This window comes from Sporomusa malonica (assembly GCF_900176355.1).
Lineage (GTDB): Bacteria > Bacillota > Negativicutes > Sporomusales > Sporomusaceae > Sporomusa > Sporomusa malonica.
In genome coordinates this window covers 56,373-114,043 of record NZ_FWXI01000003.1, presented here as the reverse complement: position 1 = coordinate 114,043, position 57,671 = coordinate 56,373, and the positions used below count along the sequence as shown (strand labels likewise).

63 protein-coding genes and 1 tRNA gene (1 of these 64 only partly in view) are annotated in these 57,671 nt (G+C 44.2%); 58 read left to right on the top strand and 6 right to left on the bottom strand.

What is annotated here, in order from left to right; genetic code table 11:
- Window positions 1-83: 83 nt before the first annotated feature.
- The 4 genes from B9A22_RS04240 to B9A22_RS04225 all read left to right on the top strand — a co-directional run bounded on the left by B9A22_RS04240 (window position 84) and on the right by B9A22_RS04225 (window position 3,949).
- Window positions 84-683 carry an L-2-amino-thiazoline-4-carboxylic acid hydrolase gene (locus B9A22_RS04240; protein ID WP_245823788.1) on the top strand — a complete coding sequence of 200 codons (600 nt, stop codon included), beginning with the start codon at window positions 84-86 and terminating at the stop codon, window positions 681-683.
- A gap of 28 nt (window positions 684-711) precedes the next feature.
- Window positions 712-1,977 (top strand): L-cysteine desulfidase family protein, encoded by a 1,266-nt coding sequence (locus B9A22_RS04235; RefSeq protein WP_084574472.1) that lies wholly within the window; start codon window positions 712-714, stop codon window positions 1,975-1,977.
- A 79-nt stretch (window positions 1,978-2,056) separates the two neighbouring features.
- Complete coding sequence (locus tag B9A22_RS04230; RefSeq protein ID WP_084574471.1) at window positions 2,057-3,316, top strand: MFS transporter; 1,260 nt, start codon at window positions 2,057-2,059, stop codon at window positions 3,314-3,316.
- A gap of 288 nt (window positions 3,317-3,604) precedes the next feature.
- Window positions 3,605-3,949: a hypothetical protein gene (locus B9A22_RS04225; protein WP_176215395.1), complete on the top strand. Its 345-nt coding sequence runs from the start codon at window positions 3,605-3,607 to the stop codon at window positions 3,947-3,949.
- 131 nt (window positions 3,950-4,080) lie between these two features.
- On the opposite strand, the gene B9A22_RS04220 is transcribed toward B9A22_RS04225, so the two are convergent.
- On the bottom strand, window positions 4,081-4,455 hold the full coding sequence (locus B9A22_RS04220; protein WP_139796161.1) for a VOC family protein: 375 nt from the start codon (window positions 4,453-4,455) through the stop codon (window positions 4,081-4,083).
- A gap of 122 nt (window positions 4,456-4,577) precedes the next feature.
- Between B9A22_RS04220 and B9A22_RS04215 the strand changes: the two genes are divergently transcribed.
- The 3 genes from B9A22_RS04215 (at window position 4,578) to B9A22_RS04205 (ending at window position 8,071) form a co-directional block, all read left to right on the top strand.
- Window positions 4,578-5,669 (top strand): GGDEF domain-containing protein, encoded by a 1,092-nt coding sequence (locus tag B9A22_RS04215; RefSeq protein WP_139796160.1) that lies wholly within the window; start codon window positions 4,578-4,580, stop codon window positions 5,667-5,669.
- Window positions 5,670-5,835: 166 nt separating this feature from the next.
- On the top strand, window positions 5,836-7,368 hold the full coding sequence (locus B9A22_RS04210) for a protein adenylyltransferase SelO (protein WP_245823786.1): 1,533 nt from the start codon (window positions 5,836-5,838) through the stop codon (window positions 7,366-7,368).
- Window positions 7,369-7,627: 259 nt separating this feature from the next.
- Window positions 7,628-8,071, top strand: coding sequence for a YmaF family protein (locus B9A22_RS04205; RefSeq protein WP_176215394.1), 444 nt, complete (start codon window positions 7,628-7,630; stop codon window positions 8,069-8,071).
- 190 nt (window positions 8,072-8,261) lie between these two features.
- Here the strand turns inward: B9A22_RS04205 and B9A22_RS25255 are convergent, their stop codons facing one another.
- Entirely contained in the window at window positions 8,262-8,399 is a 138-nt protein-coding gene (locus tag B9A22_RS25255; protein ID WP_176215393.1) for a hypothetical protein, read from the bottom strand.
- 68 nt (window positions 8,400-8,467) lie between these two features.
- The gene (locus B9A22_RS04200) at window positions 8,468-9,433 is read right to left on the bottom strand and encodes an alpha/beta hydrolase (protein ID WP_176215392.1); all 966 of its coding nucleotides are present in this window, start codon (window positions 9,431-9,433) and stop codon (window positions 8,468-8,470) included.
- A gap of 344 nt (window positions 9,434-9,777) precedes the next feature.
- Here B9A22_RS04200 and B9A22_RS04195 point away from each other — a divergent pair, with 344 nt between their 5' ends.
- From B9A22_RS04195 to B9A22_RS04070, 26 genes are all read left to right on the top strand, one after another.
- Complete coding sequence (locus B9A22_RS04195; protein WP_176215391.1) at window positions 9,778-12,138, top strand: ATP-dependent DNA helicase; 2,361 nt, start codon at window positions 9,778-9,780, stop codon at window positions 12,136-12,138.
- A 265-nt stretch (window positions 12,139-12,403) separates the two neighbouring features.
- The gene (gene nadD, locus B9A22_RS04190) at window positions 12,404-13,054 is read left to right on the top strand and encodes a nicotinate (nicotinamide) nucleotide adenylyltransferase (protein WP_084574464.1); all 651 of its coding nucleotides are present in this window, start codon (window positions 12,404-12,406) and stop codon (window positions 13,052-13,054) included.
- Between the two features lie 16 nt (window positions 13,055-13,070).
- The gene (nadE, locus tag B9A22_RS04185; protein ID WP_084574463.1) at window positions 13,071-13,889 is read left to right on the top strand and encodes an ammonia-dependent NAD(+) synthetase; all 819 of its coding nucleotides are present in this window, start codon (window positions 13,071-13,073) and stop codon (window positions 13,887-13,889) included.
- Between the two features lie 4 nt (window positions 13,890-13,893).
- Complete coding sequence (locus B9A22_RS04180; protein WP_084574462.1) at window positions 13,894-14,802, top strand: NUDIX hydrolase; 909 nt, start codon at window positions 13,894-13,896, stop codon at window positions 14,800-14,802.
- An 18-nt stretch (window positions 14,803-14,820) separates the two neighbouring features.
- A complete protein-coding gene (locus B9A22_RS04175; RefSeq protein WP_084574461.1) occupies window positions 14,821-15,654 on the top strand; it encodes an NAD(+)/NADH kinase in 834 nt (277 codons plus the stop codon).
- Window positions 15,651-16,991, top strand: a complete 1,341-nt coding sequence (locus B9A22_RS04170) for a nicotinate phosphoribosyltransferase (RefSeq protein ID WP_084574460.1) — start codon at window positions 15,651-15,653, stop codon at window positions 16,989-16,991. Before B9A22_RS04175 ends, B9A22_RS04170 begins: the two co-directional genes overlap by 4 nt.
- 156 nt (window positions 16,992-17,147) lie before the next feature.
- Window positions 17,148-18,140 (top strand): cysteine hydrolase family protein, encoded by a 993-nt coding sequence (locus tag B9A22_RS04165; protein ID WP_084574459.1) that lies wholly within the window; start codon window positions 17,148-17,150, stop codon window positions 18,138-18,140.
- Between the two features lie 72 nt (window positions 18,141-18,212).
- A complete protein-coding gene (locus tag B9A22_RS04160) occupies window positions 18,213-19,775 on the top strand; it encodes a choice-of-anchor I family protein (protein WP_084574458.1) in 1,563 nt (520 codons plus the stop codon).
- A gap of 23 nt (window positions 19,776-19,798) precedes the next feature.
- Window positions 19,799-20,746 carry a bifunctional metallophosphatase/5'-nucleotidase gene (locus tag B9A22_RS04155; RefSeq protein WP_084574457.1) on the top strand — a complete coding sequence of 316 codons (948 nt, stop codon included), beginning with the start codon at window positions 19,799-19,801 and terminating at the stop codon, window positions 20,744-20,746.
- 287 nt (window positions 20,747-21,033) lie between these two features.
- The gene (locus B9A22_RS04150; RefSeq protein ID WP_084574456.1) at window positions 21,034-21,393 is read left to right on the top strand and encodes an ArsR/SmtB family transcription factor; all 360 of its coding nucleotides are present in this window, start codon (window positions 21,034-21,036) and stop codon (window positions 21,391-21,393) included.
- 148 nt (window positions 21,394-21,541) lie between these two features.
- Window positions 21,542-21,898, top strand: coding sequence for an arsenite efflux transporter metallochaperone ArsD (gene arsD, locus B9A22_RS04145; protein WP_084574455.1), 357 nt, complete (start codon window positions 21,542-21,544; stop codon window positions 21,896-21,898).
- A 22-nt stretch (window positions 21,899-21,920) separates the two neighbouring features.
- Window positions 21,921-23,672 carry an arsenical pump-driving ATPase gene (gene arsA / locus B9A22_RS04140; RefSeq protein ID WP_084574655.1) on the top strand — a complete coding sequence of 584 codons (1,752 nt, stop codon included), beginning with the start codon at window positions 21,921-21,923 and terminating at the stop codon, window positions 23,670-23,672.
- Window positions 23,673-23,877: 205 nt separating this feature from the next.
- Window positions 23,878-24,243, top strand: a complete 366-nt coding sequence (locus B9A22_RS04135) for a putative zinc-binding protein (protein WP_084574454.1) — start codon at window positions 23,878-23,880, stop codon at window positions 24,241-24,243.
- A gap of 29 nt (window positions 24,244-24,272) precedes the next feature.
- Entirely contained in the window at window positions 24,273-24,779 is a 507-nt protein-coding gene (locus B9A22_RS04130; RefSeq protein WP_084574453.1) for a MarR family winged helix-turn-helix transcriptional regulator, read from the top strand.
- Complete coding sequence (gene arsN2 / locus B9A22_RS04125; RefSeq protein ID WP_084574452.1) at window positions 24,772-26,049, top strand: arsenic resistance N-acetyltransferase ArsN2; 1,278 nt, start codon at window positions 24,772-24,774, stop codon at window positions 26,047-26,049. The genes B9A22_RS04130 and arsN2 overlap by 8 nt, the downstream gene beginning before the upstream one ends.
- Window positions 26,050-26,080: 31 nt before the next feature.
- Window positions 26,081-26,662, top strand: a complete 582-nt coding sequence (locus tag B9A22_RS04120) for a flavin reductase family protein (RefSeq protein WP_176215390.1) — start codon at window positions 26,081-26,083, stop codon at window positions 26,660-26,662.
- A gap of 185 nt (window positions 26,663-26,847) precedes the next feature.
- Window positions 26,848-27,384: an isochorismatase family protein gene (locus B9A22_RS04115; protein ID WP_084574450.1), complete on the top strand. Its 537-nt coding sequence runs from the start codon at window positions 26,848-26,850 to the stop codon at window positions 27,382-27,384.
- A gap of 242 nt (window positions 27,385-27,626) precedes the next feature.
- Entirely contained in the window at window positions 27,627-28,181 is a 555-nt protein-coding gene (locus B9A22_RS04110) for a 4Fe-4S dicluster domain-containing protein (RefSeq protein WP_084574449.1), read from the top strand.
- Between the two features lie 24 nt (window positions 28,182-28,205).
- On the top strand, window positions 28,206-29,831 hold the full coding sequence (locus B9A22_RS04105; RefSeq protein ID WP_245823785.1) for a PucR family transcriptional regulator: 1,626 nt from the start codon (window positions 28,206-28,208) through the stop codon (window positions 29,829-29,831).
- Between the two features lie 112 nt (window positions 29,832-29,943).
- Window positions 29,944-30,258 carry a hypothetical protein gene (locus tag B9A22_RS04100; RefSeq protein WP_084574447.1) on the top strand — a complete coding sequence of 105 codons (315 nt, stop codon included), beginning with the start codon at window positions 29,944-29,946 and terminating at the stop codon, window positions 30,256-30,258.
- Window positions 30,259-30,271: 13 nt separating this feature from the next.
- Window positions 30,272-30,868: a TorD/DmsD family molecular chaperone gene (locus B9A22_RS04095; RefSeq protein WP_245823784.1), complete on the top strand. Its 597-nt coding sequence runs from the start codon at window positions 30,272-30,274 to the stop codon at window positions 30,866-30,868.
- Window positions 30,865-33,060: a molybdopterin-dependent oxidoreductase gene (locus B9A22_RS04090; protein WP_084574446.1), complete on the top strand. Its 2,196-nt coding sequence runs from the start codon at window positions 30,865-30,867 to the stop codon at window positions 33,058-33,060. The genes B9A22_RS04095 and B9A22_RS04090 overlap by 4 nt, the downstream gene beginning before the upstream one ends.
- Before the next feature lie 15 nt (window positions 33,061-33,075).
- Window positions 33,076-33,639, top strand: a complete 564-nt coding sequence (locus B9A22_RS04085) for a 4Fe-4S dicluster domain-containing protein (protein WP_084574445.1) — start codon at window positions 33,076-33,078, stop codon at window positions 33,637-33,639.
- The gene (locus B9A22_RS04080; protein ID WP_245823783.1) at window positions 33,639-34,460 is read left to right on the top strand and encodes a dimethyl sulfoxide reductase anchor subunit family protein; all 822 of its coding nucleotides are present in this window, start codon (window positions 33,639-33,641) and stop codon (window positions 34,458-34,460) included. The genes B9A22_RS04085 and B9A22_RS04080 overlap by 1 nt, the downstream gene beginning before the upstream one ends.
- Before the next feature lie 127 nt (window positions 34,461-34,587).
- Window positions 34,588-36,636, top strand: coding sequence for a molybdopterin-dependent oxidoreductase (locus B9A22_RS04075; RefSeq protein ID WP_084574443.1), 2,049 nt, complete (start codon window positions 34,588-34,590; stop codon window positions 36,634-36,636).
- Between the two features lie 116 nt (window positions 36,637-36,752).
- Window positions 36,753-36,834, top strand: a tRNA-Leu gene (locus B9A22_RS04070).
- A 169-nt stretch (window positions 36,835-37,003) separates the two neighbouring features.
- Here the strand turns inward: B9A22_RS04070 and B9A22_RS04065 are convergent.
- Both B9A22_RS04065 and B9A22_RS04060 read right to left on the bottom strand, forming a co-directional pair.
- Entirely contained in the window at window positions 37,004-38,146 is a 1,143-nt protein-coding gene (locus B9A22_RS04065) for a tyrosine-type recombinase/integrase (RefSeq protein WP_084574442.1), read from the bottom strand.
- Window positions 38,147-38,264: 118 nt separating this feature from the next.
- The gene (locus B9A22_RS04060; RefSeq protein WP_084574441.1) at window positions 38,265-38,597 is read right to left on the bottom strand and encodes a helix-turn-helix domain-containing protein; all 333 of its coding nucleotides are present in this window, start codon (window positions 38,595-38,597) and stop codon (window positions 38,265-38,267) included.
- A gap of 185 nt (window positions 38,598-38,782) precedes the next feature.
- Here B9A22_RS04060 and B9A22_RS04055 point away from each other — a divergent pair, with 185 nt between their 5' ends.
- From B9A22_RS04055 to B9A22_RS04015, 12 genes are all read left to right on the top strand, one after another.
- Window positions 38,783-39,004 carry a helix-turn-helix domain-containing protein gene (locus B9A22_RS04055; RefSeq protein WP_084574440.1) on the top strand — a complete coding sequence of 74 codons (222 nt, stop codon included), beginning with the start codon at window positions 38,783-38,785 and terminating at the stop codon, window positions 39,002-39,004.
- Window positions 38,994-39,413 carry a hypothetical protein gene (locus B9A22_RS04050; protein ID WP_084574439.1) on the top strand — a complete coding sequence of 140 codons (420 nt, stop codon included), beginning with the start codon at window positions 38,994-38,996 and terminating at the stop codon, window positions 39,411-39,413. The genes B9A22_RS04055 and B9A22_RS04050 overlap by 11 nt, the downstream gene beginning before the upstream one ends.
- Window positions 39,414-39,564: 151 nt before the next feature.
- Window positions 39,565-39,942 (top strand): single-stranded DNA-binding protein, encoded by a 378-nt coding sequence (locus B9A22_RS04045; protein ID WP_176215388.1) that lies wholly within the window; start codon window positions 39,565-39,567, stop codon window positions 39,940-39,942.
- Between the two features lie 353 nt (window positions 39,943-40,295).
- Window positions 40,296-40,418 carry a hypothetical protein gene (locus tag B9A22_RS26230; RefSeq protein WP_281252345.1) on the top strand — a complete coding sequence of 41 codons (123 nt, stop codon included), beginning with the start codon at window positions 40,296-40,298 and terminating at the stop codon, window positions 40,416-40,418.
- Window positions 40,419-40,475: 57 nt separating this feature from the next.
- The gene (locus tag B9A22_RS26225) at window positions 40,476-40,607 is read left to right on the top strand and encodes a hypothetical protein (protein ID WP_281252344.1); all 132 of its coding nucleotides are present in this window, start codon (window positions 40,476-40,478) and stop codon (window positions 40,605-40,607) included.
- Window positions 40,608-40,846: 239 nt separating this feature from the next.
- Window positions 40,847-41,392, top strand: a complete 546-nt coding sequence (locus B9A22_RS04040; RefSeq protein ID WP_084574437.1) for an N-acetylmuramoyl-L-alanine amidase family protein — start codon at window positions 40,847-40,849, stop codon at window positions 41,390-41,392.
- 492 nt (window positions 41,393-41,884) lie between these two features.
- Window positions 41,885-42,109: a DUF1659 domain-containing protein gene (locus B9A22_RS04035; RefSeq protein ID WP_084574436.1), complete on the top strand. Its 225-nt coding sequence runs from the start codon at window positions 41,885-41,887 to the stop codon at window positions 42,107-42,109.
- A 44-nt stretch (window positions 42,110-42,153) separates the two neighbouring features.
- Window positions 42,154-42,366, top strand: a complete 213-nt coding sequence (locus B9A22_RS04030; RefSeq protein ID WP_084574435.1) for a DUF2922 domain-containing protein — start codon at window positions 42,154-42,156, stop codon at window positions 42,364-42,366.
- A 14-nt stretch (window positions 42,367-42,380) separates the two neighbouring features.
- Window positions 42,381-42,584 carry a YvrJ family protein gene (locus B9A22_RS04025; protein ID WP_084574434.1) on the top strand — a complete coding sequence of 68 codons (204 nt, stop codon included), beginning with the start codon at window positions 42,381-42,383 and terminating at the stop codon, window positions 42,582-42,584.
- Window positions 42,585-42,587: 3 nt separating this feature from the next.
- Window positions 42,588-42,734, top strand: a complete 147-nt coding sequence (locus B9A22_RS25250; RefSeq protein ID WP_176215387.1) for a hypothetical protein — start codon at window positions 42,588-42,590, stop codon at window positions 42,732-42,734.
- Between the two features lie 250 nt (window positions 42,735-42,984).
- The gene (locus tag B9A22_RS04020; protein WP_084574433.1) at window positions 42,985-43,737 is read left to right on the top strand and encodes a TPM domain-containing protein; all 753 of its coding nucleotides are present in this window, start codon (window positions 42,985-42,987) and stop codon (window positions 43,735-43,737) included.
- A gap of 2 nt (window positions 43,738-43,739) precedes the next feature.
- Window positions 43,740-44,114 carry a NusG domain II-containing protein gene (locus B9A22_RS04015; protein ID WP_245823781.1) on the top strand — a complete coding sequence of 125 codons (375 nt, stop codon included), beginning with the start codon at window positions 43,740-43,742 and terminating at the stop codon, window positions 44,112-44,114.
- Between the two features lie 46 nt (window positions 44,115-44,160).
- Here the strand turns inward: B9A22_RS04015 and B9A22_RS04010 are convergent, their stop codons facing one another.
- Window positions 44,161-44,505, bottom strand: a complete 345-nt coding sequence (locus tag B9A22_RS04010) for a four-helix bundle copper-binding protein (protein WP_084574431.1) — start codon at window positions 44,503-44,505, stop codon at window positions 44,161-44,163.
- Between the two features lie 164 nt (window positions 44,506-44,669).
- Here B9A22_RS04010 and B9A22_RS04005 point away from each other — a divergent pair, with 164 nt between their 5' ends.
- From B9A22_RS04005 to lgt, 13 genes are all read left to right on the top strand, one after another.
- The gene (locus B9A22_RS04005; protein WP_084574430.1) at window positions 44,670-44,939 is read left to right on the top strand and encodes a metal-sensitive transcriptional regulator; all 270 of its coding nucleotides are present in this window, start codon (window positions 44,670-44,672) and stop codon (window positions 44,937-44,939) included.
- Between the two features lie 36 nt (window positions 44,940-44,975).
- Window positions 44,976-47,399, top strand: a complete 2,424-nt coding sequence (locus B9A22_RS04000; protein ID WP_084574429.1) for a heavy metal translocating P-type ATPase — start codon at window positions 44,976-44,978, stop codon at window positions 47,397-47,399.
- A 47-nt stretch (window positions 47,400-47,446) separates the two neighbouring features.
- On the top strand, window positions 47,447-47,650 hold the full coding sequence (locus tag B9A22_RS03995) for a CopZ family metallochaperone (RefSeq protein WP_217805871.1): 204 nt from the start codon (window positions 47,447-47,449) through the stop codon (window positions 47,648-47,650).
- A gap of 168 nt (window positions 47,651-47,818) precedes the next feature.
- Window positions 47,819-47,986, top strand: coding sequence for a YgaP-like transmembrane domain (locus B9A22_RS03990; protein WP_176215386.1), 168 nt, complete (start codon window positions 47,819-47,821; stop codon window positions 47,984-47,986).
- 455 nt (window positions 47,987-48,441) lie between these two features.
- Complete coding sequence (locus B9A22_RS03985; RefSeq protein ID WP_084574426.1) at window positions 48,442-48,753, top strand: DUF2680 domain-containing protein; 312 nt, start codon at window positions 48,442-48,444, stop codon at window positions 48,751-48,753.
- A 237-nt stretch (window positions 48,754-48,990) separates the two neighbouring features.
- Complete coding sequence (locus B9A22_RS03980) at window positions 48,991-50,334, top strand: TolC family protein (protein ID WP_084574425.1); 1,344 nt, start codon at window positions 48,991-48,993, stop codon at window positions 50,332-50,334.
- A 29-nt stretch (window positions 50,335-50,363) separates the two neighbouring features.
- Window positions 50,364-51,662: an efflux RND transporter periplasmic adaptor subunit gene (locus B9A22_RS03975; protein ID WP_084574653.1), complete on the top strand. Its 1,299-nt coding sequence runs from the start codon at window positions 50,364-50,366 to the stop codon at window positions 51,660-51,662.
- Window positions 51,663-51,673: 11 nt separating this feature from the next.
- Window positions 51,674-54,859 carry an efflux RND transporter permease subunit gene (locus tag B9A22_RS03970; RefSeq protein WP_084574424.1) on the top strand — a complete coding sequence of 1,062 codons (3,186 nt, stop codon included), beginning with the start codon at window positions 51,674-51,676 and terminating at the stop codon, window positions 54,857-54,859.
- Window positions 54,860-54,973: 114 nt separating this feature from the next.
- The gene (locus B9A22_RS03965) at window positions 54,974-55,447 is read left to right on the top strand and encodes a hypothetical protein (protein ID WP_084574423.1); all 474 of its coding nucleotides are present in this window, start codon (window positions 54,974-54,976) and stop codon (window positions 55,445-55,447) included.
- A 25-nt stretch (window positions 55,448-55,472) separates the two neighbouring features.
- The gene (locus B9A22_RS03960; RefSeq protein ID WP_084574422.1) at window positions 55,473-56,030 is read left to right on the top strand and encodes a C40 family peptidase; all 558 of its coding nucleotides are present in this window, start codon (window positions 55,473-55,475) and stop codon (window positions 56,028-56,030) included.
- Between the two features lie 80 nt (window positions 56,031-56,110).
- Window positions 56,111-56,548, top strand: a complete 438-nt coding sequence (locus B9A22_RS03955; RefSeq protein WP_084574421.1) for a GerD family protein — start codon at window positions 56,111-56,113, stop codon at window positions 56,546-56,548.
- A gap of 168 nt (window positions 56,549-56,716) precedes the next feature.
- On the top strand, window positions 56,717-56,857 hold the full coding sequence (locus B9A22_RS25245; protein WP_176215385.1) for a hypothetical protein: 141 nt from the start codon (window positions 56,717-56,719) through the stop codon (window positions 56,855-56,857).
- Window positions 56,858-56,877: 20 nt separating this feature from the next.
- On the top strand, window positions 56,878-57,671 hold the 5' portion of the coding sequence (gene lgt, locus B9A22_RS03950; RefSeq protein ID WP_084574420.1) for a prolipoprotein diacylglyceryl transferase. It continues 31 nt past the right edge of the window; the window shows 794 of its 825 coding nt (coding positions 1-794); its start codon is at window positions 56,878-56,880; its stop codon lies off the right edge, out of view.

The following is a 57,671-nucleotide window of genomic DNA, read 5'->3' as shown; positions in this document are numbered from 1 at the left end:
AATTTGCGTGATATGATCAGAACTGTAGCAAGATATATGATTGCATTGTAAAATTCAGCAATTAATGCTGATTATAAGCGGAAATGCCGGGTATTGTTGTGATCATATTAGGTGCTGACGGAACGAGTTCGGATTTCTTAGAAGGACGCTGTGGTAATGAGGAGAGGAGAAAAAGTATGATTAATAACAAAATTAGTATCAAAGGAGACCCCGTAGTGGACATTCAGAGAGGTGCAATCGGACATCGTGCAACCTGGACCGGTTTAACGTACACCAAGGCCAGAGAAGCAGGAAAGGCAGAAGAAGCAGAAAAATTCATACGTGAAGCAATTTCAGAAACTGGTGAGGTCCAGGGCGCTGCAATCAAATCCCAATGCAAGGATCCCCAAAACGTTACATGCTTTGCAGAGACTTTCCTAACTCCGAATGTCGTAAAGACTTTTGAAATTGAATTCAAAACCAAAACTGAAGATAGAGTGGATCTAGAATTCCATCACTGCCCACTGCTGAAAGCATGGCAGGATTTAGGCTTTGATGATGCGACCTGCGAGAAATTATGCGACATAGCTATGGATGGTGACAGAGGCATTGCCAAGGCTATGGGATTTGAATTCCATTTGGGAGATACCATTGCTAAAGGTTGCAGTACCTGTCAGGTATCCTTTTTCAAAAATGATAAGTAATTGAGCATTGAAAAAAGGAGAACTCTTAATGGATAAGATGAAATACGATAATTATGTTACGATATTAAAAGGAGAATTGATTCCGGCTATGGGCTGCACGGAACCGATTGCCATTGCCTTTACAGCTGCAAAGGCAAGAGAGGTCCTTGGGCGGACACCGGAACAGATGGTTGTCCGTTGCAGCGGCAATATTATTAAAAATGTGAAGGGTGTTGTAGTGCCTAATTCCGGCGGTCAGAAGGGCGTAGAAGTGGCAGCCATTTTAGGCATTGTCGCAGGGAAGCCAGAACTGGAGCTTGAGGCCATCAGCCAAGTAAAACAGGAAGACATCGATAAGACCAGAACGTTATATAGCCAGGGAATATGTAGCTGTGAGCTGGAAGAAGGAGAAGAAAATCTTTTCATCCGCGCAGAGTTGACAGCCGGACAGGAAACGGCAGCTGTGGAAGTAAGAACCAAGCACAACCACATTGCCAGAATAGAAAAAAATGGTCAGTTAATATTTGAAAAGCCTGATATTGCAATTCAAGAGTCTGGGGATAAGTCAAATCTCAATATCAGGGACATACTCCAGTTTGCCAATGAAGTAAATTTGGATGATATAAGAGAAATCATCGGTAGACAAATTAAGTACAATTCTGCCATATCAGAAGAAGGCTTGACAAATAAATGGGGGGCCCAGGTGGGACAGACTTTCTTAAAGTTTGGCAGTAATGATGTAAGAATCAGGGCAAGAGCGGCAGCGGCAGCAGGTTCCGATGCGAGAATGAATGGTTGTGCCCTCCCGGTAGTCATCAACTCGGGAAGCGGCAATCAGGGGATTACTTGTACTATGCCGGTTGTCGTTTATGCTGAAGAGATTGGAGTAGATGAGGATACCCTTTACAGGGCTCTTGTTTTGACCAACCTTCTGTCCCTTCACCAGAAACGCTATATTGGAAACCTATCTGCTTACTGTGGAGCCGTATCAGCTGGGGCGGCTGCAGCTTGCGGCATTGCTTATCTGAATGGTGCTGATTATGATGTCATTGGAAAGACCCTCATCAATTCTTTGGGTAATGTGGGCGGCATTATATGCGATGGAGCCAAGGCTTCTTGCGCGGCAAAGATTTCCAGTGCAGTAGATGCGGGCATTATGGGCTATGAAATGGCAAAACACGATTTGTTCTTTCCATTCGGAGAAGGACTTGTGGAAAAAGATTACGAACAGACAATTCAAAATATTGGCCGTATGGGCTGCTATGGCATGAAATCCACCGATGTAGAAATCCTTAATATTATGATAGGAAAGTAATTTCCAATCATGTTATTAGTATTGGAATATTTAACTTAACTAAATATGCAATCTAATAGATTAATAGGAGGAAAGATATATGAAAAAACGTTGGGTAGTGTTAGCCGTATCATGGATCGTATTTTTCGTGGCATTTCTCGATCGGGTAAATTTGTCGGTCGCTATGCCCCTGATATCCAAGGAATTCTCATTATCTCCGGAACAAGTCGGTTATCTATTTAGTGCCTTTTTTATAACATATACTATCTTTCAAATACCCGGCGGCTATCTGAGTGATAAAGTTGGGCCTAAAAAGGTGCTGATTGTTGCCTTAATATGGTGGTCAATTATGACGATGGCTACAGGGGTAGCGCGTTCATTTTCCCAGTTTTTTATCGTACGTGTACTTTTTGGCATTGGCGAAGGTCTTCAGCCGCCTTGCGCTTTCAAATTGAATAGTAACTGGTTTCCCAATCAGGAACGGGCAACTGCTAATGCAATCTTTACCTCTGCATGTTCCTTCGGTCCTGCTGTTGCACCGTCAATCGCCGTGGCTATTATTGGTCTTTGGGGCTGGCATGCACTATTCTATATTTTTGGTGGATTGGGCTTTGTAATTCTTCCATTATTGTACTTTCTAGTAAAAAATTCTCCGGAAGAAGATCCTGACATCACACAAGAGGAACTTAATTATATTAAAAGTGGACAAGTAGAAATAGCATCGGCAGCATCAGACGAAACTAGTGTGGGACTTATGAGTGTACTGAAAAATCGGAATATTTGCCTGTTGGCTCTTACTTATTTTGGTTTTATGTGTGCATTCTTTGGTTTATTATCCTGGTTGCCTAGTTATTTAGTAAAAGCACGTGGCTTTGAATTGGTGAAAATGGGTATCTTCTCCGGATTACCGTTTTTAGCACTGGGTATCGCTCAACCGTTTGGCGGCTGGCTTTCCGATAAAGTGTTTGCTGGTCACCGTAAAATGCAGGCAATTCTTGTGAATTTAGCAGCCGGGCCGGTGCTTTATGGTGTTGTTGCAGCCCCAACAGAAAATATTGCTATGGGACTGCTGGTTTGCACAGGATTTCTTGTAGGTATGGCGTTTGGTCCCTTATGGGCTATGCCAATGGAATCGGTTAAACGCAGTTATGTTGGTATGGCGACCGGCGTTATGAATGCAGGTGGCAGTATAGGCGGCATCTTATCTCCAATTATAATCGGCTATTTAGTTGGTATGTCCGGTTATAATGCTGCATTCATCTTTATGGGTGGCGCATTAGTCTTTACAGCATTAGTTGTATCCTTAGTCAAACTACCACCGAAAGCTGATACTCGTTTTGTGTCGGCGACTGAAAATTAATGAATAGAGTTTAAATTAATAAAATTGAGCGCCCAGTAACCTAAACTGATGGCGCTCAGTTTTATTTATAATCCGATAGGGTTACGGGTGGAAGTGGCGCAATGTTAGCCGACCACTTCAGTTGCGTTTTTCACCACTTCAGTTCTATTTTAGTAACATTCAGTAAATTCAGTTTGCTTATTTGCGTTAGCCCTTATATAGTTATTTTAGGCAAGATTATTGGTTGGCAAAAACAGTTCAGTTAACTGTCTGCGGCGTATCTTCTCTTCTCATTGTTCGGGAAACATTTTGAAAGCAGGTGTATTAATGAACAATCGATTTGACGGTGTATACTCCAGCCTCCAGGAAATATTGAAAAATACTGTTGGCCGCCAGGTAAAAGTCTTTGATAATCTGCAGGAAAATGACGATACAAGAATTTTAGAACAGTTTGAACTAAACAAAAATGATAACAGCCGTTCACTGCAAGTGGCACTGCGTTTCAATGACTCTTCTAGTCGCACTTTCAATAGGGTAGTAGCAGTCACTATCGACTGGGGTTATTTGCAAAAACGTACTAAGCCATTGATTTGGCTGTATGAAGATAAAAAACAGGGTTATTTTTATAAAATTTTATTTGATGTGAAGCATTAATTCGCTCAGAAAAGGCGTGTTTACATAACAAAAGATCCTGGACTAAGTCCAGGATCTTTTGTTATGTAACTGTTGATCAAAACAGAAATGGCGCAGCTCACCCCTAGACTCTCTTTAGGTGGCAGGGATTACTACATCGTGTGTAATCCAATCCGGTTGCCCTCACTGTCTTCAAAATAAGCGCAAAAACCGTATTCCCCGATACTCGTCTTAGGGATAAGCTCTTTGCCTTTGTTCACAACTACCTTGTTCAGTGTGCCGGTGATGTCAGCCACAGAAAAGTACACTATCGTGCCAGCATAGGACGGCACAAAGTGTTCCTCCTTCACCAGCGCCCCGCCAATTCCAGCAACACCCATTTCCATCGGAAACATCGCCATCTGCCTCGGTCCCATGTCGACAATAGTTAGTTTTAGGTTAAACACCGCTTCATAGAAAGTTTTGCCTCTTTCCATATCCACCACAGGAATTTCGAACCAAATTACCGGATTCATTGTCTCAGCCATTTTTCGTCACACTCCTAATATTATTGTAGAAGGAATATATCATTAGTTTACCGAAATATGTTAGAAATACTAGCATAAGGAAGAATGATGATGTTTTGTTGGTGAAAGCTCGAGCCGATATAATGGATGATTTTGAGTCTATATACCGGGCCTATTACCTAGTTGCAGATGCCCGGCATACCAGAGTGGCCATTGCTGTCTGGTTAATTCCCGTTCTCCTCTTTGCATATTCGGATTATCTCCTTTTTGGTTATAGCAGTAAATTTGTGCTTTCATTAGCAATACGACTAGTATTTTTCGTATTTTCTCTTTATACTATTTACGCTCTGTTTAAAGTTTCCACTGGCCGGGAGTATGATTACATTTTCCTACGCTGGGCTATGTTTGCTACTGCCGTTGTATTATTCATTAACTATAGCTGGGCTCCCTATGTCCCTCCAAACGGATCAATCACCATGTTGATTCTGTTCAGTGCCTATATGGTGTTTCCCAATAGATTCTGCATAAGAGTTGTACCTCCCCTCATTCTATCTATCGGTACGCTGACTCTGCACTGGAGGTTCTCTGAATCAGTCAGCCTACATTCCCTTCATATCATGCTGGCAGCATTTGTTATGGCCAACGTCCTAGGTGTTATTTTTTCATCTTCACTGGAAAAACACCGACGCACTGAATTTAAGGCGCGTTTAGATGAGACTCGGGCCAAAGAGGAATTGAATAGGTTGGCATCAATTGATCATCTTACCGGGATATTAAACCGGCGAAAACTAGTACATCTCACAACCAAGGAATTTGAGAGATTTAGAAGTAGTGGTCAATCGTTTTCTGTCCTGATGATTGACATTGATTACTTTAAAAAACTAAATGACAGCTATGGGCATGCCGTAGGAGATATGATTTTGCGCGAATTTGCAGCCTATGTGGCGAATAGCCTTTATGAAAAAAACATCTGGGGTCGATTAGGTGGCGATGAATTTGTTCTGGTATTACTCAACCTCCCGAGTGAACAATCAAAACAGATTGCCGAAAGACTTAGGCTTGGCGTTAATAGAAATCCTATCATATATCACGGTAAAACGATCACCTTCAGCATCAGTATTGGCATTGCCGAAGCGAGGGATCAGGATTCGTCCTTTGAGAGCGTACTAAAGAGGGCAGACGAAGCCCTATATCATGCCAAGCGGAATGGACGAGGACGGATTGAAGTGCTGTAGGGTGAACTTCTGACAAACGACGAAGCATTGGAGATAGGCGCATTAACGGGCGCCAGCTATAGGTGAAGGGTATAATAAATTGGCAGCAGTAGACACTAAAACAGGCTGCCTTGTGTTGGAATAGAAAGAGATAACAAAAAAATCATAGGGATGCCTATGATTTTTTTTGTTTGATGTAAAAGAAAAAACTAGGTATCAAAAAGACAAAAGAAGAAAAGGAGACTCGATGATAACAGGAACGATAATAGAAACAGGATGGAACTTAGACAACAGTTATGCCCGTCTGCCAGAAACGTTTTTTAGCAGCTTCAACCCAACCCCTGTACGTTCACCGAAGTTGATCATTCTTAATTATCCCTTGGCAACATCCCTGGGGTTGAATGTCCAGGCACTGCAAAGCAAAGATGGCGTAGCGGTGCTTGCTGGCAACCGGATTCCTGAAGGCGCTTTGCCGCTTGCTCAAGCTTATGCGGGGCATCAATTTGGGCATTTTACGATGTTAGGGGACGGCCGAGCTTTGCTCATAGGCGAGCAGATCACTCCCCTAGGTGAACGGTTTGATATTCAGCTCAAGGGTGCAGGTAAAACGCCATACTCCCGTCGGGGCGATGGTCGAGCCGCACTTGGACCGATGCTGCGCGAATACATCATCAGCGAAGCAATGCATGCGCTTGGTATTGCTACCACCCGCAGCCTAGCGGTGGTGATAACCGGTGAGTCAGTAATCCGCGAAACCAACCAGCCGGGTGCAATTCTGACTCGCGTGGCTACCAGTCATCTGCGCGTCGGCACTTTTCAGTACGTTTCAACATGGGGCACTATCGAGGATCTCCGGGTCCTGGCTGACTATACACTAAAGCGCCATTTTCCAGACATTGAAGCTGACGAGAGTCGATATCTTTCGCTACTTCAGGAAGTGATCAAGCATCAGGCCGTGCTGATTGCCAAATGGCAACTGGTTGGCTTTATCCACGGGGTGATGAACACCGACAACATGACCCTTAGTGGAGAAACTATTGATTATGGTCCTTGCGCCTTTATGGATGCCTATGACCCGGCAACAGTCTTTAGTTCCATCGACACTCAAGGCCGCTATGCCTATAGCAATCAGCCGCTTATTGCCGGGTGGAATCTCGCGCGATTTGCTGAAACCCTATTGCCGCTGCTGCATGTCGATCAGGAGCAGGCTGTCAAACTGGCCCAGGATGCGATTTCAAATTTCACTGAGTTATATCACTGTAATTGGCTCGCGGGAATGAGAGCAAAACTTGGGATATTTAACGAAGAGGCACAGGATGAATCTCTTATTGAAGGCCTCCTCAGTATGATGCAGAAGTATCGTGCGGACTATACCAATACTTTCCGCGCATTAACTTTTGATACGCCAGAGGACACGGTCCTGTTTGGTACCACAGAATTTGCTCAGTGGCATGAGCTGTGGCAGGCGAGACTAGGCAGGCCGCAGGAACCGAAAGCCTCCTCGCATCAATTGATGCGGAACTGCAATCCGGCGCTAATCCCTCGCAACCACCGGGTAGAAGCCGCATTAGAAGCCGCAGTGAAAGAAGGAGACTATTGTGTGATGGAACGGCTTCTTGATGTTCTTTCAAGCCCTTACGCGCACTCGCCCGAACAGGCTGATTACTCCACACTGCCTGCATTATCAACCAGTCCTTACCGAACCTTTTGCGGTACCTGATATAGAAGCATTAGGGATGGTCTTTCTATTTTTCGCAATCAAGTTTTGTCATGGTTTACTATTAGTACAGATAATGCTGCCCCTTAACTTTGGGTAGCATTATTTTTTTACCCTTCTATCAAAACACATGCTGAGTGTAGCGTTAATAGTGCGGAAGTAGCCTTTCCCTTTTACTGAAAGTAACTATAGAATATTTATGGTTTAGATAGTCACTTAATTTGCCTTGTAGAATATTATGTTAATAAAGGAGGTGATGCTTTTGAGTGAAGAAGATCAGAGGCAGCACTATTATGTCGAGCCCGTTTGCCAAAACACAGAGCACAATCATGCGTTTATCACTATCGCGGATGTAGCTCGCGATCACCAACATGGTATTTTAGGAACAACTGGTCCGGCACTTTATTCAGGACATAGTCACGTTCATTGTATTCACGTTCTAACTACTTCCGATCCAAAAGGCGGACCAGTTCATTGGCACGTAGTTGATGTGGTGACAGGGCCAGCTATTGAAGTGGCTGGTGATGAGCACACACATCAATTTTGCGGGGAAACAAGCTTAGTTCTTGGGCATACACATTGCTTTAACAGTACGACGGACACTGCGCCAGACAAAAAGAAATGTGACTGCGATCATAAAGACTGTGACTGCGACCACAAAGACTGTGATCACGATCATAAGGACTGTAAGCGCGAAGATGAGTAATGGAAAAGCGAGGCCGCTGAAAATAAGGCCCGACGGTAAAGCGAGATACTTTTGGCCCGATTAGCAACAGGGAATAGATTTATGAAGTCAAGACAAGCGACAGTACGGCAGCTTGTCTTGACTTTTTTCAAAATGCAATAGATTGCTATAATTACAAAACGGTAGCGAATGCCACCGTTTAAATAAAGAACTAGGGAAGACTGTCAATTACTTCAACAACATTAGATAATTTGTCTTTTAAATTTTGATCGGGTCGATGGGTTAAACTATCAACTGCTTTTTGTTCTTTCGTTTCTTCAGCGGAAGACTTCTGTCCCAATTTCTCCAATTTATATCACCTCCTGTTTGGAGTAGGGTTCCATTAAGAAATATAAAATATTCGAGTGAAGCGAATAGCTATTCATCTACGATGTGGAGAAATTTTACCACAATGTCCTGATACTCACTTTTTCTATCGATAGCAGCCCTGCCGTGCTTTATGTTAGGGAATGTGTGTAATTCTCGATAGCCGTTTGTTGCCTCGTACAGTTCGCGGCTCATTTCTACAGGCACAATCACATCTGCCTCACTATGAAGATAGAGTATAGGAGTAGTCACATTCGTTAAATTTTTAATTGGTGATACTTCTTCGTATAAGAAATCAGACTGGAAATAGGATACTAGACTGGCGCATTTTACAAGGATATGTATCCATAACGGGTACTGAGATTGTGTATAAGTTATTATTTTTTGAGTGATTAACTTTGTCAGATCACTATAGGGACTATCGGCAATGTAAAATTTTACACGTTTCGACGGTTCATTCAGTGCTGTATGCATGAGCGCAGTTGCGGCACCCATTGATACCCCATGCACGCCTATGGTGCTCTGCGGGTTTCTTTCTAAAAGCCAATCTATCCATTGGTCAAGATCATACTTTTCATAGTAACCCCAGGTTGTACAAGCGCCACTGCTTGCCCCGTGGCTGCGTGAGTCGTAAATTAAAAGATTATAACCTTCGTTCAAATACATTTCCACATAATGCATTCCCATGGCTTGTGTGGCTGATATGCCATGAAGGAATATTATTGTCTTATTCGATGGTCTTGGGTTTAGTATAAATGTGCCTATAAGTTCATAGCCAAACCGAGATTGTAGTCTAATTGGCTGCCATCCCTGATCTTGCAGGCCATACTTAAGTCTGGATTGCAGGTTCTTATAATGTAAAAACTCGATTCTTGTATTTAACAAACAAAATTCGGTATGAAAAATCAGTCCTCCTAAGAGAAATAGTAAGCTTGAGATAAGGAGAACCAAGAAGATAAGACCTATAGCAGTAGTTGTGTAGACTTTGCGTTTATGTATTTGCAATGGAGTATCCATCCGTGGTACCTCTGACTTAAACAGGATGCTGTTGCTAGTAGCACTAATATGTGTAGTTACGACATAGAGTTGGAAGTTCAGCAATGCAATCTGTACCATAGGATTCCAAATGGAGTATCAAATATTACAGAAACAGCAAAAAAGACAGCGAACATAATCGCTGCCCTAACAGGAACTTTATTTTTCTAGCTCTCTCTAGTTTGGCAGGAGTTTTGAGTTTCCTGTGGTAAATGACTTATTGATTATCAATAGAATTTTATTGAAAAACAAAGAATTTTGGAATTAAGATGTAACAAAGAAACAATAATGAAGCCGAAGGGTAATGATATATGTCTTCAGATAAAGTGATTAAAACTTCGGTGCGGAGTTTGGTTGAGTTTGTGCTCCGGTCAGGGGATTTGTCCGCAGCCTTTACCGGTAGTTCACGGATGGTCGACGGAAGCAGAATCCATCGTCATATTCAAAAATCACAGGGATCAGAGTATGAACCGGAGATAAGTTTATCTATCGTTGTTGAGCGACCTGATGTAAAAATACAGATCAGCGGTCGTGCCGACGGCGTAATTACGGCAAAAGATGAAGCCGGCATGGTGCAGGTAACAATTGATGAGATCAAGTCAGTAACCGAAGAGCTTGAGGCCATTGAGGAAGGTCATAATCTGCTGCACTGGGCGCAGGCTAAGTGCTACGCCTATATTTATGCCGTACAGCATGGCCTTAAGCAAGTCAGTGTGCAAATTTCTTACTGCCAGGTTACTACTTTAGAAATCAAAGCTTTTAAACAAAGATACTCTATTTTAGAACTGTCAGATTTTTTTAACTGCTTGATTACTGAGTACGCTATGTGGGCCAACCGGCTTGGGGAATGGATCAATGAACGGAATAACTCTGCACAACTATTACAATTTCCCTTTTCCGCATTTCGCCATGGCCAGCGGCAGCTGGCTGTTGCGGTATATAAGACACTGAGTATGGGGCTTAAACTGTTTGCTCAAGCACCAACCGGCACAGGTAAGACAATGGCAACTGTTTTTCCTGCCGTTAAGGCCCTGGGTATGGGGCATGTGGAAAAAATATTTTTTCTCACAGCTAAGACAGTAACTCGCCAACTAGCCGAAGAAGCTTTTGATCGGCTGCGGCAAGCTGGTTTGAAATGTAAAACGCTGACATTAACGGCAAAAGAAAAAACCTGTTTTGTGCCTGGGGCGGCATGTACGCCGGAGGAGTGTCCCTATGCTCAAGGCTATTATGACCGAATTAATTTGGCTCTAAATGACTGTTGGCGGCTGGAAGCCTTTACGCGTGAGGCGATTGAACAGTGCGCCAGGGAACATAGAATTTGTCCATTTGAGTTGTCCCTGGAGTTAGCCTTTTGGACCGATGCAGTCATCTGTGACTATAACTATGTATTTGACCCCCGGGTGTATCTAAAGCAGTTCTTTCATGAAAATGATGCACAATATTGCTTTCTTATCGACGAGGCTCATAATCTTGTTGACCGCGCTCGGGACATGTTTTCAGCCGAAATAACTAAGCAGAGTTTTCTTGATATAAAGAAAAGTGTTAATGACCAGCTCCCACAGCTTGCTAAAGCTGCTGGCAAGATAAACACGTTTTTACTGAAGACCGGAAAGTCGTGTGTCGAAAAACCGGCAGTGGGAGAATTCGACTACTTTATCCGAGAACAATCGCTGACCGACATTTTGCCACTGTTAAGAAAATTTATGGATTTGGCCGAAAAATGGCTGGCCAAAAATCAACAGGCAGATTTCCGCGAAGAACTAATGGATATTTATTTCAAAGTCAACGCTTACCTGCGGACTTCCGAGATGTACGATGAACGGTATGTGACATATGTTGAGAAAATAGACAAAGATATAAAACTAAAGCTTTTTTGCGTTAACCCCTCCGAGTTATTGAAGCAGGCTGTCAAACGAGGGCGAGCGGCCATCTATTTCTCGGCTACATTAACTCCCCTCAATTACTTTTTAGAGATATTAGGCGGTGAGGAAGGGGATGGTAAAATTGTAGTTCCTTCTCCGTTTACCCACAATAATTTGGCCCTCTTAGTCGCCGATAATATTAGTACTACTTATAAAACACGGGAAAAGACATACGACCTTATTGTTGAAAGTACAACAGCTGCAATCAAAGCAAGAGCCGGGAACTACTTGGTATTTTTGCCTTCCTATCGCTATATGGAGGAAGTGTATCAGCGATTTTCGTTGAAAAACCCATTAATTAGAGTCGTACGTCAAATCGGAGAGATGACAGAAGAAGAACGTGCCGAATTTTTGTGCCAGTTTTCCGGTGATAATGTCGAGACACTTGTGGGCTTCGCTGTCCTTGGAGGAGTATTTGGTGAAGGAATTGATTTAACCGGTGAGCGGCTCATTGGAGCCATTATTGTTGGTGTAGGGTTACCGAAAGTATGCTTAGAGCGTGAGATTATCAGACAGTGGTTTGATAAAAATAACCGCCAGGGGTATGAGTACGCTTATGTCTATCCGGGAATGAACAAGGTCTTACAAGCAGCAGGGCGTGTAATTCGAACCGAACAGGATCGGGGGCTGGTTCTCCTAATTGACGAAAGACTATCGCAATCAAGGTATCGGAGGCTATTCCCACCAGAATGGCATGGTGCAGTAAGTGCTAAAAATGTTCACAGTATCTATGCAAAGGCAAAAGGGTTTTGGCAAGGCTGAGACACAGAGGATCAAGTTTAAGCGTTCAAGCATTTGTAACCAAAAAATGTGGAAGAGATCAGACTCGATCCACAAGTGAAATACGAATTTTATTGTTAAGAGATAAACGAAATAAAAGCCAGAATTTCTATACGTTGAGAAATTCTGGCTTTTAGCATTTTTTTTGTTATGTCATTTTTATAAAATACTTGCAATTTTTACTTAGTAGTCATATACTAATATCAAAAGTACTTAATAGTAAAATACTAATAAGTCGGGTGATGTAATGCGAATAGGTATTTATGGTTCTTCATTCAATCCTCCAACGAATGGGCATCTCTGGTCAGGAAACACAATTGCGCAAAGAGAAGAATTAGATAAGGTTATTTTACTTCCTTCTTCATCCAAACGCACAGATAAGAATATCGAGGTAGCAGACCTTCATCGGATGGAAATGCTCAGATTAGCTGTGGCTGAAAATAGCATATTTGAGATTGATGATCACGAAATGAAGGCTATCTCAGGCAAGCAATATAGCTATTTTACTATGGAACATTTTCGGGAAAAATACCCGGACGATGAATTGTTTTTTCTGATGGGAGCAGACCTTTTAGCAGCATTGCCTAATTGGACTTATGGAGAAAAATTTATTCAATCTACTAAATTTATTGTAATTGAACGTCAAAACATTCCTATGGGTGAGATAATCGCCAAAACCCCACTGCTTCGTAAGTATCATAGGAACTTTAGCCTGATTTATAAAGGCATAGTAAATGAAATTAGTTCAAGTTACATAAGAGAAGAATTTGAAAGCGGTGCAGATCCCCGGTATTTGCTTCCTGAAGCTGTGTACTGGTATATCAAAAACAATAATGTTTACTTAAAAGGAGATTGCGTTATGAAATTAGACGAACTGGATGTTCGAAATTTAGGATAAGAAAGGAAGGATTAAAATGGCTTATAACAAAGAAATTCAACAAAGAATAATTGAGGAAGTAAAAACTCTCCCGGAGGTTAATCCGAGCCAGGAAATTTATGAGCGGGTCCAATTTTTACGGTCTTTTTTACGAGAAACCGGGCTTAATGGATTTGTCCTCGGACTATCTGGCGGGCAAGATTCGACGCTGTCGGGCAGACTAGCGCAAACAGCCGTAAGTTTGGAGGGGAAAAGATTTGTTGCTATGAAGCTTCCTTACGGAGTGCAGAAAGATGCAGAAGACGTTGAGCTCGCTATTGATTTTATTAAACCGGACAATGTGTTTAACCTTAATATCAAACCTATCGTAGATGCTTTTTGTATCGAGTATGAACGAGCTACGGGAGAACCTCTTACAGATTATCATAAGGGTAATGTAAAAGCACGGATTCGCATGGTGGCTCAATATGCGGTAGCTGGAATGCAGGAGCTTGCAGTACTGGGAACCGACCATGCTTCTGAGAATTGTACTCGTTTCTACACCAAATTCGGAGATGGAGCCGCCGACATTCTGCCGATCTTTGGATTAACTAAATTTCAAGGTGCAGAATTGCTTAAAACTCTGGATTCTCCCGAACGATTTTATCAAAAAACTCCTTCCCCTGACCTTTTGGATAATACACCTTGTAGACCTGATGAAGATGAGCTTGGGTTCACTTACCAAGATATTGAGAACTTTCTTACCGGAAAAGAAGTCTGCGATGAAGTATTTGATAAGATTTATGCCTTTTATTTAAAGGGCGATCACAAGACAAAACCACCGATAACAATCTACGACAGTATAAAACAGGGGTGAAATTATGATCGAACAAAAAGAATTTCTTAAAGACTACGATGACAGTAAATATAAAAAACCGTCTACAACTGTGGATATGATAATCCTAACAGCTGTAGACGTCGAAATCAAAGCTCGGTCAGTTCCAGATAAAGTGTTGCGAGTTCTTCTTATTAAACGTAAGGGAGACCCCCTTGTTGTTGATGTAACCGACCCATATAAAGCTAAATGGGCTTTGCCAGGGGGATTTGTTAATTACTTTGAAGATCTTGATAAAGCGGCAATCCGGGAGTTGGAAGAAGAAACTAACGTTTCTGATGTTTACATGGAACAGCTTTATACTTGGGGCAAGGTTTACCGTGACCTTCGCCGAAGGGTTATCAGCACCTCATATATGGCGCTTGTAGATAGTTCTAAACTAAACGTTAAAGCCGGAGATGATGCTGAAGATGCCTGTTGGTTTGATGTAAAAGCCACACTTCTTGAAGAAATAAAAACTCAAACCCAAACAGGTTATATTCGCAAAAGAACTTATGAGCTTTCCTTGGTCAATGGCGAGCATGAAATCAAAGATACTGTAATTGTTACTAAGGTGATGGAAGGAAGAAATTCTAAAATCGGCCTTGAATATTTGGATAATCCTTCAGGGCTTGCTTTCGATCACGCAACGGTTATCTTTTATGCTCTTGAGCGATTAAAAAACAAAGTAGAATATACCGATATTGCTTTTTCTCTTATGCCGGAATTGTTTACTTTAACGGAACTAAAGAAGCTTTACGAAGTTATCACCGGGAAAGCCATTTATAGCAGAAATTTCCGGGATAAAATGGAGAAACAGAAAAAAATGGTCATAGAGACAGATGAATGGGAATCCGGAAAGCCTTATAAGCCTGCTAGACTGTTCCGTTTCAATCCCGATTGGGTAGAAGATTAGTAAAGCGAGGTGTATTCATTGAAGGTAGGCATTATGCTCAATCGCTCTAAAGGACTCAAAACCTCTGCGATAGAGACTGTCATAACGCATATCGAGAGACAGGGAAGTAGCGTCGAGATACTGGATTTAAATAATCCCCTCCCGGAATTAGATGTAGTTCTTTCTTTCGGGGGAGATGGAACCGTATTAGGTACAGCCAGATATGTAGGGGAAATTCCTATCTTCGGGATTAACACTGGACATTTAGGTTTCTTAACCGGAATGGAATATAACCTTCCCAAAGTCATTGAGGCGCTTTCTCTAATTTTAAATAGTCAATTTACCATAGATAAACGAAAACGCTTAGAGGCACGAGTATATCGACACAAGAGAAATGTAGCGCAGTGCACCGCTCTAAACGACATAGTAGTCAAAGGAGCTATAGCTAAGCTAGTAAGACTTAGAACTCATATCGGCGGGGATTATGTAGGGAACTTTCCAGCAGACGGAATTATCATAAGCACAGCTACCGGAAGTACCGGGTATTCCATATCAGCCGGGGGTGCAATTATTCCTCCCGACCTTGGAATCAACGTAATCACTCCTATCTGTTCTCATTTACTTAACGTAAGGTCGATGATAGCCTGTGACAACAAAGAAATCAAAATCGTAGTCGAATCGTATCATAAGGAACTTCTTCTTTCGGCAGATGGTCAAGTGGATATTGAGTTGGAAACTGATGATTGTATCGTCATTAATAAAGCTTCCACGATGACTAATTTGATTCGGCTTAACAATGAAACCTTCTATCAACTTCTATCACGAAAGATGAAATGGGATAAAGATAAAAAAGAGCGGAGTGACTTAACATGAGCATATTCAATAACAAACGATTACCCGAAGAATTATTTATGATTGATGCAGAACGAATTCGCCAGGGGTGGTACTCTGATAAATATTTTTGTAATAACGTAGAATTACTCGAAAAACTAGCTGCTGAGAAGTATCAATTCCAAGGAGAAAGTGATCTTAAAGAGCTAGATTGCTCAGTAATTTATACCGGGAACATGGAAGTTGAAATACAATTCTTTACTCGCCGCCGCCCCTTTAGTGTAGTTGCCGGGGTTGATGAAGCACTAGCAATTCTGAAACAATGTACCGGATATTATACCGAAAATGGCGAATTTGTAAATACATATGATGAACTTGAGGTCGAAGCTGTACAAGATGGTACGTATGTTACCTATGATGGAGATCCCAAGAAGGTAGTTCCTGTCATTAAAGTGCGTGGCAACCATCGTTACTTCGCAAAATTAGAAACAGTTATGCTAGGAGCGATGGCTGAACCTACAAGAATTGCTACCAATGTATTTAATACTTTAGTAGCGGCTCGAGACAAAGAAGTCCTGTTTTTTCCGGCACGGTTCACTCCATATAAAATCCAGGCGTTACATGGTTACGCTTATTCGTTAGGGATTGATGCTTATAATAAAAAATATGGCACGAAAAATGGTACTTTTGTATCTACCGATAGTGGCGCTGCATATTGGTCGGGTAGTGGAGTTGGCACTATTTCACACTCTACTATTGCAAGCTTTTGCGGAGATACCGCAGAGGCAATGTTTCAATTTGCCAGACTCTTACATCCCGCAATAAACCGCATTGCCTTAGTAGATTTCCATAATGACTGTGTTGGTGAATCAAAAAAAGTTATGAAAAGGCTATGGGATAAATATTTTGAACTTTACCAGCAAGGGAACTTAGAAGAAGCTGCACAATATAAATTATTCGGAGTGCGCCCAGATACCTCCGCAAACATGAGAGATAAGTCTATCGTTCCGACCGGGAATAAAGCTCTTGATATGGGAGTATCTCCCAAGCTAGTCTGGAACATTCGGGAAGGGCTCGATAACGCCTATTTGGAATGGAATGTTCCGGCAGAGTTTCTTGACCTCGCAAAGAAATACTGTAAAGATGTTAAAATCTTCGTAACCGGGGGCTTTAACGCAAAGAAAATCAGAGAGTTCGAGGAACAAGACGTACCTGTAGATTTTTATGGTGTAGGGTCTAGTCTAATCGAAAACTCACCCGAAACTAATAACGACTTCACCGCCGACATCGTTAAAATTAAGGTCGGTAATGATTGGCACAATCTAGCTAAAATCGGTCGCTCTGCATGCAATAACCCAGAATTGGAATTTATCCGATGACCAAGTCGCTCTAAGACTCCCTCTTCTATAGGGAGTTAAGAGCGACTAAGTCCCTGGATAAGGTCGACTAAACTTCAGATGGGGTTAACCCCACCTGAAGCTAAGTCTCACTTTATTGCAAGTCCGATGAAATAATTTGAAAGGCGGTTGACTTAAATGAGAAAGCCTTGTTTTTATTCTCCTAACCGTGCCGGGGATTTATACTTACCCAGGTATGACATCATTCAAAATGAAGTACGGGAACTTCGTAAGGAATTTAAACCTGTCCCCAAGAGTGAAAAAATAGTACTCTTTTTGATTGACCCACAGGTGGGATTTTGCATTCCTGGTGCAAGTCTATATGTCGATGGGGCTGAGAAAGATATAGAACGAACTTGTGATTTTATCTACCGTAATCTGGAACTGATTGATGAAATTCGAGTGTCTCTTGATACTCATACAGTATTTCAAATACATACTCCGGGATTTTGGATTAACGATCAAAATGAAAATCCTGATCCGTTTACGATGATTACCTTGGAAAATATTAGAGAGAAAAAGTGGAGACCATATGCTGAATGGATCCCGATTGAGCTTATTGAAAGCTATCTTGAACAGCTTGAGAAAAGTGAAAAGTACATTCTGATTACATGGGAGTATCACACTCAGAAAGGTTCTGTCGATAATGCGGTGGTTCCAATGCTGTATGAAACGTTATTTTTCTACTCTTTAATGACCGGCAAGGAAATAAAATGGGTCACAAAAGGGGAAAGCCCCTGGACAGAAAATTACAGCGTATTATCGCCTGAAGTCCCGAATCTGTACTTTAAAGATGGTTCAATGAAGAGTGTTGGAAACTTCGACGAGAATTTGATGACAGATTTGATAAGTTTTGATCGAATCTACGTCGCGGGGGAAGCGTTGAGTCATTGTGTAAAAGCGACTTTGGAAGACATGCATAAAGCCATTCAAAAAGAGAAAAAGCGTATGCCTAATAATTCGCTTGGTTTTGAAGAAAGTAAAATTTATATCCTTGAAGATTGTATGTCACCAGTCCAACCAACAGAAGGCAGCCCCGATTTTCCAGCGATTGCTAAAGAAGCCTTGGAAAAATTCAAATTAACAGGAATGAGGGTTGTAAAATCCACAGATATCTTAACAAAAACTTAAACTTTTCATAACTAAACTCCTTCCTCTAAAATGTATAATAATGTAAAACGAATTATACGAGGAGGAAAATTTTTGAAAACGAAGGCATGGACATTTTTGGCGGCATCACTTTTGTACCTGGTTTCATCAATAGGTACTACCGTATTTGCCGGGAATATTAATGGTGGCAATAAGGAAATGACGCTAAAACATTTATCAAGCTATGCTACTGGTTTTTCCAATCCTGATGGTGGCGTGGCAGAAATAGTAAAGTTCAATTCCGATAATAAAAAAATGTACATAGTAAATGGTGTTACTAAAACGGTTGATATCGTAAAATTGAATTCTGATGGTACTACAGCTTTTGATGTAGCTACCGATAGAATTGACGTTAGTAAAACAATACCAGGCTTTACATTTGGCGATATCACCAGCGTTGATGTAAATACCAAGAAAAAAATAATAGCGCTCGCAGTGCAGGAGGCAGACTACACAAAACCTGGGGCAGTAGTTATTTTGGATTATAATGGAAAATTCATCAAATACATTGCTACTGGCGTTCAGCCAGATATGGTTGCCTTTACGCCTGACGGCAATTATGTTCTAACTGCTGATGAGGGAGAACCGCGGCTGGGCTACGAGCCTGGAACGGTAGATCCCAGAGGCTCGGTAACTATAATTGATTTACAAAAAGGCATAGAAAAAGCAACTGCGGCTATAGTTGGTTTTGAAAGATTCGATGCAAAGCGCGAACAGTTGATCAGCGATAAGGTTCTTTTAAAAAAAGACGTTGCTCCAGCGCTGGATTTAGAGCCGGAATATATTGCGATAAGTGCAGATAGCAAAAAAGCATATATCAGTTTGCAGGAAGCAAATTCGATAGCAGTGTTAGATATACAAAACAAGAATTTTATTACCATAAAAGGACTTGGTTTTAAAGATCATAGTATAGAGAAGAATGCTATTGATTTAGTAAAAGATAAGAAAATTGACATAAAATCACAGAATGTGTACGGAATCTATATGCCTGACGGTATTGCCATATATGAAAGCAAAGGTAAAGCCTACGTTTTAACACCGAACGAAGGCGATGGCAGGGAATGGGGCTCTTACAGTAATATTGCTACTGCCGTAATTGATGGGCAAAAAGTAGATGTCCTAAAAAACTCGGAACATGAAGGGCTGGCAGCAGATAAAAATTATACTTTTGGTGCGCGGTCTTTCTCGATTTGGCAGTCAGATACTATGAAGCTGGTATTTGATAGTGGCAGTGACTTTGAAACCATAACAGCAGAAAAGTATCCTAAGCATTTTAATGCTTCAAATAAGGATACATCCATAGACAGTCGCAGTGGTAAAAAAGGCCCAGAGCCTGAAGATATAAAGGTTGGCATTATCGGAAACCAGATGTATGCTTTTATTGGCTTAGAACGAATTGGTGGTGTAATGGCTTATAACATTACAGATCCGACCAATGCTTATTATGTTGATTATATTAATACACGTGATTTCAGTGATAAAATTGCCGGAGATGTTTCGCCAGAAGGCCTATGTTTTGTAACTGCTGCCAAGAGCCCAACCGGTAAGCCGCTGCTTTTAGCTGCTAATGAAGTTAGTGGCACGGTAGCTATCTTTGAAATGCATCAAGCCAGATGAAAAAAATAAGGAGGTAGCAGAGCATGTACAAAAAAATAGCCTATCTTGTTACTTTAGCAATTGTTATAGCATTAATAATTCCAGTGGGTGTATTTGCTGGGCCAAATCAGCCGCAAGTATTCAATCTGACAATAATTCATACAAACGATTTTCACGATTATGAACCATATGCCTTGGCAAGAAAAGCATCTATCATAAAGCAGATACGAGCCGAAAAGAAAAACATATTACTTATCGATGGTGGCGACCTTTCTATTCGTGGTCCATATCATAAGGTTTTTTACGGAGAATTGGAGATGGCTGTACTAAATGCACTAAAGTATGATGTCTGGGAACTCGGCAATAATGAGTTTAAAGCTCATCCCGATCAGGCTGTAACTGATGAAAAACTATATAATTTAATAAATCAGGCAAACTTTCCGACTCTTTGTGCCAATGTCAGGACGCAAGCGGGCGAATATTTGCCAGGTGTACAGCCTTATATAGTCAAACAGGTAGCAGACATGAAAATAGGTATTTTAGGGGTAACTTCCAATAAAGTCAAGAAGTACCCCCAAGCTTCTAACAAAATTGTGGAAGACGCCTTTACTACGGTGAAAACACTTATTCCCGAGGTGCGTAAGGCATCAGATATTCAAATAGTACTGTCACACGCGGGACTTGCGGGAGACTTACAGATTGATAAAGACCTTGCAGACAGCGGTATTTCCTTTATAATCGGCGCTGATGATCATTTTGTTATTCCGCAGCCCATATATCGTTCAGGGGGAATCCCCATCACCCAAGCAGGGGGAGAGGATAACATCTTTCTCGGCAGATTGGATTTAACTTATGAGAACAAGGATGGTAAGTGGGTTTTGAAGTCGCATAAGGGCATGCTGTATCCTATCAATGACAAAGTGCCTATGGATACAGAAATAAAGAGAATTGTGGACCGATTTTTGAGTAAAGCTAAAAGTAAGGCTGCCTAAGAAATAACTTCAGGGCGGAACAATATAGGAAGCGAATCCATTTGTGTAATTCTCCAGCTCTTTACTTAGTTTATAAAGAATAAAAAATAGGATACATTGGAAGAAGCCTGATGATTCGATTCGTCAGGTTTTCTTTCTCTCCCTAGCGAAAAGAGATATAACTATGAATTCTTTTACTCCCCAATTAAACTTATACGCCTGACAAAGCTGATATTTAAACTAGAAATTAAATAAGTTCTTGCGTATATGAGTGAAACGGAATATAATCATATTATAGGAGGGGAAATATGGACGTAGTAGAAATTTTGAAAGCTCTGGGTGATGAGACCCGTATTCGGATCTTAAACTTACTTAGGCAAGGACCTTTATGTGTCTGTGAAATGGAAGATATATTACAGATTAGTCAATCCAATGCTTCCCGTCACTTAAGTCGACTAAAAACAGCAGATATTATCATTGCTGAGAAACAGGCGCAATGGGTTTACTTTGCGATTAACACCGATCTGTTAGCGCGGCATCCCTTTGTTGGTATAGTGTTGGAGCAAGAGCTCAACACTATTGTTAAGTGTCAGCATGATCTCTCTCGCCTAAAGAAATACAAGGAGCTGGGTGGCGGGTGTGAACATATAATTAGTTTAGATGAGTAAACTAATTATAAAAACAGTATTACATTTTTTATAGTCGACTCATATAATACAATATATATTCCTGCATGGGGATATAAGAATATAAGTCCGACATAATCTAATGGATAGATAGTATAAGTGCCTAAAAAATGATAGGAGAGTGGATACTATGAAAAAAATAGTGATTTATGACCCGGCTATGTGCTGTTCTACTGGTGTATGCGGAGCAAGCGTTGATAAGGAACTTCTAAGAGTAGCAACTGTGATTGAGAATCTTAAACAAAACGGAGCAGATATAAGTCGGTTTAATCTTTCGGGTCAGCCAAATGCCTTCGTGGAAAACCAACTGATCAATGATTCTTTAAAGCAAAATGGTCCTGAAATATTGCCGATTACTCTAGTTGATGGCCAAGTAGCCAAAACTAAAGGTTATCCTACAAATGAAGAATTTACTCAATGGACTGGGCTTGATGTAAACACCAAGCCTAAAAAAAGTGGTTGCTGCTGTGATGGTGGGTGCTGTTAATATGCTGAAAGAAGGAATGCCTATGCAATCTTATAAGCTTTCCTCTATAGAACTTACCAAATATTTCTTTTTCACTGGCAAAGGCGGCGTTGGCAAAACATCTTCAGCATGTGCAACAGCGGTCAGTTTAGCCGATAGCGGCAAAAGTGTAATGCTAATAAGCACTGACCCTGCTTCGAATTTGCAGGATGTTTTTGGTGTCGAACTTGATAACAAAGGTACACCGATAGCTGAAGTGCCTAATCTTACTGTAGTTAACTTAGATCCTGTAGAAGCAGCTCGTGAATATAAAGAGAAAGTAATTGGGCCATACAAAGGGCTTCTACCTGAGGCGGTAATTGCAAGTATGGAAGAACAGTTGTCTGGGTCATGTACAGTAGAAATTGCTGCTTTTAATGAGTTTTCCCATTATCTAACAGATGAAAATATTAAAAACAAGTATGATCACGTCATATTTGATACGGCCCCTACTGGCCATACGCTTAGAATGCTTCAGCTCCCGTCAGCGTGGAGTAACTTTATCAGCGAAAATACCCATGGGGCATCTTGTTTGGGTCAGTTATCCGGATTAGAAAGCAACAAGCAGATGTATAAAAATGCTGTGGAGACCTTAGCTAACCAAAGTCTGACAACCGTTATGCTGGTTGCAAGACCGGAAAAAACTCCGCTGTTGGAAGCCAAACGGGCATCAGAAGAGTTAAAAGATCTTGGTGTTAACAATCAAACCATGATTATTAACGGAGTTCTTGAACTAGATACAACCGAGGATGAAACAGCGCTAAGTTTATATAATAAGCAGCAGCAAGCTCTTCAGGAGATGCCTGATTATCTGCATAACATTACAGCTTACTATATTCCCCTGCGTGCTTACAATGTCTATGGTGTAAAAAATATACGCAGAATGTTGACTGATAACTCCTTAGATGAAAAAGAACATGCCGCTAAAATAAACGAAGTGCACACTTTAGGTGCATTAATAGAAGATGTTTATACTACCCATAAAAAAGTCATCTTTACAATGGGGAAGGGCGGGGTCGGTAAAAGTACATTGGCGGCGGCAATAGCCGTAGGATTAGTAGAAAAAGGAGTAAAAGTACACCTTACTACGACTGACCCTGCCCATCACTTAAAGTTTATGCTTAGTAACAGTGAAAATTTAAAAGTAAGTCATATTGATGAGGCCTTAGAGCTTGAAAAGTACAAGGAAGAAGTATTGGCGAAGGCTAGAGAATCGATGGCCGATGCAGACCTGGCTTATATTGAAGAAGATTTAAGATCACCATGCACACAAGAAATAGCTGTATTCAGAGCGTTCGCCGAGATCGTTGAACAGGCAACAGATAATCAAGTTGTGGTTGTTGATACTGCACCTACCGGTCACACCTTATTACTGTTAGATGCTACTCAGAGCTATCATAAAGAAATTCAAAAAAGCCAAGGTGATATACCGGAAAGTGTAAAAAAACTTCTGCCAAGATTAAGAAATGCCGCAGAGACGGAAGTCGTAATTGTCACGCTCCCAGAAGCTACGCCAGTACATGAGGCCATGAGGCTTACTGATGATTTAGAGCGAGCCGGCATCCATTCAAAATGGTGGATCGTAAACTCAAGTCTATATCTTACTCATACGAAAAGCCCATTGTTAAAAGCTAAGTCGCAGAGTGAAATCGAATGGATAAATAAAGTCGTTGAAATATCACAGGGCAATACAGTATTAATCAAATGGCATGGTAAGGAAATCCAAGGTAAAGAACTGTTGGAGTTAATCAAGTAGGTATTTTAGTTGGTACACGGAGCTTGGACTGAGCATTAAGTTAAAGGGGGTTGCTGTATGCAATCCTCTCTTATTTTTGTTATAGTCTTTTATTGGAAGTTTTTGATTATATAGTTGCAATATAAAACTGTTTCGTGTTACAATTGTAATGGAAATATATTGAAGACAGATTTCTCTCGAAGAAACAACAAAAAGGAGATAAAGTATGGGCTGCAAGGACGAATGCCAGCAGAACACACGAATTCTTTTTACCTGTTCCGGGTGCTGTACCGAAGGCGAATTAAGTGACAAGATTGGACGCCAGCTCCGTAAAGAGGGGTATGCCAGATGCGGAACCAGTTGTTTAGCTGGGATTGGTGCGGGATACCCAAGATTTATAAACGCGGCGAGGGAAGCTAGTAAAGTAATTGTTATCGACGGTTGTGGGATGACTTGTGCCAAGAGAACTCTTGAAAAAGCTGAGCTTAAGCCAACCTCCTATGTGTTGACTTCAATGGGACTTGTCGATGGCTGCGATCAGCAAAAATTTATAGCAACTGCTTGTCAACAGATCAAGGCAGCAGCTAAGTAGAAACAGGACTATGTTGGGAGGTCATTACATTGTCAGATGAGAACAACGCCCAAGTTCTTAGGGAAGTTGTCAGGACGTGCGTAAGGAAGCTGGGACTGTTACAAAAGGCAGACGCCGCATGTTGCGGGATCACAGTCGCTCAATGCCATACTTTAATCGAAATTGGAAGAAAGAATACGTTATCTTTAAACGAATTATCAGAGTCACTTACTCTTGATAAAAGCACCATGAGTCGCACAGTCGATAACCTGGTTAATATAGGACTGGTAGAAAGGCAAAGTGATAAACAGGATCGGCGGTATACCAAAATTACCTTAACCGAAAATGGTAGTAAAATGGTTGAATTAATTAATGGCAGTATGGAAGAATATTTCGCCCGAGTGTTACGTTCGGTTCCTGAAGAAAAACAGGATGTAGTGATTGAGGCATTACCATATCTTCTCACCGCCGTAAGAGACACCGATATGAGTTTTAACATTAGTCAAGTCTGTTTTGGGAATCAAGCGATAGAAAAAGGAGGTTGTGATTGTGAGTGAAACAATTAGAGAGGTAGTACGTAAGAAATATGCCAACGCTATTACTGCAAAAAAGGGGTGTTGTGGAGGGGCTGGTTCAAGGACTTCTTGTTGTGATACAAGTCTCAGCAAAGCAACACAGATGATTACCGGAAATTTGTACTCAGAAACTGAGGTTCAGGGACTTTCCACAGATCTAGTTGCAACCTCATTTGGTTGCGGCAATCCTACTGCACTGGCTGAACTCTACGCTGGGGAGGTAGTATTAGATTTGGGCAGCGGTGCAGGGCTGGATGTATTGCTCTCAGCTAAGAGGGTGGGCCCTTATGGGAAAGCATATGGATTGGATATGACAGATGAAATGTTGGAAGAAGCCAGACAAAACCAACAAAAATCAGGAATTTCGAACGCTGAGTTCTTAAAAGGCCACATCGAGGACATACCATTACCAGATAACTCGGTCGACGTAATTATCTCAAACTGTGTCATCAATCTATCTTTTGATAAAGATCAGGTTCTGCAAGAATGCTTCCGGGTCTTGAAGTCAGGCGGCCGGTTTGCCGTATCCGATATTGTCTTAAAAAAGGCTATACCCTCAAAATTACAGCAGGATCTTATTGCCTGGGCAGGCTGTATAGCAGGGGCTCTTAGTGATGCTGAATACCAAGGCAAGCTGCAGGCGGCCGGATTTAAAAACGTCGAAATCCAGGTAACGCGGGTCTATGACTTTGCTGATTTACACTCCGAATTGTTTTCGCAGTTATCTAAGGAAGAGTTAACGCAACTGCAAGGTGCGGTGGTGAGCGCGTTTATTCGAGCTCGTAAGCCTAGCATAACCGCTTGTAAAGGTGTGGACTACCAAATACGCGAAGCAACCGCCGCCGATTTATCCAAAGTAAGTCAGTTGATTGTGAGTGCCGGTCTTCCAACAGCCGGTGTCGAATCTAGCATTAATAACTTCTTGGTTGCTTCGAACAAGGGAAATGAACTGCTAGCGGTTATCGGGATGGAACGGTCAGGTTCCTACGGACTTCTTCGCTCGCTGGCCGTAGCCTCCAGCTCCCGAAAGCAAGGCATTGCTGCTCAACTGGTAACTACTGCACTCAGTAAGGCTAGGTCTAGCGGTATCAAAGAAGTATATCTATTAACCGAAACGGCGGAAAAGTATCTGAAGCAATTTGGTTTTAATAAGGTTTCACGCGCTGAAGTTCCAGCCTCACTACTCAACGATTCTGCATTAAATTCTATCTGCCCAGCCTGCAGTACATGCATGAGGTTAGAGACTAAATAGTTGCGTTTTAAACATTTTGGAGGTGAAGCCAGTGAAAAAGCAATTGGGTCCGTCTGATACATTTTTTCCAACTCCGATTACATTGGTTGCTAGCGGAACCCTGGAAAAACCCAATATTATCACGATAGCGTGGGTGGGGATGGTATGCTCTGAGCCGCCGACTATAGCAGTATCAATGACCAACAAACGACACTCTACGGAGAGCATTCGCAATCAAGGAGAGTTTACGGTTAATATTCCGGGAACTAGTAAGGTGGCTGAGGTTGACTACTGCGGTATTGTCAGTGGACGACGTAATGATAAATTTAAAGAGACACATTTTACTCCTGCCCCAGGTTTAAAAGTTGGTGCCCCGATTATTCAGGAATGTGCCTATAATCTTGAGTGCAAGGTAGTGAATGAATTACAAATAGGGGAGTTTATTGTATTTCTGGGACAAATTGTAGAGACCCATATCGACAACAATTGTGTTGATGATACTGGAAGAATAATATTAGGAAAAGTAAACCCTCTGGTATACGCCGCTGGTTTACGCGAGTATTGGAATCTTGGAGAGAAAGTGGGCACAGCATTTAATGTGGGGAGGCAGTTGAGGGTAACAGACGGGGAGTGATGAGCGATAATGTTGAAGGGCTCAGTCATACGGGAGCTGCCCAGGGTATAGGCAAAGCAATTGCTTATAAGCTCGCCCAAGCTAGGAGCTGTTGATTATCGTAGCCGACGTATATGAAAGAGCAGACCTACCATTCTAGGAATATCCTGGGGCGGTAGGTCTTGTGGAATGGAGGAACTGTGTTTATGCGTATTAATAAAGAGGAGTCCTTGGTACTGCTGATTGATGTCCAGGAGAAACTATACCCTCACATGGAAAATAAAGAGGCGTTAAGTCAAAAAATCATTACTCTACTTAAAGGGATAACAGCCTTGGGAGTGCCTCTAGTGGCAGCTAGGCAGTATCCGCAAGGGCTGGGAGATATTATTGATGAACTTCGGACTCATATTAACGCCTGTTATGATAAAATTACTTTTAGCTGTTGTGGTAATGATAACCTTAGCGCCAAGCTTCGCGAGTCCGGCTGCAAATATGTTATTATAACTGGCATTGAAGCGCATATTTGTGTCCTACAGACAGTCATTGATTTGAAGGCGTTAGGTTATCTCCCGATAGTAGTTACGGATGCAATTAGTTCTCGCAGACACCATGAATATGAGATTGCCTTGCGGCGTATGGAATATGAAGGTGCTATTCTTACGACAGTAGAGTCAATCTTATTTGAGCTATGTCGTGAGGCTGGAACTGAAGTATTTAGAACGATTTCACGGCTAGTAAAGTAGGGAGTGGCATGAATTGGGTAAATGCATGATTGTTTTGCCTCCAATTTGCAAATATCTACCCATTAAATAAGCATTAATAATGCCTTACGCTTATAAGATGAAATCGCCCCCCTTAGCACAAGGGGGGCGAACCTACGCCGAACTACTATTATGCGTATTAGTAATACTCAAAGGGTTTTAATCTTTTCGAGTGGAATTTAGAAGAGACTAGACTTAAGTATCTGAGGACAGGAGATGCTTGCGTGAGAAAGCAGCTGGGATTTTTGATTGACTTAAATAAGTGTGTTGGGTGTAGAGGTTGTGAGATCGCTTGCATCAACGAACACCAGAGCGACCAGTTGCAGCATCGGCGTGTTATCCGCATTAGTAAGGACAATCGGGGGTTGGGGTTTTTATCATTAGCCTGCAACCATTGTATAAATCCGGAATGTATTCGTGTTTGTAAACGGAAATGCTTTCATAAACGGCGGGATGGGATAGTACTGCACCAATCTCAAAGCTGTATTAGCTGTCAAAGTTGTATTGGAGCTTGTCCTTTTCAGGCGCCGAAGGCAAATCCGCGAACTCAAAAGGCGAGTAAATGCAACTTTTGTGTCGAACGTATTGATAAGGGACTTGCGCCGGCTTGCGTGGATGCATGTATTGTTGGCGCACTCCAAATAGTGGACTTGAACGAACCTCTGCCTTTAGGAGCTCAGGAGATGCTCCCATATTTTCCGATTATCCAGTTTACCAGACCATCAGTGCGGTTTATTTTACCAAAAACACCTCAGAGTTTTTGGCGGATAGGACGGTGAGACAACATGCAGCAGTTTTGTACAGTGCAGGAACTAACAACAATTGATCCTGTGGCACAAGCGACGGTTGTCGCTGGCTGGGCGGGGGGACGAAATAAAAAGATTTTCCGGGTTGTTACGGCTTTTAAAGGGGTACCTGAGAGCAGTTTAGAGGACGCTTTTATTTTGGTTTGCGCTGAAGAGGAGCGAAAAGATCTGGACGCGATATTGGCGGTATATTTAAATTTGGCTCCAGCCGGAATCCTGATCAGTGGGTATGGAGCTGCGCTTTCTCAGGGCCTTATAGATCAGGCAGAAAAAAACCATATTCCGTTGTTTGTTTGTTCGAAGAGAATTGAGGAGCAGGAATTAAAGTTTGCACTCGAGTTAGTGGTGAATTTAGTGCAAAATGGAAAAATAACAAGCATTTCAGAACATTATCGAATCCGTCAGGTGACTAATTTAAGGATGGACTTACCGGCGCTGCTTAACCAACTGGCGGAGTATCTACAAAATCCGGCTATTTTGGTTGACTCGGTATTTCAAATTCTAGCCCAAGGAGGCACTGAGCGATTTTGGCCTGCCGATGAACTAGGGGAGTTGGTGAAATCAGCCCGGCTTAAAATCATCCAGCATAAGAAAAATGATCTCATGCTGGAAAAAGTTTATCAACAGGTAATAATTTTTAACAATCAAAATATCATTGTCTCTGTTAAACTGCTCTTGTGGGGAAATCAGCTTCTTGGTTATTTATTAGTTTTTGATGTCGCAGGACAACTAAATGAATTGGATTTATGCCAGATCAGCGAGGTAGGGCTTTCTTGTCTTCAGGTTTTGATTAGCCGCAAAAATACGGAGGAGATTGAAAAGAAGTATAAAGATCACTTCCTCTATGACCTTTTGTATAATAATTTTGAATCTGAAAATGCACTTATTAAGCGAGGCCGATATTGGGGTTGGGAATTCGGCAAGCCGCATCGTCTTTTGATTGTTGAACCGGATGATTTTAAGCAACTACTAAATAAGGATCAAATACTGGAACAGTTGCAATCTTCTACTACTGCATTTCTAAAGCAGCACTTTCGGCATGTCATCATAAGTGAAATGCAGGATCAGATTGTAGTGATAATTCCAGGCAACGATGATGAAGACAAAAGAATTAAACAACACCTGAAAAGCCTTGCCAAATTGTTGCAGAATGCAATGCAGGAGATACTCCCGACAGTTACGTTTTCCGTCGGGATAGGTAAGTTTTATTCATCTGTTGTGGATCTTTGCCGAAGTTACCAAGAAGCAAAGTATGCCTTGGATTTAGGGCGATTTATCCAAGAAAAAGGGCACATTACTCATTTTGAAGATTTGGGTGTTATTCGGCTTTTGTCTCACGTTAGCCTGGACCAACTGGACGAATACTATAAAGAGCACTTAGGCGTGATCATTGAATATGACGAAAAAAATAACACTAATTATCTTGAAACACTGCAGATATATTTTCAGCAAAATGGAGATTTAAACTTAATAGCGGAAAAACTATTTATGCATTCTAATACACTGAGATATCGTTTGAAGAAGATTGAAGAATTGTTAGATGCCGACTTGCAAAAAATGGAGAGCCGGGTAAGTCTCTCGGTTGCATGTAAAATAGTGAAAATGCGGAAAACCAACCAATAAGGTTGGTTTTGTTTTTTTTTACATGAACAAACGAAATGTTTGGAGAAACCTACAAAAAAAATGTTGTCAGAATTTTATATAATTAAATCAAAAGAAATTGGAGGTGGTTAGCTTGTCACGGAAATATCTATTGTTGCTGGTTATTATTTTGTTTAGTACGTCAATATTGATCACCGCTTGTGGTACGACAACCGCACCTAAGGCTGTACAGCTTGATAACGGTGCAATGGATCAAAGTTACCAAGGGGTTGCTCAGCCTACCGTTCCCAAGAAGCTGAAATTGTCGGAAGCTGAACTAAAGAATGGCATCAAAAAGTTCCCAATTCGATCCAGTAGTGGACAGCAGTTGATTCCGGAGGCCGAAGTCAAGGACATGCCAATTCAAGATAAGGAGCAGGCGAGCGATGTTGCAAAACCACAAGTCTGACATGCTGAGCAATTTGGCTAAACGTTTATCGATATATTCACTATTTAAGCAATATTATCAAGGGAGTTGGGGGCAGGCGGAAAAAGCAATAGAAGCAGTTCAGGAGTACATGGTAATTATTAGGAAAGATTATTTTATTTATAATGCAGATTATTACTTGGACGACGAGGTGGAATATGAGTATAATCGTCTGTTTGTGGGCCCGGCGAAGTTGCTGGCGCCTCCTTTTGAAAGCGCCTATCTAAACGCCATGGGACTAGTGATGCAAAATGAAACTTTAGCGGTACGTAATTTTTATCGTAAGGCTGGTCTTGAGGTAGGGAGCAAAAATGTTATTCCAGATGATCATTTAGGATTAGAATTAGAATTTATCTGTTACTTATTATCTCAGGCTGGCCAAAGGCTGGCAGAAGAAGATCTAGCTGCAGCCAATTGTTATCTAATACTCTACCGAAGTTTTTTTGAAGAACATATCCGGACATGGGTTTATCAACACTGTCAGGATGTACTAACAAAAGGAAAAGTGTCTATCTGCAGCGGTACTGCATTAGCGCTGACAGGATTTCTCCAGTCGGAAGAAACAGAATTGTATAAGGAGGGAGTAATTTGAAGCAGCAAGGTCTATTAACCCGTCGTAGCTTCATTAAAAGTGCTACTGCGACTGCGGCGGCAGTGGGATTTGGCGGAACGATATTTGACTTTATTTTTTCCGGCCTCAGTCCGATCGGCGCTACAGCTAGCATTGATCGGAAAGTGTTTAACAATGCCTGTCCCCGTAACTGTTATGATACCTGTTCGATTATATCAACAGTTGAAGATGGGGTTTTGAAAAAAGTAGAGGGAAATCCGACAAGCACATATACCCGCGGCAGATTATGTGCCAAAGGGTATAGCTATACGCGCAGCGTGTATAGCCCGGACAGGATAAAATACCCTATGCGTCAGATGGGCCGCGGCTCAGGCAATTGGCAAAGAATTAGCTGGGACGAGGCTTATTCCGAAATTGCAAAAACTATTTTGCGTATTAAGAAAGAATACGGGAGTACGCTGCCAATTTGTTTAAATAAATATTCCGGTAACTTCGATATCATGCACTATGGTATCGAAGGAATGTTAACAAGTATCGGTAACACCACCCGGGCAACCGGGACACCCTGCTGGCCGGCGGGAATTGACGCTCAGACCTTTGATTTCGGCACGATTTATAGTAATGATCCTGAGGATATTGTGAATTCAAAGTATATGATCATCTGGGGTGCCAATCCGGCATGGTGTTCTTTACATTCCATGTTTTTTATTAAAGAAGCCCAAAACCGGGGTTGCAAGATTGTGGTCATCGATCCTCTTTTATCCCAGACCGCCTCAAAGGCAGATTTATATCTGCAGATCAAAGCTAGCACTGATGGGGCGCTAGCTTTAGGTATGGCTCGCTATATCCTGGATAATAGCCTTTATGATGGAGACTGGCTGGCGAAAAATAGTAAAGGTGCTGAGGAGTTTTTTAGCTACCTAAAGAATGACATAACCGTTGAATGGGCGGCTCAAAAGACTGGAATACCACAATATGTTATTGAAAGGTTGGCCCGCGAATACGCCACGACAAAACCAGCTAATATCTGGATTGGTTATGGTATGCAGCGGCATACCAACGGTGGACAAAACGTGAGAGCCATTGACGCTTTGGCGGCAATGACCGGCAATATTGGCAAGTCGGGCGGTGGTGCTCAATATGCTCATTTGCAGACATGGGGGTTCGATTATCACGCAATGTCTCAGAAAAAACCTGAGAATAGCGGCGGTAATGGTGATCGGTCGATTAACATTAATAATTTCGGCGCCGAGGTATTGAGCGCTAAAGAACCGCCAATCAAAATGTTGTGGATAGCCTGCCGGGGACCTATGACACAAGACCCGGAGACATCTGTAGTTAAAAAAGCTTTTGAGGCTATGGACTTAGTGGTTACCGCCGACATGTACATGAATCCTACAGTAGAGATGTCAGATATTGTTTTACCAGTCACAACTACATTTGAGACTCCAGGGGTCAACGTATCGTATTGGCACTATTGGCTGAGTCTTAATGAGCAGGCCATCAAGCCGATGTATGAAAGCAAAAACGATGTTACTATCGCCATGGAATTATCAGCTAAACTCAATGAACTGGAAAAGGGTTCATGTACCTTCCCTACTTCAGGAGATTTACAGGAATGGGTTGGTAAAGAGTTTAATGATGGCATTTACAAGCAATTTGGCATAAATAATTGGTCTGAGTTGAAAAAAGGCCCGGTAAAAGCCAAAAGCGGGCTGATTGCCTGGCAAGACAGTAAGTTTAAAACCCCTTCAGGAAAGTATGAATTTTGGTCAGAAGAGGCAAAGAAGCTGGGTCATTTTCCGCTACCGGTCTACGTCGAGGAAATGCAGCCTACTGACAAGTATCCACTGCGGTGCATATCGTCGCATTGGAAACTGAACATTCATAGTCAGTTTCAGAATTTGGATTGGATGGCATCTATAAATAATGAACCATGTTTAGAACTTCATCCGAGTGTAGCGACTGCGTACGGAATTAAGGATAAAGATTCGGTCAAGATGTACAACGAGATTGGTTATATTATTTTGCCGGCCAAGGTCACTGAAACTGTTTCTCCCGATGTGGTTGCCGTGTATGAGGCTTGGTACAAAGGGAAAAAATTCAATGTCAATTACACTGTGAAAGCTATTCCGGCGGACATGGGGAAAAAGGCTACGGGGTCTCCGGGAATCGCCTTCCACGACAACTTCGTTGCCATTCAAAAGGTTTAGTGAGGAGGGGTATAAGTGGCTAAAAAATTAGGTTTTCTTGTGGATAGCGACCGCTGCGTAGGCTGTCACTCCTGTGAGATGGCTTGTAAAAACGAATATCAACAAGAACCTTCGATTCGGTGGCGCAAGGTTTACCCACTACGGGAGGATGCATTTGGTAGTGCAGCCAGGGAGTTTGCATCCATGGCCTGTAATCACTGTGAAGACCCGGCCTGTCTGACTGCTTGCCCGGTTATTGCCTATACCAAAAGAGAAGATGGAATCGTTATCCACGATCCGCAGCGTTGCATCGGTTGCCGGATGTGTATGTTGGCCTGTCCGTATAAGGTACCTCAGTTTAATGAGAAAGTGAAAAAAGTCGAAAAATGTCATATGTGCGCGGCTCGACAAGACCGGGGAGAGAAGCCAGCCTGCGTTGCTGGTTGCCCGATGGAAGCTATTTCGGTTATTGACTTGAACAATAATAACTTTAGCAAGGTTAGTCGAACGTTGCCTGGTTTTCCGGATATCGGCATAACCAAGCCGACAACTAGATTTATCAAACCCATTGTTGGGGTACAGGTTAGGAGGGAGAAATAGTGGCTGAGTGGGCATTAGTCCTGTTTACCGTTCTATCTCAGATGGCAGCTGGAGCCTTCATTACTCTTTGGGCGCTTGATACCTTTACGGGAAAAGTTGAAAACAAAATCGGTACATTTTCCGCCTTGGGTATTGTGGTGGCAATGGGGTTGGCTCTAGTGGCATCCATGGGACATTTGGGGCAGCCTTTTGAGGCATACCGTGCGTTAGCTCATGTTGGGACATCCCGGTTAAGTCATGAAGTTTTGGCATTTGGTTTATTCTTTACATTGGCGGTTTTATACTACTGGCAATGGAAAACCGGCAGATCTCGCAGATCAGTAGGTTTAGTCGGTGCGATTGTCGCGATACTGGCAGTAATATCGTCCGGACTAGTTTACACATTACCGGCGCGACCTGCCTGGAACAATGCTGGTCCGGTACTGTTCTTTCTTTTGACCGCAGCAAGCCTTGGACCGTTATTTATTGCAGTTATAGCACATACCAGGCAATATGTTTTCGGGAAAAATATATTCATGATTGTGGCTGCAGCTCTCGTGTGTAGTCTGACTAGCCTCGCCTTATACGTAACTCTGATGACTGGCATGGGCAATACAGAGGCCCTTACCGGCAGGAACATCATACTAGGTATGACTTTTTGGCCTCGCCTGTTGATCGGACTGATAGCTCCGTTAAGTTTGTTGGGCTACGCAGGATCGAAGCGGGAATGGAATGTTCGCTGCTATGTTCCTATTTTATTTGCTCTGGTACTTATTGGGGAGTTGCTTGGCAGGGAACTATTCTATAGTTCGGCAGTAGCGTTAACCATGTTTGGGCTATAATAGTTGTGAAGGCCTGCTGCAAGCGGGCCTTCTTACATAGGACGTGTGGCGGCCAGAACCTTTAGTGAAGGGAATCTGAACTGAAATCTAGAAAGAACAGATAAGACAACAGGAGAGCGTGATTTCTATGATTTATACACACGATGGTTACCAAATTACCCGGCACGTCTGTCCCCGCAATTGTTATGATACTTGCGGGATTCTAGCCTATGTCCGCAAAGGTCTTTTAGAAAAGGTTACAGGAGATCCGGAACACGGTTATACGAGCGGAAAACTGTGTTCCAAAGGCCAAACCTATGTCCGGCGGGTTTACAGTCCAGAGCGGATTCGCTATCCTATGCGCCAAATTGGGCGTGGCTCGGGACAATGGGAACGGCTGACGTGGGAACAGGCAATGGCGATTATTTGTGAAAAAATCCTGGACATAAAAGATCGCTATCACTCCACACTACCGCTTTGTCTTAACAAGTATTCCGGGAATTTTGGAATCCTGCACAACGCAGTAGAAGGTATGTTCAATAGCTTAGGTCCTACTACCCAGGCACGAGGATCACCGTGTTGGTCTGCAGGTCTGGATGCGCAGCTGTATGATTTAGGTAGAAATGTGAATTCTGACCCACAGGAAATGGAAAAGGCAGGACTCATTATTCTCTGGGGAGTAAATCCGGCTTGGACGGCGATACACTCGTTACCTTATATTTATCGGGCGCAAGATCATGGGGCAAAGGTTATAGTTATTGATCCTATTTATACTCAGACAGCCCGGAAAGCAAACTGCTTTGTACAGATCAATCCGGGTGAAGATGGAGCTTTAGCACTAGCTATAGCAAAAAAGCTCTTCGAGAGCGGCCGGATTGACCAGAATTTTATCGATTGTCATACAGTTGGGTGGCAGCAATTTAGGGAATACCTCGTAGAATTAGATATTGATTATCTTGCCGGACAATGCGGCCAGCGACTGGAGACAATAAAAGAACTGGCCAGCATGATGGCCAGTTCTGGTCCTGTGTATATATGGGCGGGATTTGGTATGCAACGCCATATCAACGGCGGCCAAAGTTTGCGCGCAATTGATGCATTAGCTGCGATGACAGGTAATATTGGAGTTGCCGGTGGCGGGGTTCAATATGCCCATCAAATGACATGGGGGTTTAATTATCATTTTCTTAATAGTCCCAGTGGGGCTAGGTATATCAATATTAACGAGTTCGCCCAGGGACTGAAGAGACTCAATGATCCGCCGGTCAAGCTGCTTTGGGTGTCATGCCGCAATTTGGTGACGCAGGATGTATCAGGTAGTATTTTGACCAAAGAGCTGGATAAGCTGGAACTAATTGTTACTGTCGAACAATTCTTGACTCCTACTGCGCGTTATTCTGATATTGTTTTGCCAGCGACGACCCAATTTGAAGAACTTGATGTAGTTCCCAGCTACTGGCATCATTGGATTGGCTTGAATGAGCAAGCGATCCCGCCTTTATTCGATGCGAAGAGTGATCTTGAAATTGCTCAACTTTTGGCCAAGACGTTAAACCAATACCGGGAGGGCAGCAGTTCTTTTCCTGTTGATAAATCTCACGCCGATTTTCTCGATGACGAATTCAATGATAGAATGTATGCTCTCTTGGGGATTAACCACTGGTCGGATTTAGCCGCCGGTCCAAGACGGGCGGCCGTTCCGCGTACGGCTTGGGAGGATAAATGCTTTGCAACAAATTCAGGCAAGTTTGAATTTTTTTCGATTAAGGCGAGGGAGAACAACCTGGCGGCATTACCGGAATATAAAGCAGGAATTGCGCCGAGTAGTAAGTATCCATATTGGCTTATAACATCTCATGCTCAGCAAGGGCTTAACTCCCAATTTCTGAATATCGAAACTTTACTAAAATACTCGGAGCAAATCGTATTTATCAATCCACAAACTGCAGCAATGAAAGGAGTAGTGACCGGAAAACAAATAAGAGTATACAACAGCCTGGGGGCAATAACGCTCAAAGCCTGTATTTCCCATGATACTCCACCAGACATCTTAGTCTGCCACCAAGGATGGCGGCCGGGAGAGGAAATGCGGCTCAATGACCTGAATGCAGGTTTGCCATCAGACATGGGGGATATCAGTACTGGCTCCAAAGGAGTTGCCTTCTATGATGTTTTTGTAGATTTTGAGATAGTGTAGTTCTTGGGGATGCTGGTTTTTTCCGCTGTCGCTAAGGCTCGGCGCAAACCGTGTTTTCTTTATAGTCCTATGTTGACAATAATCTAATTAGCTGGTATAGTATTAATTCTGAGGACGCGGGAGTGGCGGAATTGGCAGACGCACCAGACTTAGGATCTGGCGGGTGACCGTGGCGGTTCAAGTCATTCTCCCGCACCAATTCAACAATGACAAGGCTGTCGGGATTTGATCCTGACAGCCTTTATTTTTTACTACAACAACCGTACAACAATAAAAGGGTAGAGTAAGGTTATGAAATGTAATTTTTAAGTAGGGATAATATTTTTACGGAGATTCTACAACAATGAAAATAAAATTATTGTTGTAGTCAGGATTTTGCTGCTGACGGGATGGTTGTCTGTAGCCAATCGGCAATCGTAGTTTGCCGGGATGGAACATGGTGGGTGTAGGTGTCGAGCGTCATGGAAATCGAGCTGTGACCGAGTCGGTCCTGGACATCTTTGGGGTGTTTGCCTTCGGCAAAGAGCCGGGTGGCATGGTCATGGCGGAGATCGTGGAAAGTACTGCTTACACCGGCGTCTTTAGCAATTTCGGAGAAGCGATGGGAAAAGTCCCTGGGTTCTAATGGAAGGCCATTTTTTCGGCAGAAAACAAGGTCGTGATTATGCCACTCTTCTGCTGCAAGCCGTTCGGCGGTTTGTTTTGTTTTATGGTGTTTCAATTCGTTTGCCACAAAGTCGGGGATGGTGATTTGGCGGAAGCCGCTTTTCGACTTGGGAATGGAAAATTGGGGGCCTGCTTTGGTGACAATGACTACATTGCAGATGGACAAATATTTTTTATCTAAATTGGTATCACACCACCGTAGGCCTAGAATTTCTTCCCGACGCATCCCAGTGGCCCATTCTACTAAGATAGCCAGATGCATACCAGATTTCTTTTTGGCCTCAGTGAAGAGTTTATTCCATTCTTCCACGGTGAGCTGCCGCACTTCTTTTTTTACCTTTTTTGGCGGTGATACGGCCAATGTCGGGTCACGTAATAGTAAGTGTTCTTTAAGTGCCTGGCGTAAAGCCATGCGTAAAACTGCGAACGAATATTGACCCAGGCGGGGTGAATGTTTGGCAATAATTTCATTGATCATGGTTTGGATTTGGTTGGATTGTAATTTGGTCAGCTTATTTTTACCTAACGCTGGGATAACGTGCCGGGTGGCGACTGACTCATAGGACTCATAAGTATTTTGGCGAACTTTGGGCCTTGCATAGGTTTCCAGCCATTTTTTTATCCATTGTTCTACTGTGACTTTGTCGGCATCAACAAAAGTAATGCCTTTAGACTGCTCGAAAAGAGTGGTCTTTTTTTCTTGTACTTCGGTTTTGGTTTTGCCGTACACATATTTTCGAATCAATTTGCCGGTTTTCTCATCCCGGCCTACCGTGATGGCCGCTGTCCAGAGGCCGTCTTTCCTTTTGCAGATTGTTCCTTCTCCGTTTGCACGTTTTGCCATTTTCACACACCGCCTTTTAATATTTAACGCGGTAAGAAGTGCGAGAATTCTAGTGAATCATGAAGGGAGATTATTTTGGTATTACCGCTTTTGGGTCAGTAGTACACGAATCCACCGGTCAACTAGGGACGACATTTGATTTATCCTCTGTGCTTAATGCGGCTACGATTTTTTCCACTACCACTCGGTCACTGGGTGAGAGGTCGGCAATCTTTTTGGCTATGTCGGCCACTCCTTCCGGTAGGGACAACTGTTCGGATTGGATGCCGAGGAGATGATCAGTTGTCACTTTCAGCGCCTGGGCCAGTCGTCCCAACATAATCGTATCTGGTTCAGTTCGTCCCTTTTCCCAAGAGGCTACGGTGGATTGTTTGACGCCGACGACACGGGCGAGCGCCGCTTGGGACATGTTCATGTTAGAGCGGGCGGCCCGAAGTTTTTCACTTATCATGATTTATCACACACACCATCATCTTTTTTCACACACCGTCATTTTTTATTTGATAATTTCATTCTAAAACATGTTACGTCATTTTGTAAACAATAAATTACAAAATGTATTGAAATATTTTAATTTGTACTATATACTACAAATTGTAATAACTTAACTATATTATGATATGGGAGGTATGGGGTATGAGCACTGCAAAGATCATGGTATCGGTGAAAGAGTTTGCCACGATGACGGGAATTGGGCAGAATCGTGTCAGGGAATTGTGCTACTTGTCGGATTTTCCCGCGTCCAAAGAGGGCAACCGGTTTTTGATTCATGTAGAGGCTGCCAACGAATGGCTGCGCAAACGGGCGATAGCGAAAGTGGGGGTGGAAACAGCCAGTCTAAAACGCGTTGCCCCATGATACCGGCAGCGATTGGCTGGGCGATTATCTTACAGTTTTTGTTGTGGGTGTGGGCCTATCCATGAACTACATAATGGAACTGAATAGCTTTTATGCCCGCTTACTTACTCAGCCACTGACAAGTGATGCCCAGGCATTATGGGGTGTACTAATGCACCTGTGTAACCGGGCGGGCTGGCCGCCGCATTTTACGGTGGCCAGCAGTACTTTGTTGGGGATGTTGGGGTACAGCTATTCGGCTCTATCCAGAGCCAGAACGGAACTGGTGGAGGCTGGATTGATTATGCATATACCCAGGCCGGGGCGCTTGGCCCCGTATTATGTACTACATTCTTTGTGTGGAAAACCTGTGGATAAACCAGTGGATAAACCTTTTTTAACGTTGGTTTCGAAAACTTGCCAACCATAATGGTTGCCAACCTGGTTGGCAAGGAGGCTGTTGTTAACCATATTGGTTGGCAACCTGGTTACATTATATAAACGTAAACAATATAAACATAAACCAATAATAGTAATAGGGGTTGTGGATATGTGGATAACTTTTGAGGAGAGGGTTTGGTGTGAACAAAGTCATTATCATTGGCCGTGTGGCCCAGAACCCGGATATGCGGTATACGCCAAACGGCAAGGCCGTCTGTTCTTTTGCGGTGATTGTCCATTACCGGACAAAAATCCGGGAAGAGACGGATATTATTGATTGTGTGGCCTGGGATACCCTGGCAGAGACAATCGCCAGTCATTTGGTGAAAGGAAGCAAAGTTGCTGTGGAGGGGCGTTTACATGTCCGGCGGTTGGACGGTACGGATGGACAAAAGAAAAAAATCACTGAAGTAGTGGTCCGCGATGTGGAGTTTGTAGACAGGTTATCGGTAGGCTTCGATGGAGAACACCGTATACAACAGGATTGGAACTCTTTGGGGAAAGAGGTGTCCGGTTAGGAGGGAGATTTTCGGTGCATGCCAGAACTTTGGTTCTTACCGAGCCTGACAGTATGTTTCGGACGCTGGAGAAGTATAACGAAACCATTAATGAAGAGAGGCGCTACATGGGATGCAGGTAGTGGCAAAGCGTAGAAGATTGTTATTAGTTGTGGCCATGGCTTATATTGTGATTAAAACTTGCGGCGGGAGAGAGTAGGGCTGGCTATACCTATAGCTCAGTGCTTGTTCCCCTCCTGATTTACGGGAGGGGCTAGGGGTGGGAACATATATACCGGAGCCAGGGCGACGGTACCGCGTGAGCGGTGCGCAGACGTCGGATAATGTCCTTATGTCACAGCAGCGTGGCGGTTATGACCGGAACATGGTTTTTCGTGGAGGGCATAGCCGGTACAGTGCGGAAGGGTGGCGGGATAAGTGAAGGACCGTGCGGCTGTGCCGCTAAGGTGATTCGCCCCGACAACCTGGTGACATAAGGCAATATTATCGGATGGCTGCGCTTCCCTTCCCTTGATGGGAAGGGGTAGGGATGGGTGACGAATCAGGCCGCCAACCTTATTGTTTTTGTGGTAGGCGGCCGGTACCGCTTTGAACGGCAGGTCTGGGTGCGAGTGAAAGGAGTTCCCTGGCCTGCTACCTTGCCAGGCTATGAGATGCCACCCTAGCAGGATACGACTGCAAGCGTTAGCGGTGGCTGAGCGGGAGCGGATGAGGATAGTGGAGCTGAGCGAAACGGCGCAAGGAGCGGACGAGCAGCCATGCAGTGGTATCCGTCAGATATGGCACTGAGCGGAGCGGCCCGAGGACGGCAGGCGGAAGACGCGTGAGCGGCTGCAGCGCCGCCCGGAGGGACGCGGAGCGGGCTTGAGTGCGGATAAACTACAAAATCAGCGGAGGGGATTTCATGAAAATTGTTGTAGACCCCGGACATTCTGGGCCGGCAGAACCAGGAGCGTGTGCCGGTGGCGTGCGGGAATGTGATGTGGTTTTGGCGATTGCTAAGTTGCTGGTCGAGCAGTTGTACGAGGCAGGTCATGAGGTTTGGTTGACGCGAACCGGTGATATTGCTACTGATAACTTAAGTTTTCGAGCGGAATTAGCCAATGCCAATCAGGCAGATATGTTTGTCAGTATCCATGCTAATAGTGTTGCAAATAAAGCCGCGCACGGGACGGAAACGTATTACTATCCAGCTAGCGTCTCAGGTCGGCGGCTGGCAAAGTGTATTCAGGCACGACTAGTAACCGAGCTAGACACCGTTGACCGGGGTGTGAAAGCAGCATGCTTTCAGGTGCTGAGGGAGACCAATTGCCCAGCAGTGCTGGTGGAAGTGGCGTTTATTTCAAATGATACTGAGCGGCGGATTTTGAAAACATATGTGTGTCAGTTGGCGGCGGCGCTTGCCATTGCTAGTGGAATAGAAGACTATATGGGTGAAGTTACTTCATAACAGACCACTCTGCAGAATGGGGAAGATATTAATTACATTTTATATGAAGGGTTTGGCAAATGTCTGCGTTAAATTCGCTACTCATGCTTGATAATATTTAGCTTCAAGGAGCTAAGCGGGGCCTAAATTATTGTACCTAAGAAATTTTCAAAAAAAATTAAAAAAATTTTGATGACGATAAATTACTTTTAGGGGCAATACAGGGTGAAGTAGAATGACAGGTACAATTTGTCGTAAGATGGGGGCTTTTGGTAATATTGACCTTTTGATTTTAACGTTATACAATCATGATAAGCTATTTAAATACCTTAAGAGTCTGGCATGGAGGTGTGCCGCCTGATAAACTTATACACCACTGGGAATGGTGAGGGTCACGGGCAAATCGAAGTGGTTATATAACTGCTTCGCTTGCTATAGATCACCATTCCCGCCCAAGACCGCGGGATTTCCCGCGGTCTTGGTGCATTTTCTGAAGAAAGGAGGGAGTTACACATGGCTGTAGTAAAAGTACCTCAGCTTGGCAGCTTTACTGTCAAAGTGCAAACAGGTATTAGTGGCACCGGTAATCCGGTGTATGCCAACCGTACCTTCGGTAACCTGAAGTCTAACGCAACTGAACAGAATGTTTTTGATGTTGCCCAAGCGCTTGCCGATTTGCAGAAACATACTGTTACCGACGTTGCCTTAACTGAGCGCTGCAATCTCATTAACCAGTAACTGGAACCAAGGTTTTTGAATAAAAAGAAGGGAGGTACTAATCGATGAAAAAGTATTTGGACATGACGTTCCGCGATTCCGTTGGTAAAGAGGTCACTCTTAGCCTGCCGGATCCTAAGGACGATTTAACTTTGGCTCAGGTCAACACCGCCATGGATACCATTATTGCAAAAAACATTTTGGTCAATCGCGGCAGCGAACTGGTTAGCCGAGTAGAGGCCATTGTCCGCATCTCTGATAGCGTAGCGCTAGTGTAAAAAGTAGGTGGGCTATGGATGTCTGGCAGGTAATCGGGCAGGTGGGGTTTCCCATCGCGGTGGCAACCTGGCTGCTGGTTAAGCTTCAGACTACACTGGAAGCTTTCACTAATGAAGCCATAGAGCTAAAGATTCAACTTGAAGCCCATGCCAGCCGGTGCATCAAGTGCCGTGAAGGGAAACCGTGTCATACCTGTGATAACGATGGAAAGGGGTAAACTGTGACAGATAAGGTTTCGGTAACGTGTAATCTCACCACAGGCGAAAAAGAAGTCGAGGTAACGGCCGGCGGCTTGCGAATCGTATACGGTGATAAACCTGAGGGCGATTGCATTATGGTTGAATTTGATACTGAGGAAATCTCCTAAAATAGGAAGACGGTTAGTGTTTTTGGCACTAGCCGTCTTCTCTTTTACGACAGGGATTTTTTCAATGAAAGCATTTGATGATACCGTGGGATTTCATAAGAGAGACTTAAAGTCAGGTGAGGTAGACGTAGGGAATCTTAAATGGATTGGTCATCAATAAAAATATAAGTTCTTCACCAAATATTCATAACTTCTTCATACTGAAAGAGTACAATTAGTGTAAAGAGTTAGATAAGAGTAGGTGACTAGTATGAAGAAATTACTGATTTGGCTCATACTTGTGATATCTTTGGCAGCGACTGCAGTAGCTTCAGCGCAGACGACAATACCGCCTGCGCCAGTAAGCAGTAGGTATGTGCAGGATTATGCTGGTGTATTGTCTGATGAAACTAAGGTTAAGATCAACAAACTAGGCAGAAAGATAGCGGAAACCACTAAGGCGCAAGTGGTTGTTGTCACGGTGAATTCGTTAGAAGGTGTGCCGATTGAAGATTATTCCCTCGGGATTCTCCGTAAGTGGGGGATTGGAGATAAGACCCAGAATAATGGTGTTCTTCTACTGATTGCAGTAAATGACAAGCAGTCTCGAATTGAGGTTGGATATGGTTTAGAGGGAGTCCTTAATGATGCCAAAGTAGGTAGAATTTTGGATGAATCAGTACTTCCGTATTTTCAACAGGGTGACTACAATCGCGGCGTGTGGACAGGATACAAGGCGTTGGTCGGCACTATATCTGGGGAGTACGGTAAAGATGGACGCTCCAATGAAAAAAATAAAGCAACCGATGCAAGCCTAGGTGTCGCTACTTGGTGGAATGGATTACCCGGATGGCTGCAATTGATAGCTTTTGTTGGCTTGGCCGCACTTGTTGCAGGTGATTGGTTATTCTTCGGCGGCAGTATTACTTTACTCTTATTATCGTTATTACGTTTCCGCGGTGGCGGCGGAGGCGGTTACGGGGGCGGGTCAGGCGGTGGCGGAGGTGCTGACCGCAAATGGTAGGAATGACAAGGGCTGATAAGGTATTAGTTGTTTTAGTACTCCTGATAGCTATAGTCGGCATTGGACTCAACATGTCTATAGTGGCTGCGGGTGGCGAGCAAAAGGCTGAAATATGGGTGGAGGGTACCTTATATAAAATGGTGCCACTAAAAGAGGGGTATAAGCAAGAATTCCGGATTGGCGGCGACTCTCATTATGATATTGTCGAGGTGCAGGACACTAGAATTCGGGTGCGAGAAGCCGATTGCCCCAACCAGGACTGCATTAAGATGGGCTGGATCCAACACGCACCTCAGCAAATTGTATGCTTGCCTTATCGCATTGTAATTAAAGTTGTGTCGTCCGCACCGACTGATACGGATACAATAGTTCGCTAATGCCCCCGTTACTAAGCATGTGCTTAGGTGACGGGGGCATGTTGTGTTACTGCGCCATTTTCCGGCACTCTGCCGCGCATGCCTTGCAAGCGTCGGCACACTGTTGACAATGGGGATCTTTGAATTGAGCGCAGTCACTGGCGCAAGCATCGCAAATGGTTGCGCAGAGAGAACATAATTGTTTCGCATGATGGCTACCCCGGGCCATATATTGCGCAGACATGGCGCATATGTCTGCGCAGTCACGGAGCATATTGATACAGTGGGTTCTTGCTTTGACATCGGATTCTTGTAGGCACAAAGACAAGCATTCCTCGCAAGCTTGCATACACCCGTTGCAAGCATCAATACAAGTCTGCATCTTGTTTGGTGCATTTAATACTGTGGGCATAGGTATCCCTCCTAGTATAATTTACTCTCTTATTATTTCAACGGGTACGTTAATTATTCGGTAATGGTTAGTCTGTTTTTGTCTAGGCAAAACTAAAAGCATTGACAGTATATTATATTTAGTCTTACAATAATACTATACAGGGGTATAGTAGGAGGGATTGTATGCTCGATGACAGGGAAAAAACAGATATCAAAAAAAGACTGAGGCGAACTGGCGGACAAATCAACGGAATTGAAAAGATGGTTGATGAAGGTCGCTATTGCGTAGATATTCTGCAGCAGATTATGGCAGCGAGGGCCGCACTCAATCAGGTCGCACTTATAATGATTGAAAGTCATACGAAAAGTTGTGTGGTTAACGCTATAAAAGAAAACCGTACTGAAGAAGCTGTCGATGAGTTGATGGGCGTCTTATCTAAGTTCACAAAGTAAGAGTGGTATGCTACGAGAAGTAAAGGGGTGAAAAATATGACCGATTCAAACAGAGCATCTGTAGAGACTATCTTTTTAAAAATAGGAGGCATGACATGTGCTGCCTGCTCAGGCAGGGTGGAACGTGGGCTCGCCAAACTCAAAGGAGTAGAAAAGGCTGCCGTTAATCTTGCCACTGAGAAGGCAGCTATAACCTATGAGCGCTCGCAGATTAGCCTGAGTGAGATAGCACATAAGATTGAAGACTTGGGCTATCAGGTTATCAAGGATAAGGTAGACTTAAAGATTACCGGCATGACCTGCGCGGCCTGCTCAGGTCGCGTGGAAAGAGGCTTGAATAAGCTGCCCGGTGTTGTGAGCGCTGTTGTCAATCTGGCGGTGGAGAAGGCTACGGTGGAGTATTATCCGGGTGTAATTAGCTTAAGCGATATTAAGGGTAAAATTGAAAACCTTGGTTATGGTGTGCATGATCTCGCAGATACCGCTGCGGTAGACAAAGAAAAGAAAGCTCGTGAAGCCGAAGTAAGTAGACAACGCTTTCGCTTAGTGTTAGCAACCGTGTTTTCCCTGCCACTGCTGCTGGCCATGGCGATGCATATGCTGGGGGTGATGGGGAGGGCCACCGAGTTATTGATGAATCCATATCTCCAATTGGTATTGGCGACTCCTGTTCAATTTATCGCCGGTTGGCAGTTTTACCGGGGCGCATATATGGTACTTAAGAATGGGAGCGCGAATATGGATGTTCTGGTGGCGCTTGGAACATCAGCTGCCTATTTCTATAGCATCGCTAACGTACTTCGCCACGCACCCGACTTATATTTTGAAACATCGGCTATTTTAATTACGCTGATTATATTAGGTAAATTGCTTGAAGCCACCGCCAAGGGGCGGACCTCTGAGGCGATTAAGGCCCTTATGGGGCTACAGGCCAAGACGGCCAGAGTGTTTCGCGACGGAAAGGAAATTGACATTCCAGTCGAATCGGTCCTGGTCGGCGATGTTGTAGTAGTACGTCCCGGCGAAAAAGTTCCGGTCGATGGCGTTATTGTTGAAGGGACATCAACACTGGATGAGTCGATGCTTACTGGTGAAAGTTTGCCTGTTGATAAAAAGACGGGGGATCAGGTAGTTGGCGCAACCATCAACAAATTAGGCACCTTCAAGTTTAAGGCTACGAAAGTTGGCAAAGATACTGCTTTAGCTCAGATAGTACGCATTGTCGAAGAAGCCCAAGGATCTAAAGCGCCAATTCAGCGCTTTGCTGACGTAGTATCAGCCTATTTTGTACCGGTCGTTGTCGGACTGTCTCTGTTAACCTTTGTGGTATGGTTTTTTATTCTGGATCCAGGCAATTTCTCGCGGGCGTTAGTTAACTTCACTGCCGTACTAGTCATCGCATGTCCTTGCGCACTTGGTTTAGCTACGCCGACCTCAATTATGGTAGGGACAGGTAAAGGCGCGGAAAACGGGATATTGATCAAAGGGGCTGAGCACTTAGAGAATGCCCATAGACTGACGACCATTGTCCTTGATAAAACAGGCACAATTACCAAGGGTGAACCTGAAGTTACTGATATTGTGCCGCTTGCTGGACTTGCTGAAGCTGAACTCCTACGCCTGGCTGTCAGGGCAGAGAAAAATTCTGAACATCCTTTGGCTCAGGCAATTGTAAGCTATGGTAAAAAGCAAGGGTTATCCCTGGAAGACCCTGAGCTTTTTACTGCCATTCCGGGGTACGGGGTTGAAGTTACTATTGAAGGAAAAAGAATTTTAGTAGGTACTCGCAAACTTATGAAAGACAACAATATTGAGTTCGCAGCAACTGTTCCACAAATTGAAGAGTTGGAACTTCAGGGTAAGACGGTCATGTTGTTTGCCTTAGAAAACAAGCTTAGCGGTTTATTTGCAGTGGCTGATACGGTGAAAGAGAACTCGGCTCAAGCTGTAGCTGAGCTGCAAAAAATGGGTATTGAAGTATGGATGATAACCGGTGATAATACCCGGACTGCTCAGGCTATCGCCCAAACCGTCGGCATAACCAGCGTTATGGCTGAAGTATTGCCAGAACACAAAGCCGAAAAGGTTGAGGCTCTTAAAAAAGAGGGGAAGGTTGTGGCTATGGTTGGCGACGGCATTAATGATGCTCCGGCGCTGGCGACCGCCGATGTGGGCTTTGCGATTGGTACCGGCACCGATGTTGCTATTGAGGCAGCCGATATTACGCTAATGCGGGGTGACCTGACTGGTATTGTGGCTGCCATTCGCTTAAGTAAGGCAACTATGCGCAATATTAAGCAGAATCTATTCTGGGCGCTTGTCTATAATTCGCTTGGCATTCCAGTTGCGGCAGCCGGATTCCTATCACCTGTCTTGGCAGGGGCAGCTATGGCCTTTAGTTCGGTTTCGGTGGTAACCAATGCCCTTAGGCTGAAACGGTTCAATCCGTATAAGGCTTAATGCAGGGGGAGTCTGAGGCTAAGTCATTTACGAGGGGAGGTGATGTTGTGAGTCAAGAAGAAACGATATTGAGAATTGAAGGTATGTCTTGCGGACATTGCAAAATGGCTGTTGAAAAAGCACTCCAGGCTATTCCAGGAGTGGTAAGTGCCAGTGTTGATCTGGCAAAAAAAGAAGCACTTGTAACTGGCGCGGCTAATCGAGATGCGCTTGTGAAGGCTGTGGAAGACGCTGGTTTTGACGTGGTTTAATTACGGGATTAGAAAAAATACGCAGAAGCCTGCACAGTAGGCTTCTGCGTATTTTGGTTTAGGCCATCCATCTAAACAAGGTGAATGATGCGGTCTGGATTGGGAAAGATAGCTTATATCTAGTACGACTTATTTGTATTGGAGCTATCTAAGGGGGAGTAGGTCTTGGTGCTTGATCTTAGAAAGAATTTAGGTAACACGGATAGAATAATCCGAAGTATAATTGGTATAATTTTACTATGGCTGGTTATTTCCAAATCATTGACAGGCTGGTGGACAACTATTGCGCTGGTTTTTGCAGTATTTCAGTTTGTAGAAGCAGTATGGGGCTACTGAATTGTCTATGATCTTATGGGTTGGTCAACCCGTTAATAACGGCTACAGAAACTTGATGATAAAGAGAGACTTAGCTTCAGGTGGGTTTTTAACCCCATCTGAAGTTTAGTCGACCAACTTCCAGGGATTTAGACGCTCGCCTGTGCCCTTTGGGTATAACTCTCGCTTGTAGAAGCGCGAGTCTTAGAGCGACTTAGTCATCGGATAAAACTAACAGGGTGGACAAAGTCTTTTATAGATTTTGTCCGTTTTTTATTAGGCAGAAATAGTGTGCATATGATTAATGGTTACGGTGTGGTATTACGATGACTTTCACTATCATTCTCGTTTTTGAATAGGTTCGCCCATTATCCTAGGAGTTTTTTCAAATCGCACAAGTTCTTCAAGAAGTATTCATAACTTCTTCATAATGACTTGCTATAATAAAGACAAATCCAAACAAGGAGGAATACAAGATGAAAAAAGGTTTAATTATAGGTCTGGCCGCTTCACTGGTGATTACGCTAGGAGCCACCTTCGCTTTTGCGGAGTCGACTGCACCCGGTATGATGGATAAAGGGCAAATGAACGAAATACACAAAAAAATGGTGGAGCAGCATGTGAAAGACGGTGTACTGACGCCAGAGCAAGCAAAAGCTATGGATGAGCATATGTCTAACATGGGTTCTATGATGAATAGTATGATGGGTGGTAACAGCAGCATGATGGGTGACAATGCTAGTTGCCATTCCAGCCAGCAAAGCTCAGCTAATATCTCGCAGCAATAAAAGATAGTAGCAAACAGCCCTCCCAGGGGAGGGTTGTTTATTGTTCTAAGTCTTTTTTACTATAATTTTTAAGTTTTTTGTTTAAATTCAATAAAATTTCATAGTTTCTTCATAACTTCTTCATATTCATAATGTAAAGTATAATCATGCATTATAGTCCAGCAGAGCAACTAATTGCATGCTACATAAAGCTCTGGAGTTTGAGGCAGTTAAACTAAAATCCAAGGAGGTTGAACAATGACTAGTACCCCAAAAGCTGGCATTTTAAGAGCATTCATCGTATTCGGTATTATGCTCGCAACTAATTTACAGCCAGTGCTTGCAGAGGAGCAGACCATGACCCTGCAGGAGATCGTAAACACCGCTATCACAAACAACCCAGCGGTTGTAGAAACCGAGAAAAAATGGGAGGAGAAGTCCAGTCGCATTCCCATAGTCACAGCACAACCTAATCCTAAAATCGGCATTATGAAGGACGATATCCCAACCTCAAGCTTGAACCCAGGTAAAGGCATGATGACAGAATTCAGCATCAGCCAGGAAATTATGAATCCATCTAAGCTTAAAGCTATGGGTAAGATGGCAGAGAATGAAGCAAGCATGACCAAAGCCGGCTGGGGTGAAAAACAGGTTGAGATCTATGCACAAACAAAACAGGCCTATTATGATTATCTTTATTCCAAACAAGCGCTGGTAATTGGTAAGGAGAGCCAGCAGCTTATGGGTCAGCTGGCAAAGTTGGCTCAAGTTAATTACTCAACAGGTATGGTGCCACTTCAGGATACGCTGAAAGCCCAGACTGAGTTTTCGCAAATGACAATTGACCTTTTAAATATGGCTTCGATGGAGGCTGTGGCCAAAGCTAAGATTAACAACTTGATGGGGCGCAGCACCAATACTGCCTTTGAAGTCAAAGAAGAATTTACAGCTCCTCCGCCTAATTTTGATATGGCCGCTCTCATTAAAACCGCGACTGAAGGCAAGCCGTCAGTCACTGGGATGCAGTATCAAGTCGAGATGGCCAAAAACGGAGTTGATTTAGCGAAAAAACAACAATTGCCTGACTTTGAAGTCAGTTTGGGTTACAAAAAAAATAAGGAACCCATGATCGAGTCACAAGTGGATCCGATGGACCCTATGAATACAACATTGATGCTGGGCGAACGAAAACCGACCTGGAAGATTGAAATCATGGCCATGATCCCTATCTGGGAGGGTAAAAACAAAGCCGAAATAAAAGCAGCTAAGGCCAGCCTTGAAGCTTCGCAAGCTGCCCTTCAGAATATGAAGAATATGACTGAACTTGATGTTCAAATGACGCTTACCGATGCCCAAGCTACCTGGCGCCAGATTGAACTATATAAAAATACCATCATTCCCCAGGCCGAGCAGACCTACCAGGCTGCTGTTGTAGGTTACACCCATGGCAAAGTAGACCTTATGACTGTCCTGGAAGGTGTTAATACCCTCCGCAATGCCAAATTGGGCCTATACAAAGCGAAAACAGATTATGAAAAAGCGGCGGCTAATTTGGAGAAAGCGATAGGGAAGCCTTTATTCACTAGTGGAGCGCAGCCATAATGAGTAAGCCGGAAAAAGGAGAGGACAGCATGATCGAAAAACTACAGGCCAAAAAGAAACTTATCATTGGTGTGACCGCTGGTATTCTGGTAATTGGCGGTACCGGCTACTACTATACCACGCAGCACAATAAACCGGCGGCAGTAGACCATACGGGTCACCAAACCAATACCCCGGTTATGGCCATGGGCGATACAGTCACTTTGGATGCCAAGGCCAGACAGTTAGCTGGGGTGCAGACAGCGCAAGCAATTGTCAAGTCGCTAGCCAAGGAAATCAAGACTACAGGCAAGATTGCTATGAATGAAAGCGGCCGGACGTATATTACCTCCCGGGTCGAAGGGCGGGTGGACGAGCTGTATATAACTGCTGAGGGGCAAACTATTGCTCCTGGACAGGCTATTGCATCTGTATATAGCCCAACCTATATTGCGGCGCAGGAAGAATACTTATTATCACTAGAGACTGTGCAGAAACTCAAAAATGCCAGCAAAGATATCGTCCAGATCAATAACCGCCTCCGAGACGCGGCCCGGCGTAAACTGCAGTTGTTAAATGTTTCAGACAATGACATTGCGCATCTGGAACATACCCGGCAGCTAAACGATCATATGACCATTTATGCCCAGTTTGGCGGAACAGTGCTGGAAAAACAACTGCTGCCAGGAGCCTTCATTATGCCTGGCGACAAACTGTATAGCCTATCAGACTTATCTACTGTTTGGCTGTATACCGATATTTATGAAAAAGACATCGCTGGCATTACTCCCGGTCAGCCGGTCGTGGTGACCAGTGGCGCCTATCCGGGGCAAACCTTTACTGGCAATGTGACCTTTATTAACCCGGTACTCGATGACGCCACCCGGACAGTTAAGGTACGGGTAGAACTGGCCAACCCTGGCGGAAAGCTAAAACCCAATATGTTCGTTAATGCCAATGTGCAAATCCCGCTAGGGGACAGCCTAGTTATACCGGAATCCAGTCTCCTTGATACCGGCAGCCGTAAAATCGTCTTTATAGCCCAAAGCGAAGATACCTTTGTCAAACGCGAGGTGGTTATAGGGCAACACGCCGACGGCTATGTCCAAATCCTGTCAGGACTGCAGCCCGGTGAAACGGTAGTTACTGCCGCGACCTTCCTCATTGATTCTCAGACCAAGTTAGGCAGCCTTGGTAGCCACGCTGGTCATGGTGGCGGGGGAGCCGCCAAGGGAGCTGCAACGCCAGCACCTGCTTCAGGTAGCGCCAATAGTGGTGCTGCAGCTCCGGCAAAAACACCGCTTGCACCTGCTGCTCAGGCTGCCGGTGGCGAACATAGCGGTCATTAAGGGGGCGCGGCATGTTAAATAGATTAATCGAATTTTCTTTGAAAAATCGCGTCATTATACTGGTGTTTACTGCGCTAGTCATTGTCTGGGGAATCTTTGTCGTGCGCGACACCCCTATCGACGCTTTTCCTGACCTAAGTGAAAATCAGGTGCTCGTCTCAGCCGACTGGATGGGCCGCGGTCCGCAGGAAATTCAGGACCAGGTTACCTATCCGTTGGAGACGGCCTTGCGCGGGCTGCCAAAGGTCAAAGAAGTACGTTCGTCTTCTTCTTTTGGGATGTCACTCATTACTGTAATCTTTGAAGACGGGGTTGATCCTTACTTTGCCCGCCAAGTGGTCAACGAAAAAGTACAGCAAGCCATACCCCGTCTGCCGCGCGGCGTGCAGCCTGCCTTAGGGCCGGTCAGTACACCGATGGGCCAGGTCTTCATGTACACGGTCGAAAGCGACCGGCACAACCTGGCCGATTTGCGTACCGTTGAGGACTTTACCATCAAGCCGCAACTGAGTGCAGTGCCTGGAGTTGCCGAAGTTGCCAGCATTGGCGGCTATGTGATGCAGTATCAGATCAATCTTGATCCTCATCTTCTGCAAAGCTACCGGATCACTTTCAACCAGGTATTTGGGGCGCTAGGCGCCAATAACGCCAACATCGGCGCCAAAGTTGTCGAACAAAACGGTCAGGAATTTATCATCCGCGGACTTGGTTTAATCCAGTCTCCTGACGACATTAAGAACATTGTGATCTCGCAAAATAACAATGTACCCATTTATATCAAAGATGTCGCAAACGTAACCGCCGGCCCGGATTTTCGCCGAGGAGTGTTGACTAAATCTGGTTATGAGGCAGCCGGTGGTATTGTCATTCAGCGTATGGGAGAAAACACACTGAATGTCATCGACCAAGTGAAAGCCAAGATGACCGAGATTCAGCCGACCTTGCCTGAGGGTATGCGGATTGTACCCTTTTACGACCAAACCGATTTGGTAAAGAAGGCAGTCAATACCCTCACAAGGGCACTGATTGAAGAATTCATTTTAGTATCACTCATTGTTGTCGCCTTCTTAGGCAATGTCAGGTCCAGTCTGATTGTCACCAGCGCCATTCCGATCGGAATCCTGATCGCGCTGATTGCCATGAAACAGATTCACCTGTCGGCCAACCTAATGTCCCTTGGCGGGATTGCCATCGGCATTGGTGTTATGACCGACGCGGCCATTGTCATGGTGGAAAACATCTTTCGACATTTGGCCGAAGACCGTGGCCGGCGGAACATAGTCGACGTGACACTGGAAGCCGCGAAAGAAGTAGCCGCGCCCATCTTCTTTTCCATCACCATAATCATCGTGACCTTCTTGCCGGTCTTTACCATGACTGGCACCGAAGGTAAGATGTATACTCCGATGGCCTGGGCCAAATCCTTTGCCATGAGCGGCTCGCTGCTCTTAGCTTTCACCTTGGTGCCAGTGCTGTGCACGCTGCTCTTAAAGGGTAAAATTCAGGAAAAGGATACCTGGATTGTCGCTAAAATGCATCAATTGTATGTGCCTCTCCTAAAAACGGTGATGAAGTACCATAAAACTACCATTGTGGTTGCAGTGATTGTGATGATTGCCGGATTTTCGCTGTTGCCGCTCATCGGCACCACCTTTATGCCGGCTTTGGATGAAGGAACCTTCCTGGTAATGCCGACCATGCTACCCAGTGTGTCGTTAACCGAAGCAGTGGAAGCGGCCAAAACCATGGATAAGGTCATCCTAGACATTCCGGAAATCGATATGTCGGTGGGTAAAGTGGGACGGGCTAATTCGGCCATGGACCCGGCACCGATCAACATGATTGAAACCATTGTCACCTTAAAACCGAAAGACCAGTGGCGCCCCGGTATGACCAAAGAGGCAATTGAACAGGAGATGATGGTCAAACTTGCCAACATCCCTGGACTTAACTTGGCCTTTACCCAGCCGATTGCCGGCCGGTTATCCATGCTGACCACCGGGGTTCGTACTGAATTGGGCATCAAACTCTATGGCGAAGATTTGCAGGTGCTGCAGCAAAAAGCCTTTGATATCGAAAAGGCTCTAGGAACAGTGCCTGGCGTCAGCGATTTGCTGGCCGAACGGGTCTTTGGTGCTCCTTATCTCGAAATTCAGGTCAACCGGGACAAAGCGGCCCGATATGGCCTTAACATCGCCGATGTCGAAGATGCCGTTGAATTAGCGGTAGGCGGTAAAATCGCTACGACCACTATCGAAGGCCGCAAACGCTTTGACGTTCTAGTTCGTTACAACCGGGATAACCGAGAAACCATTGACGCTATGCAAAACATCCTCATTCCGATAACCGGTAGCGGCGCTGCGGCGAAAAGCAGCGGTGGCGCGATGGGCGGCATGGGTGGCGGTGCAGCTACCGCAGCAGCCGGTCCAGCTACCGGTGCCTATGTGCCGCTGGGCGAAGTGGCACAATTCCAGGTCGTAGACGGACCATCGATGATTAGCAGTGAGAACGGGGTTTATCGAATGATCGTGCAGATGAATACCCGGGGTCGGGACGTAGTTAGTTTTGTTGATGAAGCGAACAAGGTCATCAAGGAAAAGGTGGACTTGCCTCCCGGCTATTCCCTGAAATGGACCGGTCAGTATGAAAACCAGCAACGGGCGAAAGACCGGCTGGCATTAGTGGTGCCGGCGGTCATCGTGCTCACATTCTTCTTGCTCTATATGACCTTCAAGTCGGCAAGCGACGCCTTCCTCATCTTGATGAACATCCCGTTCTCCTTAGTGGGTGGCATTGTGGCCATGTATGCTACTGGCACCTACATGACGGTGGCGGCAGCTGTCGGCTTCATCGCCCTCTTTGGGATTGCGGTGCAGAACGGGGTCATCATGGTGACCTATATTAAGCACTTGCGAGACCACCGATCACTAGAAGAAGCCATTCTCGAAGGTGCCTTCACTCGCTTGCGCCCAGTTATGATTACTGCCCTGGTTGCTAGCCTAGGCTTGTTCCCGCTGATTTTTGCCACCGGCACCGGTGCCGAGGTACAGCGGCCAATGGCCACGGTAGTCGTAGGTGGTCTGGTTACTTCCACAATTTTGACCCTGATCGTGTTGCCTTGCATCTATTTGGTTTGGAACCAGTGGCGCGAGCGCAAGAATCCACCAGTATCAGGCAAATCGCACACTGTCGAGTAAGTGCAGGTAACGTAACAAATGAAGCTGCGGGTGGGGAGATTCATGCCCCCACCCATAGCAAATAACATAAACTTTGAAATAAGATAATTAAAACCTACTGGAGGCTGTTAAATTATGAAAAAAAGTAAAGTATTGTTCGGTGCTTTAGCCATTGCCGTAACGATGTCTCTGGTTGCAGGGTGCGGTTCTAACGACAAACCGGCGGCTACGCAACAACCAACTGCTACGCAACAACCAACTGCCCAACATTCAGGCCATGACATGAGCAGCATGAACATGCCCAAGGAAGACCCGATGCCTATGATGAAAGATATGGATAAATCCTTGCAAGACGTAGTCAAGCAAGTAAAGGGCGGCCAAACGATGGATGCACAAAAGAGTGCTGCACAACTGGTGAGTATCACCGATAAGGTCATGCCCCATATGATGGATGCTGGTTTAAAAGATAAACTACGCAAAGCGGCAGTCGAAATTAAGGATAGTGTAAACTCTGGGAAAGCAGATCCAAGTGCTGTAGAGGGCAAAGTAAAAGCCATGCAAGACCTTATGAAGCAAACTACAACGCATCTGCAGAGCATGAGTCACTAATTGACTCGGAAAGGAGGAGCGGACAATGACCAGATGGGCAGTGATCGCTTTACTGACCAGCGCGCTCCTAAGCGGTGCAGCGGCGGCGGAGGCCGCTCCGGCTTCCGGGTATAATCAGTTTTTTCAGTCACTTGACGCTGTTCTAGCTGGGGCCGTTATGCCGGTTGCCGATGAACAGCAAATGGCGGTTCGTAGTCCCTCTTTGTCCAATGGGCAGGCCACGCAAATTTTGGCAGTCGCTCGGAATATGCTTGGTCAGCCGGTGGTATGGGGCGGGGCTTCCCCGGCCCAGGGCTTTGATTGCTCCGGGTTGGTGCAGTATGTATACCGGCAGGCCGGCATCAATCTACCCCGTACTGCCGACTTGCAGTTCCTGGTTGGGCGGACGGTATCACCGGCAGCGCTGCAGCTGGGAGATCTGGTTTATTTCACCACCTATGAGCCAGGCGCGTCCCATGTAGGCATCTATATCGGCGGTAATAAATTTATCCACACTTCCTTTTCCCAAGGCATAGTGGCAATTAGTGATATGAACGATGCATATTTCGTTAAACGATATTATGGGGCAAAGCGCGTGTTATAATTAACAAATAGATTTATTGGAGATCTAATCCAGCTAGAATGAGATAAAATCAAAAATATCATACTTATGGAGGGTTTGTAATGAATAAGAAATTCGCAATTTGGGTTGTTGGCGGTCTTGTAACCGCTTCTATGTTTGGTTTAGGTATCAGCCCTACGATAGCCCAAGCGGCTGAAAAAGTACCCCAGACATGTGAAACGCAGACAAATCAGATGGGTGCTATGATGGGGAACCTGAATCCTAAGGCTATGGCTGAAATGATGAAAACACCGGAAATGCAAAAACAGTGCATTGAAATGATGAAAAATCCCGAAATGCAAAAGGCGATGAAAGACGTCATGAAAACTCCTGAGATGCAGGGAATCATGAAGCAGATGCTCCAGCAGGATATGAGTTTTCATCAGATGATGTCTGATTTGGTGAATTCTGTGGATATGAGCAGCGATCACAGCGGCCCTCAGCAGGTTGAGCAGACTCCGAGTAATCCTTCAAACGCCCATAGTGGTCATCACGGATAAAGTCGAGCCCGACAATAAACCACATTGCGCAAGCAGCCCTCCGACTGGTGGAGGGCTGCTTATTTTAAATGAAAAAACACAATTTCTTCACAGCGTCTTCACAGGTTCTTCAAAACTAAATGATATGATTATGACGATAAGTGTTGTGCAGGGCGAGGGGGAATTACAATGGAACAAAATAAACCGGAACTGCCTAAGGCAGGAGATACAGAAACATATACACCAGGACAAAAGATAATTCTTAAAGTATTAAAGTGGGGAGCAAGGATAGTAAGCGCAGTGGCGATTGCCTATGTTATGCATTATTAAGACGGTAGGAGGAAGTTATTTTGCAGCCAATCTTATTTACTATCGGCGAATTCGAAGTTCGTGCCTGGGGCCTTATGGTGGCTTTAGGCGTATTAGCTGGTTTATGGCTGGCAACACGATTGGGAAAAAACAGTGAATTTACCGAAGATATTCTGCAAGAGTATGTAGTGTATGGCTTATTTGCCGGACTCTTGGGGGCCAGGCTGTGGGAGGTTGCATTTTCTTGGGAACAATATGCTGCCAATCCGCTGCATGCCCTGATGTTCTGGGAAGGGGGCCTGTCCATACAGGGAGCGGTCATAGCCAATGTCTTACTGGCACTCAGGTATTTTCCCCGCAAGGGATTATCGTTTAGGCGGTTTGTCGATATTGGCGCACCGGCGCTCATTCTGGGTCAAGCCATTGGACGTATTGGGTGCTTGTTCAACGGCGATGCCTATGGCAAACCTACCGATGCCTGGTATGGTGTGGTCTATCAGCCGGGAACTCCGGCATACGCGGCCTGGGGGAATGTGCCGCTTGTGCCGGCCGAACTGTTTGAGGCTGGGCTTGATGTGTTCATTCTCTGGGTATTACTGTATTTATTTCCGCGCAAGAAATTTGACGGTCAGGTGGCGCTAGCCTATTTTGTACTGTATTCACTGGCTCGGTTTGGTTTAGAGTTTTTGCGGACAGATAGCCTCCTTATCGGCGGACTCAAGGCTGCGCAGCTAACGGCCTTACTCACGGCACTGGCGGCCGGTTTGCTGTGGGCTTGGTGTGCGACCCAGACTAAGGAAGTTATTCGGGAAGTAGGTCATATCAGGAACTTGGA

Excerpts from the sequence above, each read along its gene's own strand:
- B9A22_RS04170 (WP_084574460.1), top strand. The coding sequence starts at position 15,651 with ATGAGCATATTCAATAACAAACGATTACCCGAAGAATTATTTATGATT.
- B9A22_RS04075 (WP_084574443.1), top strand. The coding sequence starts at position 34,588 with ATGATTTATACACACGATGGTTACCAAATTACCCGGCACGTCTGTCCC.
- B9A22_RS04010 (WP_084574431.1), bottom strand. The coding sequence starts at position 44,505 with ATGCCCACAGTATTAAATGCACCAAACAAGATGCAGACTTGTATTGAT.
- B9A22_RS04000 (WP_084574429.1), top strand. The coding sequence starts at position 44,976 with ATGACCGATTCAAACAGAGCATCTGTAGAGACTATCTTTTTAAAAATA.
- B9A22_RS04230 (WP_084574471.1), top strand. The coding sequence starts at position 2,057 with ATGAAAAAACGTTGGGTAGTGTTAGCCGTATCATGGATCGTATTTTTC.
- B9A22_RS04040 (WP_084574437.1), top strand. The coding sequence starts at position 40,847 with ATGAAAATTGTTGTAGACCCCGGACATTCTGGGCCGGCAGAACCAGGA.
- B9A22_RS04035 (WP_084574436.1), top strand. The coding sequence starts at position 41,885 with ATGGCTGTAGTAAAAGTACCTCAGCTTGGCAGCTTTACTGTCAAAGTG.
- B9A22_RS04055 (WP_084574440.1), top strand. The coding sequence starts at position 38,783 with ATGAGCACTGCAAAGATCATGGTATCGGTGAAAGAGTTTGCCACGATG.
- B9A22_RS04015 (WP_245823781.1), top strand. The coding sequence starts at position 43,740 with ATGACAAGGGCTGATAAGGTATTAGTTGTTTTAGTACTCCTGATAGCT.
- B9A22_RS04005 (WP_084574430.1), top strand. The coding sequence starts at position 44,670 with ATGCTCGATGACAGGGAAAAAACAGATATCAAAAAAAGACTGAGGCGA.
- B9A22_RS26230 (WP_281252345.1), top strand. The coding sequence starts at position 40,296 with ATGACCGGAACATGGTTTTTCGTGGAGGGCATAGCCGGTACAGTGCGG.
- B9A22_RS04215 (WP_139796160.1), top strand. The coding sequence starts at position 4,578 with ATGGATGATTTTGAGTCTATATACCGGGCCTATTACCTAGTTGCAGAT.
- B9A22_RS04220 (WP_139796161.1), bottom strand. The coding sequence starts at position 4,455 with ATGGCTGAGACAATGAATCCGGTAATTTGGTTCGAAATTCCTGTGGTG.
- B9A22_RS03980 (WP_084574425.1), top strand. The coding sequence starts at position 48,991 with ATGACTAGTACCCCAAAAGCTGGCATTTTAAGAGCATTCATCGTATTC.
- B9A22_RS04115 (WP_084574450.1), top strand. The coding sequence starts at position 26,848 with ATGCGTATTAATAAAGAGGAGTCCTTGGTACTGCTGATTGATGTCCAG.
- B9A22_RS04020 (WP_084574433.1), top strand. The coding sequence starts at position 42,985 with ATGAAGAAATTACTGATTTGGCTCATACTTGTGATATCTTTGGCAGCG.
- B9A22_RS04180 (WP_084574462.1), top strand. The coding sequence starts at position 13,894 with ATGATCGAACAAAAAGAATTTCTTAAAGACTACGATGACAGTAAATAT.
- B9A22_RS04065 (WP_084574442.1), bottom strand. The coding sequence starts at position 38,146 with ATGGCAAAACGTGCAAACGGAGAAGGAACAATCTGCAAAAGGAAAGAC.
- nadD (WP_084574464.1), top strand. The coding sequence starts at position 12,404 with ATGCGAATAGGTATTTATGGTTCTTCATTCAATCCTCCAACGAATGGG.
- B9A22_RS03970 (WP_084574424.1), top strand. The coding sequence starts at position 51,674 with ATGTTAAATAGATTAATCGAATTTTCTTTGAAAAATCGCGTCATTATA.
- B9A22_RS04200 (WP_176215392.1), bottom strand. The coding sequence starts at position 9,433 with ATGGATACTCCATTGCAAATACATAAACGCAAAGTCTACACAACTACT.
- arsA (WP_084574655.1), top strand. The coding sequence starts at position 21,921 with ATGCAATCTTATAAGCTTTCCTCTATAGAACTTACCAAATATTTCTTT.
- B9A22_RS04060 (WP_084574441.1), bottom strand. The coding sequence starts at position 38,597 with ATGATAAGTGAAAAACTTCGGGCCGCCCGCTCTAACATGAACATGTCC.
- arsD (WP_084574455.1), top strand. The coding sequence starts at position 21,542 with ATGAAAAAAATAGTGATTTATGACCCGGCTATGTGCTGTTCTACTGGT.
- B9A22_RS04025 (WP_084574434.1), top strand. The coding sequence starts at position 42,381 with ATGGATGTCTGGCAGGTAATCGGGCAGGTGGGGTTTCCCATCGCGGTG.
- B9A22_RS04165 (WP_084574459.1), top strand. The coding sequence starts at position 17,148 with ATGAGAAAGCCTTGTTTTTATTCTCCTAACCGTGCCGGGGATTTATAC.
- B9A22_RS03960 (WP_084574422.1), top strand. The coding sequence starts at position 55,473 with ATGACCAGATGGGCAGTGATCGCTTTACTGACCAGCGCGCTCCTAAGC.
- B9A22_RS04240 (WP_245823788.1), top strand. The coding sequence starts at position 84 with ATGCCGGGTATTGTTGTGATCATATTAGGTGCTGACGGAACGAGTTCG.
- B9A22_RS25245 (WP_176215385.1), top strand. The coding sequence starts at position 56,717 with ATGGAACAAAATAAACCGGAACTGCCTAAGGCAGGAGATACAGAAACA.
- B9A22_RS04155 (WP_084574457.1), top strand. The coding sequence starts at position 19,799 with ATGTACAAAAAAATAGCCTATCTTGTTACTTTAGCAATTGTTATAGCA.
- nadE (WP_084574463.1), top strand. The coding sequence starts at position 13,071 with ATGGCTTATAACAAAGAAATTCAACAAAGAATAATTGAGGAAGTAAAA.
- B9A22_RS03965 (WP_084574423.1), top strand. The coding sequence starts at position 54,974 with ATGAAAAAAAGTAAAGTATTGTTCGGTGCTTTAGCCATTGCCGTAACG.
- B9A22_RS03975 (WP_084574653.1), top strand. The coding sequence starts at position 50,364 with ATGATCGAAAAACTACAGGCCAAAAAGAAACTTATCATTGGTGTGACC.
- B9A22_RS04235 (WP_084574472.1), top strand. The coding sequence starts at position 712 with ATGGATAAGATGAAATACGATAATTATGTTACGATATTAAAAGGAGAA.
- B9A22_RS04030 (WP_084574435.1), top strand. The coding sequence starts at position 42,154 with ATGAAAAAGTATTTGGACATGACGTTCCGCGATTCCGTTGGTAAAGAG.
- B9A22_RS04135 (WP_084574454.1), top strand. The coding sequence starts at position 23,878 with ATGGGCTGCAAGGACGAATGCCAGCAGAACACACGAATTCTTTTTACC.
- B9A22_RS03985 (WP_084574426.1), top strand. The coding sequence starts at position 48,442 with ATGAAAAAAGGTTTAATTATAGGTCTGGCCGCTTCACTGGTGATTACG.
- B9A22_RS03955 (WP_084574421.1), top strand. The coding sequence starts at position 56,111 with ATGAATAAGAAATTCGCAATTTGGGTTGTTGGCGGTCTTGTAACCGCT.
- B9A22_RS04150 (WP_084574456.1), top strand. The coding sequence starts at position 21,034 with ATGGACGTAGTAGAAATTTTGAAAGCTCTGGGTGATGAGACCCGTATT.